Here is a 55004-nt window from a genome sequence, read left to right on the forward strand (position 1 = left end):
GGTCGGGGTGGTCGGATGGTCAGGCCGTGCCGGTTGGTGACGACGAGTCCGTCGGGGGTGTTGGGGTTGCCGGTGATGGTGTGGTCGCCGCGGTCGATGCCGTCGTGGTGGGCGGTGCACAGGGAGATCTGGTTGTGCAGGTCGGTGGTGCCGCCGTCGGCCCACGCGTGGAGGTGGTGGACCTCGGTGAAGGCGGTGGTGGTGCAGCCGGGGAACCGGCACCCACGGTCGCGGTCGATGATGAGGCGTCGGGTGCGTTCGGGCAGGATCCGCATCGCCCGACCCACGGACACGGGGGTGCCGTCGGTCTCCCAAACGGGCTGGACCACACCGTCGGAGATGAACCGGCCGAGCAGCCGCAGCGGGATCGCGTGCCCACCGCTCACCCAGGCACCGCCCGTGTCCAGGTGCAGGTACACCCGGTAGTGCGCTGCCCGGCTGGTCGAGGTCACCGAGGCCAGGGAGCGGGTGGCCATCTCCTCCAACGCATCGGCGTACGTCGGCAGGCCGGCGTGCCGCTCTTCCACACGCGTGACTGCGGCATCATCGCGGCGACGGGTGAACAGCGCGTCTTTGGCTTCCTTGACCGCCTGCTTGACCAGGGCGCCGATGGTGGCCGGGGCGGAGTAGCGCAGCTGGAACCGGCCGTCCGCGTCGTAGCTCATCGACAGCTCCGGCTTGGCGCACGCCCGCTGCTCGGCCATCGACCGCCGCGCAGCCTCTTCCGCCCGCTCGACCTCGGCCCGCGCATCCGTCGCGCTACCGGAGCCGTCCTCACCACCTTCATCCGCCACCGTCGGGGCGGGGAACGCGTGCCGGGACACGGCCCGGCGCAGCTGCGGCACCGTCGCCTCCCGGGCGAGGGCAGTGACCGAGGCCTGGTAGCCGGTCGGGACGCCGTGGGCGATGACCGCGACCTGGTCCAACGACAGCTCACCCGCATCCAGCGCCGAAGACGCGTCGACGAGCTCGGCCCGGCGCCGCGCGACCGCGACCACATCCTTGGCGTGCGCCGGTGACAACCCGGCCCGCACGACCAGGTAGTGCTCCGGGGTCCTGAACCCACCGTCACCCCAGTGCCGATCAGAGATGAGCTCCGCTGCGATGTCGACCAGCTCGGCCTGCGCCCGGTTCAACCGTCCCGCGATGGCGGCGGTGCGGTCCCACAGCTCCTGCTGCCGGCGGTGCCGGGTCTGCGCGAGAGGGGCGGTGGACATGACCCAATCGTACAGGTGTTCGAACGCGAGGGAAGGGCTGGTGAAGCGAATACGCTTGCAGCGTAACGGGATCCATCCTGCCCGTTGGACAGCGTGCAAGCCAACGAGCCTCACTGACCAGCGATCAGCGATCAGTGATCGACGCGCCAACGGCCGAGGACGGTGCCGTCCTCCTCGAGCAGCAGCATGGGCGTCAGCGCCACGTCGACGCCGGGTCCGGCAGTGATCCGGCCGGGCCCGCCTCCGACCATGGTGGGCGCCCAGGTCAGGTCGACCTCGTCCACCACGCCTGCCGCGAGCATCGCTCCGAAGAGCGAAGGGCCGCCCTCGGACAACATGGCGCGAAATCCTCTGTCCTCCAACGCCGCTCGTGCTCCCACGAGGTCGACCTGTTCGACGCCGGTCACGATGACGTTGTCCGCACCGAGCACGGCCCGCGCGCGCTCGACTCCCGCGTCGTCGGCCGCCTCGCAGGTCACGAGCAGGGCGCTGCCCCGGGGCGAGGTCGTGGCGGCGACCTTCGGCGGGAGGTGGCCGCGGTTGCTCACCACGGCGAGGACCGGGGCGTCGGGGTCCTCGTCGCGCAACGCGGGATACCCCTCGTCGCGCACCGTCCCGGCACCCACGACCACGACGTCGGCCAGCCGGCGCAGCAGGGAGAAGACGGTGAAGTCGGCAGGCGTGTTGATGCTGCCCGAACGCCCGTCGGCGCCGGTGACGGAGCCGTCCAGTGACGACACGAAGTTGACGCGCAGCCACGCGCGGTCACCCGGCACGGCATACGCCTCGCGCAGGGCTGCCTCGTCGAGCACGGAGCCGGGAGCGGGGGAGCCGGTCTCGCTGAGCAGCAGGCGCATGGCGCGCAGTCTGCCTCACCTACGCTGCGTGCGTGGCTTCCCTCACCGACCGCTCGCCGAAGCTCGACCGCGACCGCCTCGTGCGCGACCTCGTGCCGCCGCCGCGCTTCGACGGGGAGCGCTTCTCCACCTACCGGCCGGACCCGGCCGAGCCCAGCCAGGCCGCGGCCGTCGAGCGGCTCGAGGAGTATGCAGCGGGGCTGCAGGGGGAGACCGGCGGCAAGGGGCTGTTCGGGCGGCGTCGCAAGCGGCCGCAGGCGGGGCGCGGCATCTACCTCGACGGCGGCTTCGGCGTCGGAAAGACCCACCTGCTCGCGAGCCTCTGGCACGAGGCGTCCGGGCCCAAGGCGTTCGGGACGTTCGTCGAGTACACCAACCTCGTCGGCGCACTGGGGTTCGCCCAGACCGTCGAGGCGTTGAGCGGTCACCAGCTGGTGTGCATCGACGAGTTCGAGCTGGACGACCCCGGCGACACGGTCCTCATGGCCACCCTGCTTGCGCGCCTCACGGAGGCGGGCGTGTCCCTCGCGGCCACGAGCAACACGCTGCCGGACGCGCTGGGGGAGGGCAGGTTCGCGGCGGAGGACTTCCTGCGCGAGATCCAGGCGCTGGCGTCACGGTTCGACGTCGTCACCGTGAACGGTCCCGACTACCGGCACCGTGACTTGCTCGAGAGCCCGGCTCCGCTCGAGGAGGCGGAGGTCCACGAGGCCACCGACCGTGACGGCGCGGTCCGTGACCACTTCGTCGACGTCACCCGCCACCTGTCCACCGTCCACCCCAGCCGCTACCGGGCGATGCTCGACGGCGTGACGGCCATGGGCTGGACGCACGTCCGGGCGGTGACGGACCAGGCGGTGGCCCTGCGGCTGGTCGTCCTCGCGGACCGCCTGTACGACGAGAACATCCCCGTCTTCGCCAGCGGGCTGCCCCTCGGCGAGGTGTTCTCGCCGGAGATGCTCGCCGGCGGCTACCGCAAGAAGTACTATCGCGCGGTCTCGCGCCTCACAGCCCTCGCGCGCGGTGACGACCGGTGACAGGATGCGCCAATGGCGAAGAAGGACAAGAAGTCCGGTAAGTCAGGCAGCTCCGGCAAGGGTGCGGCTGTGGCCGCCGCGACGAAGGCCGGCCGTGCGAAGAAGGCCAGCAAGCACCCCGACAGCAAGGCAGCCAAGGCGACCGCCCTGGCGCCGGTGTCCTTCAGCGACGCGCTGCGGGTGCGCGAGGGGTTCATCCTCGCGGAGTGCGACCCGGGGTCGACGCCGGCTTTCGACGGGGACAAGGCCGCTGGGCAGGAGGCGCTGGCAGCGCGGGCCGGCGAGATCGGCGAGTTCCAGGAGCGGCTCTACGCCGAGTCGAAGATGGACGGCCAGCGGTCGCTGCTGCTGATCGTGCAGGGCATGGATACCTCGGGCAAGGGCGGCATCATGCGCCACGTCGTCGGGGAGATGGACCCGCAGGGCGTGCGCTACACCTCGTTCAAGGCACCCTCGGCCGAGGAGCGCAGCCACCCGTTCCTGTGGCGCATCCGGAACGCCCTCCCTCACCCCGGCCAGGTCGGGGTCTTCGACCGCTCGCAGTACGAGGACGTCCTGGTCGTCCGGGTGCACGACCTCGTGCTCCGGTCGACGTGGTCGAGGCGCTACGCGCAGATCAACGCGTTCGAGGAGAAGGTCGTCGCCGACGGCACCACCGTCGTCAAGGTGATGATGCACATCTCCACCGACGAGCAGAAGGCGCGGCTCGCCCGGCGGCTCAAGCGCCCTGACAAGCAGTGGAAGTACAACCCGGGTGACGTCGACGAGCGGATGTTCTGGCCGCAGTACCAGGAGGCCTACCAGGCGGTGCTCGACCGGACGTCCACCGACGCGGCGCCCTGGTACGTCGTCCCGGCCGACCGCAAGTGGTACGCCCGCCTGGCCGTGCAGAGCCTGGTCCTCGAGCACCTCGAGGCGATGGACCCGCAGTGGCCGGCCGTCGACTACGACGTCGCCGAGGAGCAGCAGCGCCTGCGCGCCACCTGACCCGTCCACGGGCGCGAGAGGCGGCGCGACGTCGGACCGATGAGTTCCGACCTGGTGGGCGGTCGGTAGGAGTGAGGCAGCAGCGCCTGCTGCTGCCCACGGACGAAAGGACCGGGACATGCTCCGCGACTCCAATGCCTTCAGCGGGTTCTCGACCGACGACATCGAGGCAGCACGGGCGTTCTACGCCGGCGTGCTGGGGCTCGAGGTGACCGAGCAGATGGGGATCCTGACCCTGCACCTGGGCGGGGACCACCGCGCCATCATGTACCCCAAGCCGGACCACCGGCCTGCCGGTTTCACCGTGCTCAACTTCCCCGTCGCCGACATCGAGAAGGCCGTCGACGAGCTCAGTGCTGCCGGGGTGCGGTTCGAGACCTACCCGGGGACGCCGATGGAGACCGACGCCAAGGGCATCTTCCGCGGCGGTGGCCCGCTGATCGCCTGGTTCACCGACCCGGCCGGCAACGTCCTGTCCGTCATCCAGGACTGACCGCCACCCGCCGAGTGTGCGGCGGTCAGCGCTTGAGCCCCGGAGGTGGCTCGGCGAGGTACCCGAGACCCCACAGGAGCACCCACGTGGCCAGCGCGCAGACGACGACGAGCACGATCCCGCCCGCGGCCATCGCGGCGCCCGAGGGCCGCTGGACCGGCGCGTGCCACACCTCGGTCTGTGGCCGCGGCGTCGGTGCTCCGAAGATCGCGCCGACGCACATGCCGAGGACGACGATGGGCAGCCCCATGTACAGGAGCGGGTCGGTGACGTCCTGGTAGCTGAGCCCCTTCATGGCGGCCGGCAGCAGGATGAGCAGGGCCGCGAGCACCGCGCCCATGAAGAGACCGATCGTGGCTCCCCGTCCGGGTTGACCTCTCATGCGGCGAGTATCGGGTCGCGCCCAGCGGGCTGTCGATCGTCCGTTCGTCGGTTGCGTCGAGCGGGCGACGTCGGTTCAGGCGGAGAACGCCCGCTCCACGAGGGTCGCCGCGCTGTGCGCGCTGAGGCCGGCGTCGAGCGTCCCGAACGTCGACCCGTGGTCGCCTCCGAGCCGGCTCGCCACGAAGGCGTCGGACACCACCCCTGGGGCGTGCCGCGCGAGGAGCGAAGCCTGCAGCGTCACCGCGAGCTGCTCCACCAGGCCCCGGGCGCCGGCCTGCGCCCGGGGGTCCGCCGCTCGTGCAAGGGCGTCAGGGAGCCGGTCGATCGCGGCGTCGAGGGTGGCGCCGTGCCCGCGGCCGAGCGCCACCTCCGCGAGGTAGGCCTCCACAGAGGCCGGCTCGCGCCCGACCGCGCGCAGCACGTCGAGGGCGTTGACGTTGCCGGAGCCCTCCCAGATCGAGTTGAGGGGCGCCTCGCGATAGAGCCGGGCCAGGCCGTTCTCCTCGACGTAGCCGTTGCCCCCCAGGCACTCCAGCGCCTCGGCCACCATCACCGGTGTCCGCTTGCAGACCCAGTACTTGCCGAGGGCCACGCCCAGGCGCGAGAACGCGGTGTCGCCCTCGTCGACGGCGTGGGCGAGTCGCAGCGCGAGCGTGGTGGCCGCCTCCGTCTCGAGCGCCAGGTCGGCGAGGACGTTCTGCATGAGCGGCTGGTCGACCAGCAGCGCGCCGAAGGCGGTGCGGTGCCGCGCGTGGTGGATGGCACGGAGCAGCGCGGCGCGCATCGTCGACGTCGAGCCCAGGACGCAGTCGAGCCGGGTGGCCGCGACCATGTCGAGGATGGTGCGGATGCCGCGGCCCTCGTCACCGACGCGGACGCCCCAGGTGCCGTCGAGCTCGACCTCCGACGAGGCGTTTGACCGGTTGCCGAGCTTGTCCTTGAGGCGTTGCAGGGCAAAGGAGTTGCGCGTCCCGTCGTCGAGGACCCGCGGCACGAGGAAGCAGCCGACTCCTGCATCGGTCTGGGCGAGGACGAGGAACGCGTCGCTCATGGGCGCCGAGCAGAACCACTTGTGGCCGGTGAGCCGGTAGGTGTCGCCACCCTCCAGCGGGCCGTCGGCCGCGGCGACGGCGCGCGTCGTGTTCGCGCGGACGTCGGAGCCGCCCTGCTTCTCGGTCATGCCCATCCCCGCGATAGCGCCCGCCTTGGCCGTGGCCGGGCGCAGCCCGAAGTCGTAGGTCCGCGAGGCGAGCCGGGGTACCCACGCGGACGCGAGCTCGGGGTTCGCCGCGAGCGCCGGCGCGGCGGCATACGTCATGGACACCGGGCACAGGTGGCCCTGCTCGACCTCGGACCACGTCGTGAAGCCGGCAGCGCGGCGTACGTGCGCGCCCGTGCCCCTCGGCCGTGTCCAGGGCTCGGCGGTCAGGCCACCCGCCACCGCCACCTCCATGAGGGAGTGCCAGGCGGGGTGGAACTCCACCTCGTCGAGGCGCTCACCGGCAGGGGAGTGGGTGCGCAGGACGGGCTCGTGGGTGTTCGCCTGCTCGGCCCAGCTGCGCGCCTGCGCCGAACCCGAGAGCGCACCTAGGTGCTCGACCTCGGCGTGTGCGGCGTCGTCGCCCCACCGCTGCAGCGCCTCGACGAGCGCGGGATTGCTCGTCAGCGCGTTGTAGTCCGGGAGCGGCGGGGCCTGGTTGGTGACGGCGTGGGTGGGCACGGGGGCAGAGTATGCGGGATACCGTGGGCTGGTGAGTCTCAAGTCGCGGGTCCGTCGCGAGCTGGTGCGCATCCCCGGCGCCATGCCCGTCGCGCGGATGACCGTCGAGACGATCCGGGTCTGCCTGCGCTACCGCGTGACCGGCCTGGCATCCGAGGCGGGCTTCTTCATGCTGCTGTCGCTGCCGCCGTTGGTACTGGGGCTGTTCGGCGGCGTCGGCTACCTCGGCAAGTGGCTCGGCCAGAGCACCGTCGACGAGATCATCGTGGGCATCCAGACCTGGGCGGGGCGCTTCCTGACGCCCGGAGTCATCCAGAACACCCTGCTGCCCACGGTGCAGGACGTGTTCAAGGACGGGCGGTTCGACCTCATCTCCGTGGGCTTCCTGCTGTCGGTCTGGTCGGGGTCGCGCGCCCTCAACGTCTTCGTGGACACCATCTCGATCATGTACGGGCAGTCCGGCGTGCGCGGGATCGTGCGCACGCGGGCGCTCTCCCTCACGCTCTACTTCCTGTCGCTCGTGGTCGGCGTGGTCGTCATCCCGCTGGTCGTCATCGGACCGACGTGGCTCAAGGACCTGCTGCCCAAGGAGATCGAGCTCCTCGCCTGGCTCTACTGGCCCGTGGTGACCATCGTGGCGGTGGCGAGCATCGCCACGTTGTTCCACATCTCCACCCCGCGTCGCACTCCCTGGGCGCGCGACGTGCCGGGAGCGGTGCTGACCCTGGTGCTGTGGTCGCTGTCGTCCTACGTCCTGCGTGGCACCGTCGCAGCCTCCCTGAAGGGCGGCACGTCGATCTACGGGCCACTCACGGCCCCGATCGTCCTGCTGATCTTCCTGTACGCCCTCGCCATCGCCGTGCTCATCGGTGCCGCGCTCAACGCCGGGATCCGCACCCTCTGGCCGGTCGAGGAGCGGCTGTCGCTGCGGGCCCGGGCGGTCGAGTGGGTCAAGGCGCGGCTGGCCGACCGCAGGGACGACCGGGCGCGCCCGGTGGATGCCCCGGTGCGGGCCCCGCTGCCTGCCGAGGACGGCTGGGACGGCCCGGGGCAGGACGGTCTCGCAGGCACGCTCGAGGAGCTCCGGGAGGAGGCGCGCAAGCCGCTGACGCCGGTCCCGGAGGGCTCGGAAGACGCCCAATTTGGAGAGGACGCGGGTGATCGGATAAGTTTCCTTCGCACGCGCAGCGGGTAGCAACACCAGCCCGTTCGACACCAACGCGCGTGTAATGCGGATGTAGCTCAGTTGGTAGAGCGCAACCTTGCCAAGGTTGAGGTCGCCGGTTCGAGCCCGGTCATCCGCTCGGAGGGTTTGACCGCCTTCACGGTGGAGTGGCCGAGAGGCGAGGCAGCGGCCTGCAAAGCCGCGTACACGGGTTCAAATCCCGTCTCCACCTCGACACGTACGAACCCGAAGCACCAACCTCGGGCGATTGGCGCAGTGGTAGCGCGCTTCCTTGACACGGAAGAGGTCACTGGTTCAAACCCAGTATCGCCCACCAGCACGAAACAGCCCCTGACCAGCGAAGACCCAGGGTCAGGGGCTGTTTCGATGTCTGAGATGAGGGCTGGAGGCGGCCGGCTGGTCCGACGGTGGAGCTCACCCGGTCAGCTGGGCGCCCTTGTCTCGGCGGGATGCCGGGACGACTTGCCTCGTGGGTCGACCAGCGTCGCCCACACGGATGCCGTCCGCGTCGACGTCCGAGGGGTTGAATCCCTTGGCCAGCAACCAGACGGCCAGGACCATCTCCTGCAGGGCGATCGGGATGTTGAGCACCGTGTTGACGGTGGAGAAGCCGAAGTCCTGGGTGTACCCGGAGTAGACGGTGGCGACCAGGCCCAGCGCGGCACCGGCCAGTCCCCAGCCCGAGAGCCACCGGGGCACGAGCCGTGCACGGTAGAGCACGAAGTAGTACATCAGGGCTGCGGTGAGGAAGGGCAGCATCCCGACGAACCCGGTTGTCCAGTCGCGCACCGCGAGCAAGGCGTCTCCGGTTGCACGGAAGGCCGCTGCGTCGGCTCCCGTCGCGAGCGAGTCCTGGCTGACCGTCAGGAGCACCAGCAGGCCGAGCGTCCCGATGAGGACCATCACGCCCTCCACCACCCTTCCGGCCACGGATCCGAGAGCCAGCGCACGGTTGTGGCGTCGGATGACGGGGTACAACGCGATGGCGATGCCCGCGCCGGTGGCAGCCCACGCGAACTCCAGGAGAGCCGTCCAGATGACACGGCTGTCGCTGACTGCCAGCCGGTCCAGGTAGTCGGAACCATCGAGGGTCGCGCCCAGGGGCACGGCGCTGAGGATGCTGGTGGCGGTGCAGGCGATGAGCAGGAGTCCCACCGCGATGGCGTTGCCACGGTATCGGTTCATGATCTTCTGCCCTTCTCCTGAGGTGGTGCACGCAGACGGTGGTGTGTGCAGTCCGTGGTGCCCGCAGACCGGCTCAGGCGCGGCGTCGTGAGCCATCAACCGGTTTGCGTGCCTCATCGCGGCCAGCGCCTGCCTGGCGGCCAACCGCGGCGAATGCCGACAACACCGCGCCCCGCGGATTCCCACGCTATGACGCTCCTGTGGCCAAGGAAGGGTCGATGGTCCCGGCTACGTCCCGGCACCACTCCGGAAACGGGCTCCGAGCCGCTCACGTGGTCTGGGACCCAAGCGATCCCGGCCGGGGATGTGGTGCGTCAGGCGGGCAGGCGGACGACGAAACGGCACCCGCTGCCGTGGTTGCCGACGGTGACGGTGCCGTGGTGCGCCTCGACGAGTCCGCGCACGATGGCCAGGCCGAGCCCGGCGCCGCTGTCGGGGCCCGGTGTGCGGGCCCGGGTGCCGCGCCAGCCCACCTCGAAGACGGAGTCGAGGTCGTCGGGGTGGATCCCGCCGCAGCCGTCGGTGACGGTGAGCTCCACCAGGCCGCCGGCGGTGCGGCCCTCGACGAGGACGACCCCGTCAGCGGGGGTGTGGCGGATGGCGTTCATGACGAGGTTGGCAACCACGCGCGACAGGGCTGTGGCGTCGGCGCGGAGCTCGACGTCGGGGTGCACGTGTCCGCCGAGCTGCACGCCGTGGGTCCTGGCCACCGGGGCGGCTCCGGCGATCGTCTCGCTGACCACGTCGCGCAGCACCATGGGTTGCAGGGTGAGGTTGAGCGATCCCGCGTGGATGCGGGAGAGCTCGAAGAGGTCGTCGACCATGGTCGCCATCCGGTTGGTCTCCTTCAGCATCTGCCGGTGGTAGCGCTGCGGGTCGGTGGCGATGCCGTCGTCGAGGGCCTCGGCCATGGCGCGCAGCCCGGCCAACGGGGTCCTCAGGTCGTGCGAGACCCAGGCGACGAGCTCGCGCCGGGACTGCTCGAGCCGTCGTTCGCGGGCCTGCGAGGTGCGCAGGCGTTCACTGCTCCGCGCGAGTTCTTCGGCGACGGCGCGCAGCTCGGCCGAGTCGGCACCGGGCGGGTGGACGTCCTTGCCGGCGCCGACAGCGGAGGCCATGCCCCGCAGCCGTCTCGCGGAGAGGGCCAGGGTGCGAGCCAGGAAGAGCGCGAACGCCGCAGACACGAGGCCCGAGACGCCACACACGAGGACCACCACGCCGAGGTCGTGCGTGGACAGGAACATGGCACGCGCCGTGCCCACCACGCCGGCCACCACACCGCCGACCGCGACGACGGCGATGAGGCCCACGGACCAGCGGATGGGGGCTCGTCGCAGGCGCCAGCCGACGAGGGCGCCGATGACACCCACCCCCAGTGACCACCCTGCGGCGATGAGCACCACGCTGACCTGGTCATGGGTCATCGAGGTTCCCACCGGTAGCCGACCCCCCACACGGTGAGCAGGCGCGTCGGCCTCCGTGGGTCGGTCTCGACCTTCTCCCGCAGGCGACGGACGTGGACGGTCACGGTCGACTGGTCGCCGAAGGACCAGCCCCAGACCTCGCGCAGCAGCGCGTCGCGTGACCACACCCGGCGTGGGTTCGCGACGAGGAAGTGGAGCAGGTCGAACTCACGGACGGTCAGCGGGAGGGCGGTCCCGGCCAGGACGGCCGAGTGCTCGGCGGGTTCGACCACGAGGTCGCCATCCGTGACCGTGGCGCCCTTGGGGTGCCTCTGCCCGACGCGGCGCAGGACCGAGTCGACGCGAAGGGCCAGCTCGCGCGGGCTGAACGGCTTGGTGACGTAGTCGTCGGCGCCCAACCGCAGACCGACCAGGCGGTCGGTCTCTGCCCCGAGAGCGGTGAGCATGATGACAGGGACGTCGGTGGTCTCGCGAAGCCGGCGGCAGACCTCGAGCCCATTGACGCCGGGCAGCATCAGGTCGAGGACCACGAGGTCCGCACCCCTGCCCCGCATCGACCTGAGCGCGTCCTCGCCGTTGCCGGCTTCCTGTACGTGGTGGCCGGCGGCGCGCAGGTAGGACACGACGACCTCCCGGACGGTGAGGTCGTCGTCGACGACGAGTACCTCAGCCACGCGCTGCTCCCTTGCGTCGACCGCGGACGGCGATCGCGACCGCTGCGACCAAGACTAGGACGGCGACGCCGACCCAGCCTGCTGCGTACGGGCGGTCCAACAGGGTGGGGTTGTCGGCCTTGGCGCCGAACCGGCCGAGCACCGGCACAGCCACGAGGGTGACCGCGCCCAGGACCACCACCGCGAACACGGCGGCCGGACGGGACCAGGCCGGCAACGTCCGAGCGGCGGCGACCCCGGCCACCACGACCAACGGGGCCAGCACGCCGTCGTGGACGACCACGACACCAGCCAGCCACGGGAGGGTGGCCAGCAGGTTGGTCCACCCGAGGCCGAGGAACCGGACGACGCCGTACAGGCCGACCAAGGCCCCGAGGGCGGCCATGATGGTGCGGACCAGTCGAAGCTCCGTGCTCACGGCCGCACCTCCAACCGGCTGACCCACTTCGTCTGCAAGGCGCCGGGACGGTTGGGGGCGATGACCCGGCACGGGTAGCCGTGGTCGAGCGAGAGGGGTTCGCCGGCCAGGGTCAGGGCGAGGATCGCCTCACGGTCAGCAGCTACGTTGCCCGGAAGTCGGCTCCGGCTGGACGCTCCGACCCGTTGGAGCGACTCGACGAGCACTGCCGACCCGGTGGGGGCGCCGACTAGGTCCACCAGGTCGGCCACGCGGACCCCACCCCACACTCCCGAGGCGCTCCATCCCTCGACGCACGCGATAGGCAGGGTGGCTGTGGTCTGGGGCATCGCCTCGAGGTCCGCTCGGGAAAAGCGTCGCTCCGTGTCGCCCCAGGCGACCACGAGGGCGAAGGCGGGGTCGGCTGCAGCCTTCGCGACGCCGGCCGCAGCCGCGGTCTTGTTGACGGGTATGCCGCCGGGTCCGGTTCCGGTGCGCGTCGCGAGGACCGACAACCGGCGGACTCCGGGCACACTGGAGGCTGCGGTGGTCACGACGGCGACCGCTGCTGCCGCCCACGTGACACCTAGGACGGTACGTCGCGAGACGGTGCCTTGCGCCGGCTGCCCCTGAGGCTCGAGCCACGCCGTGCGGATGACGGGCAGCTTCACGGCGACGTGCACGAGGAGCGCACCCATGGCCACCCAGCCGATGGCGAAGTGTGTGGCGCGGAACGAGAAGGACCACGGGTACCACTGGGCGGAGTTCGCCAGGCCGCTGACGAGCTGGAACGAAGTACTGGACACGAGGACGAGGATCGACAGGCGTTCGGCGGCGTCGAGCAACTGCGCGCGCCTCACGGCGGGCGGGCGGCGGAACAGCTGGGGGAAGACCGACCACAGCTTGACGAGCAGCAGGGGGACGGCGGCGGTGCCGGCGGCGACGTGCACGCCCTGCGTCACCCGGTACAGCCAGACGGGTCGGGTGGGCAATGGCAGGACCGGGTCCGGCAGCTGCGCCAGGTGGCTCCAGACGCCGGTGAGGAAGGCGAGCAGGAAGCAGGCGCCGAGCCACGTGCCGACGCGGGCGGTGAGCTCGCGGTTACGCGCGGTGCTCGGGAAGTCATCGGGTTCCGGCAGTGCGTCGACGAGCCTGGTCAGGGCATCGGTGAACCGGGTGCTGCTCAACGGCCCTGCTCCCGTGCGTGGGTGAGGACGGCGACGGTGCGTCCACGCCGACGAGTGACCTGGGCGATGGTGAGCTGGGCGGCGGCAGCGGTCTCCGGCAACGCGTCAGGGCCCAGCTCCGCCCAGGGGAACGAGGTGGAAGCCAGCCCACCTGCCCGCAGGTGGAGCTGGTGGACGCGAAGACCGGTGCCTGCAGGAGCGAGGTCGACCACGATTCGTCCGTCGGGGCGGATGATCCGGCCGGCACGGACGAGCAGTCCGGCGGGGTCGCCGCCGATGCCGATGTTCCCGTCGGCGAGGAGCGCGGTGCCCCAGCTGCCCTCGCTCGGTACGGGGTCGAACAGGCTTCCGCAGACGACGGGGATGTCGCGACGCCTGGCCCCGGCGATGGCTGACCGCGAGGCGTCGACGCCCAGCACGTCGTGGCCGCGGTCTCGGAGCTCCGCCGCGAGGCGACCGGGGCCGCAGCCCAGGTCGATCGTGGATCCGTGGCAGTGGTCGAGCAGGAACCGGTCACTGCGCGAGGCGCGACCGGTCCAGCTCCGGACTGGGAGCTGGTGGTGGGTGCCGCGACCGTCTATCACCGCCGTGAGGGTCCCGAGGGTCAGCGCGACGGCGAAGACCTTCGCTGGGGACACGCGTCCGTGGGCGCTTGTCGCCGTGGTGTCGGCGTCTGCATCGTCCAGGCTCGTGCTGGCCAGGGTGCTCACGACGTCCCTCCCATCCCGGAGGCGAGGAGCTCGCGCCAGCCGCGGGCGAACCTGGTGTCCGGCGCTGCCGCCGCAGCGACCTCGGCGTCGGCCGCGGTGTCGACGTCGTTGAGCTCCTCGGTGGGCAGCACGGTCCCTGCTGTCCTCTCGACGCAGTCCCGGGTACGGGCCCAGGTGTCGTGGCGCGACATCGGCACGCGCCGCAGCTGGGTGACGTCGCCGGGGGCAGTGGTCGCCAGCACCCACCATCCGCCGTCCTGTGCCCTGCCCAGCACCGGTCGTCCGCTCCTGGTGGCTGCGACGACCTGCTCCAGGTGGCGTGCAGTGAGGTGTGGGGTGTCCATCCCGATCTGCACCACCGGACCACCGTGGGTGACATGAGCGTCTCGGTGCGCGGTCTCGAGCCTCTCCGCGAACGTTGCCCCTTCTTGGGCGACCACGTCCCAGCCGGACAGCGCACGGTCCAGCTGGGCAGGCTCGACCGATCTCGCAGGCGCCCCGGCCAGCGCGATGACACGTCGCCCTGGTGGGAACACGGACTCGCAGACGGCGAGCGTGTCCAGCAGGGCCGCATGCGCCAGACGTGCAGCTGCCTCGGGGCCGATCGTGGCGCCGAGCCTTGTCTTGACGGCCCCCGGTACGGGCGCCTTGGCCATGACGAGAACCGTCGCCGTGGTCACGGCAGCGACTTGACGAGGTCATGGGCTGCCTTGGCCGAACCGCGCAGGGACCCGGACACCTTGGACGTGGTGCCAGCGGCCCGGGCCCGGTACGTCATGTCGTGCTCGACCACGGACCAGCCAGCACGGTGCGCCCGGACGAGAACCTCCACCGGGTACCCGAAGCGCAGGTCCTGGACCCCTAGCGCCATCAGGTCTGTGCGACGGGTCACCCGGACCGAGGGGATGTCGTGCAGTCGCAGGCCCGTGCGTCGGCCGATCCACCAGGCTGCGGCCGCGTTGAACAGCCGGGCATGCACGCCGATGACGCCGCGGGCGACGGGTCGACGTCGCCCGACCGCCATCGTCGCCCGTCCTTGCGCGACGTCGTCGAGCAGTGGCGCCAGCTCGGCGGGGTCCAGTGACCCGTCACCGTCCATCACCGCGACGTACCGCGCCGCGGCGGCCCTGATCCCGGCCTGGACCGCCGCGCCGTACCCGGGTTGGTGTTCGACGACGACTCGCGCGCCCAGACCGCGGGCGACCTCGGCAGTTCCATCCGTGGAGCCGTTGTCGACAACGAGCACCTTCATGCCTGACGGGACTGCGGCGAGCAGGGCGGGCAGTGCGAGCGCCTCGTTGCGGCACGGGAGGATGAGTTCGCAGTCCAGGCTCATGCCACGACGCTAGGCGCGCGACCGATGCTGTTGCGGTGCCAAAGATTACGAGAGTCTGACCAGTCGTCTGTGGACTCCTCGCCGAGGCAAGGGGTCTGCGAGTGTCGGGACGTGACCTCCTCACGGCTCTCCGGACCCAGTGCCACCACTGCGACCCGCCCGCCTTCCGGACCAGCTCCTGACGCCCCTGCGGACGGGCGCGCCGGCGCCGTCCTGGCCGCTGGAGCCGGCGTCGCGACCGCGCTGTTCGCGGTGGCCGTCGTGGTGGCGAGGCTGCCCGGGGTCGACGTGCACGCCGGTCTGGCCGCCCCGATGCTGGCGACGTGGGGCCCACGCGTCGGGCTGGGTTCAGTGCCGGTGCTGGTGCTGGTGTGGTGGTCCGCCACTGCCAGGCCCTGGGGGTGGGTGCTGCGGCTGAGCTGGAGCCGACTCATGGTCGTGGCGTGGGCGTCATCTGCGGCCTGGATGGTGTCGCTGGCCCTCGTCGACGGAGTCGACGGCATCGGCGCGGTGCTCGACCGTCCCAGCGAGTACCTCTCATCGGCGCGCGCGGTCGATGACGTCGGTGACCTGCTGCGCTCCTTCGTCAGCCGGATCCCGTTGACCGCGAGCGACAGCTGGCCGGTGCACGTGGCCGGCCACCCGCCGGGCGCGTTGCTGTTCTTCGTGGCGCTGTCTCGGATCGGCATGGGCTCAGGGCCGGCGGCCGGCCTCGTCGTTGTCGCGGTCGCGGCGACCGTGCCGGTCGCGGTAGCCGTGACCTGTCGGGGCCTCGGTGAGCAGGCTCGTCTCCGCCCAGTGCTGCCGTTCCTGGTGATGGGTCCGTTCGCGGTGTGGCAGGCGGTCTCGGCCGACGCGGTGTTTGCCGCGGCAGCCGCGTGGACCGTCGCCCTGGCGGCGATGGCCGGTGCTGCCCGCCGTCGGCCCGTCGCGAAGGCCTGGGCCGGCGCTGCGGGCGTCGGGCTCGGCGCGTGCGCCATGCTGTCGTACGGCCTTCCCCTCATGGCCGTGGTGGTCCTCGCCGTCCTGGCCGGCGCGCGAGGCTGGACGCGCGAGGTGGCTCGCCTGCTCGGGGTGGTGGCGGTGGGGGTGGCCTCCGTGATGGGTGGTTTCGCCCTGGCTGGGTTCGCGTACTGGGATGCGTACCCCGTTCTGCACCAACGGTACTGGGACGGTCTGGCCACGGCGCGACCGGCCGCATACTGGCTCTGGGCCGACGTGGCCCTGCTGGCGGTGTGCGCGGGACCGGTACTGTTCGGGGCCCTCGCCCTCTCCGGCCACCGTCTCCTGGACGCCTTTCGTCACCCGCAGCGAGATCCGCTCATGACGCTGGTCGCCGGCGCCGTCGTCGCGGTGGTGCTCGCGGACCTGTCGTTGATGAGCAAGGCCGAGGTGGAACGGATCTGGCTCCCGTTCGTGCCGTGGCTGCTGCTCAGCACGGTGACGCTACCCGCCCGTTGGCGTCGGTCGGCCCTGGTCGGACAGGTCGGCCTGGGGCTGCTGGTCCAGTCGCTCCTGGTGACGCCGTGGTGACCCCATCCACGATGAAGGTGCTGTTGACCGGCGCTGCCGGGTTCATCGGCACGGCCACGGCTACGGCCCTGCGTGGAGTCGGTCACGAGGTAGTACCTGTGGACGCACTGGTTCCACAGGCCCATGCCCGTCCCGTGACCGAGCCTGAAGGCGTCCACGTCCTCGACGTGCGTCAGGCTCGCGACTGGTCGGGCCTTCTGAGCGGTGTCGACGTGGTGTGTCACCTTGCCGCCATGGTCGGTGCAGGGGTGACGGTATGCGACCTGCCGCTGTACGCCGCGCACAACGACCTCGGCACCGCCGCGCTGTTGGCGGCCATGTCCGAGTCGGGCGTGTCCCGGTTCGTGCAGGCGTCGTCGATGGTGGTGTACGGCGAGGGGCGTTACCGCTGTCCGGCACACGGCGACCAGTCACCGGCCCCAAGACGCGTGGAGCACCTCGACGCCGGCCTGTTCGACAACGGCTGTCCCTTGTGCGGGCGCCTTCTGGGATGGGAGGCGGTGACCGAGGACGCCGTGCTCGACCCGCGCAGCAGCTACGCCTCGAGCAAGGTCGCGCAGGAGCACTATGCCGCAGCCTGGGCAAGGCAGGCCGGCGCCTCGGCGATCTCCCTGCGCTACCACAACGTGTACGGGCCCGGCATGCCCAGGGACACCCCGTACTCGGGGGTCGCGGCCATCTTCCGTTCGGCCATGGAGGCAGGTCGCGCCCCGCTCGTCTTCGAGGACGGTCTGCAGATGCGCGACTTCGTCCACGTCGAGGACGTGGCCCGGGCCAACGTTGCCGCGGTCGAGGCCGTGCTGGGCCGTGACCGGGGGAGCCACACGGCCTACAACGTGTGCTCCGGGCAACCAGTGACCATCCTCGACGTGGCACGCATGGTCACGGCCGCTGCACCCGGCTCCCCGCTGCCGGTCGTCTCCGGCGACTACCGGCTCGGCGACGTCCGGCACGTCGTCGCCTCGCCGGCGCGCGCCAGTGCCGAGCTCGGCTTCACCGCGCGGATCAGCCCCGAGATCGGGCTGGCCCGGTTCGCCCGCGACCCGTTGCGCGCGTGGCGAGCTCGGCTGGCAGCCGTCGGTGCGAGACCCGAGTCGGGACCTTCGGCTGTGACGATGTCGCAGGCCGCGACATACGGTGAAGGTGTCGGGGAATGAACGAGCCCCGGAGACACCGGGGTGGGCACTCGGCCAGTTGTGGCGGGGACACGGTGGCCTCGGCAGGGGGGATCCCTCATCCCCGTGGAAGGAACACTCCCATGCGCAAGGTCCTGACATTGCTGTCGGCCTTCCTGCTCGGACTGAGTGGCCTATCCATGGCACCCGTCGTGGCGATGGCTGACCCGAGCCCGATCGCGGGGCCGACGATCGGATACGCCGTAGGTGACGCCGTTCTCGGCACCGGCGGGTCGGCTCAGCACCTGACCTTCTCGATGATCGACAGGAGCAGCGGAGACCGGGGCACGGTCTCGTATGCCAACGCTTCCGCTGCAGTCGCCTATGACGCCAGCGTGATGGCCGTCCGGGCCACCAACACCGGAGCCCGCTTCGCCTACACGATCCCGTCCACGGCGCCCGCCTCGGTCGCCGGCCTGATCATCGTCTGGCAGGTCAAGGACAGCTCGCCTGACACCGCGGCCTTCTCGGTCGCTGCCACCCCGAGCCAGGCCCTGACCATGGTGGCCAGTGGCTTCACGCCGTCCAACAGCTACACCGTGAGCAACGGTGGGCTGGACACCAGGAGCACCGGCAGCACCGGGCTGCGGGGCTATGCCTTCGGCAACGGCGCCTTCGGCACCAGCCCCCGCCAGCACCTGGCGTTCGCGGTGTTGGACTACGGCCCGACGATGGACACCGGGGTCGCCTTCTACGCGAACCTCGACAGCTCGCTCCTCTATGAGGCTGCGACCCCTGTCGTTCGGGTCTCGTACGCCCAGGCACGGTTCGCCTACACCATCCCAGCCGGGTTCCCCGGGCTGAGTGGGCTGCCCCTGGCGTGGAAGGTCGCGAACGGCGCTCCTGACTCCGCAGGCTTCTCGGTCGCGACGTCGGCCACCGCCGCCGCCGCCATGGTGAACGCGGGCTTCACGCCCACGTACGCCTACCGCCTCACCGCGGGGGACATCACCGTCGTGCAGCTCTACCTGCTGCTCGGCCACGCCACTGGTGGCGTGTGGTTCGGTCCTGCCGGTGCCAGCCAGCAGATGACCTTCCAGGTCTCCGACTACGCATGGACCGCTGACCACGGTTACGTGTCGTACCGGAACCTCAGTGCCGCTGTCGCCTACCGGGCCTCGGTTCACCGTGTCAGGGTCACACCACATGTGGCCTGGTTCGACTACGTGATCCCGTCCGGCTCGCTCAAGGGCACCGTCGTGGTCTGGAAGGTCGTCGACGTCCTCGGCGGCCCCGACCAGGTCGGATTCTCGGTCGCGTCGTCGCTCACGACGGCTGACTCGATGGTCCTGCACGGCTTCACGCCGACGAACCAGTACACCGTGACGCACGGCAACCTGACGGTCCACATGCCATAGGACCCGAAGCTGCTTCGCTCACCACGCTGCCCGTCCCGGCTCGACCGGGGCGGGCAGCCCCCTGTGTGCGTATGGCGCTCACGACCGGCATGAGCGCCAGGCTCGGCGGGAGGCGCTCACATCGTCATGCCCGACGGTGTCGTCAGGCCGGGCAGCGCCTCGGGTGCCAACAGCAGGAGGAGACCGATCAACAGGAGCAGACCGGCGGTCGCCCAGGTCACCACAGCACGCCAGGGCAACAGCTTCTCGACGGCGACCAGCCCCGCCACGAGCGCCATCCACGTCACGCTCATCACCCCGAGGGCGAACAGCGACGCCATCAACGCCCAGCAGCAGCCGACGCACCAGGCGCCGTTGCGCACACCCATGCGAACCGCGCCCAACGACCCGTCCCGCCACGACCCCAGGAGGGCGCCGAGCGGAGTGCGGCAGTGGCCCAGGCACACGTCCTTGAGCGGTGTGAGCTCGTAGACGGCTGCGGCAGCGAGCGTCACGCCGGCGATCGTGCGCCCGGCCCGGTCCCAGCTCAGGGCGTCGCCCAGGACGAGGCGGGCCATGGCCCCGATGCCGTAGGCCAGCAGCCCGGCGGCCGCCCATGCCAGCAGGTAGCCCCCGGCGAAGAGCCACGGCGAGACCGGCGACGCCGTCTTGGTCAGCCGCGCGTACAGCGCGATGGTGGGGGCCACCGAGGGCAGCATCATCGCGGCCATCATCACGACCCAGGTGCCGAGGAACCAGCCGAGGCTGCCCAGGCCGGACCAGGGACCGGCGTCCATGCCCTGCATGGCGTGGACGCTCCAGACCCAGCCGAGGGCCGCGACCAGGAACAGCGCCGCCACGAGCCCCAGCCGCACGCGGACGGCGGCGTAGACGGGGGTGAGGGCCGACCTGCCGCCCTCCGGGGCAGCCACCGCACGCATCAGCGTCAGGCGGCCCAGGTGAACGACGAGGTCGACAGGCCGGTCCTGCCCTCGTAGGAGATGCCGAACGCGTTGATGCGCGTGTGCCTGGCCTCGGCCATGGTCAGGTCCGGCGCGACGGGGTGGAACATGCCCTGGAACCGGACCGGGACCCCGGTCTCCACGCCGAACGGGACGATGTCCTCGATCTCGAAGTCGATGGTGTCCCCGACCCGCACGCGGTGGAGCAGCCCGTCGTCGGTCACCTCGATGGCGGCGCGCTCCACGCCCACCACCTCGCCCACGAGCGGCGCGAGTGCCCCCATCGGACCGCCGAGAGACCCGCCGAACACGCCGACCAGCTTGTCGAACTGCTCGTCGCTGGCCCCGTCATCGATGTAGACGCCCAAGCGCCAGTTGCCCTCGGTCATCACCTTCGGGGTGTCGGCGATCAGCGCGACCCTGCGACCCGAGACGTCCGTCCCCTCGACCTGCCCCTCGCGGAGGTTGAACACCAGTGTGACCCGGCAGAAGTCGTAGGTGGCGCCGTGGTCGAAGGAGAGGTTGCACGGGCACATCAGCTCGCACGAACAGGTCTCGACGTAGCTACCGGTCAGATTCCACGCCATGGCGCACCCCATTCCTCCGACCATCCAGTCTCGTCAGGGTCGACCGAGCCGTCAATGGATCGGGAGCATCAGTGCCGCAGGACGGTCGACAGCGCCTCGAGGACGATGTCCACCTCGGCCTCGCCGACCACGAGCGGCGGCGCCAGGCGGATCGTGGAGCCGTGGGTGTCCTTGACCAGGACGCCCTGCTCGAGGAGCCGGTAGGACGCCTCGCGCCCACTCATCATCCGTGGGTCGATGTCGACGCCGGCCCACAGCCCGCGGCACCGGACCGCGGCCACACCATGGCCGAGCAGCGCCTCCAGACCGGCGTGCAGCGCCACGCCGAGCGTGCGCGCCCGCTCCTGGTACTCGCCGGTGGCGAGGAGACCCACCACGGCCTGGCCGACGGCCGCGGCCAGGGGGTTGCCGCCGAACGTGGACCCGTGGCTGCCCGGGGTGAACACGCCGAGCACGTCGCGGTCGGCGACGACGGCCGACACGGGGAGGATCCCGCCGCCGAGGGCCTTGCCCAGCACGTAGACGTCCGGGACGACACCCTCGAGGTCGCAGGCGAAGGTGGCTCCTGCGCGGCCGAGCCCCGACTGGATCTCGTCGGCGACCATGAGCACGTTGCGGCGCCGCGTCAGCTCGCGCACGTCACGCAGCCAGCCGTTCGGCGGGATGATGACGCCGGCCTCGCCCTGGATCGGCTCCAGCAGCACTGCCACGGTCTCGTCGGTCACCGCCGCCTCGAGCGCCGCGATGTCGCCGAACGGCACCAGGTCGAAGCCCGGGGTGTAGGGACCGTAGTGCTCCCGGGCCAGGGGGTCGTCGGAGAAGCCGACGATCGTGGTCGTGCGGCCGTGGAAGTTGCCACGCATGACGATGATCCGCGCCCGGCCGTCCGGGACGCCCTTGACCTCGTAGCCCCACCGCCGAGCAGCCTTGATCGCCGTCTCGACGGCCTCGGCCCCGGTGTTCATGGGCAGGACGAGGTCCTTGCCCGCGAGTGTGGCGAGGTCGCGGCAGAACACTCCGAGCCGGTCGCTGTGGAACGCCCGGCTGGTCAGGGTGAGGCGCTCGAGCTGGGCCCTCGCGGCGGCGACGAGCGCCGGGTGCCGGTGGCCGAAGTTCAGGGCCGAGTAGCCGGCGAGGGCATCGAGGTAGCGACGCCCCTCCACGTCGGTGACCCACGCGCCCTCGCCGTGCGCGATGACCACCGGCAGCGGGCCGTAGTTGCTGGCCACCCACTCGTGCTCCATCGAGATGAGCGTGTGCGTGGGGGAGCCGCTGGCGCCAGGTCGTGTCGGCGCGCCACTCCCGGTCCCGGTGCGTGCCGCGGTGTCGCTCACCCTCCGATCGTGCCACCGACGAGGCGACCACGGGACCCCCCTCGGGGGTAGTCCTCGTGCTGGTGCCCACGCGGCCTCCGGAGTGGGAAGGTCGGGGCCATGACGGCCAGCCCGACCCCGCGTACGCGCGTCGTCATCCTCGGCGCGGCCGGACGTGACTTCCACGACTTCAACGTCGTCTTCCGCGACGATCCGGGCCACGAGGTCGTGGCCTTCACCGCGACGCAGATCCCCGACATCGACGGCCGGCGCTACCCGGCCGAGCTCGCGGGTTCCCTGTACCCACAGGGCATCCCGATCGTCGCCGAGTCCGAGCTCGGCGACCTGGTGCGACGGCAGGCTGTCGACGTCGTGGTCTTCGCCTACTCCGACGTCCGGCACGAGCGCGTCATGCACCTCGCCTCCCAGTGCATCGCGGCGGGGGCCGACTTCCGGCTCCACGGCGCCCGACGCACGATGCTGCGCAGCACCAAGCCGGTCGTCGCCGTGACGGCGGTGCGCACCGGGGTGGGCAAGAGCCAGACCACGCGCTACCTGGCGCGGCTGCTGCGCGACCGTGGACTGCGCGTGGTGGCGGTGCGCCACCCCATGCCCTACGGCGACCTCGTCGCGCAGGCCTGCCAGCGCTACGCCTCGTACGACGACCTCGACCGGTACGACTGCACGATCGAGGAGCGCGAGGAGTACGAGCCGCACCTCGACGCCGGTGGCGTCGTCTATGCCGGGGTCGACTACGAACGCATCCTGCGCCAGGCCGAGCAGGAGGCGGACGTCGTGCTCTGGGACGGGGGCAACAACGACCTGCCCTTCTACGCGCCGGACCTGCACCTCGTGCTGGCCGACCCGCTGCGACCCGGTGACGAGGCGGCGTACCACCCGGGCGAGGCGAACGTCCGGATGGCCGACGTCGTGGTCGTCGCGAAGTGTGACTCCGCACGGCCCGAGGACATCGAGGCGGTCGAGTCGTCGGTGCGGGCCCTCAACCCCGACGCGACCGTCCTGCGGGCGGACAGCCCCGTGACCGTGGACGATGAGGCCGCCGTCCGTGGGCGGCGCGTCCTGGTCGTCGAGGACGGGCCCACCCTCACCCACGGGTCCATGACGTACGGCGCGGGTGTCGTCGGCGCCCGCGCTGCCGGGGCGGCCGAGGTCGTCGACCCGTCGCCGTACGCGGTGGGCTCCATCGCAGACACGTACGCGAGGTACCCGAACGCGCGCGCGGTCCTGCCGGCCATGGGGTACGGCGCGGCCCAGGTGCGCGACCTCGAGGCGACCATCAGCGCGGCGGTCGAGGCGGGTGCCTGCGACGCCGTGGTGAGCGGCACGCCGATCGACCTGACGCGGGTGCTGTCGGTGCCGGTGCCGCTGGTGCGCGCCCGCTACGAGCTGCGGGAGCAGGTTGCGGGAGGGCTGGCGGCGCTCCTGCAGGAGGCCATCGGGGACACCGTGCCTGGCGTCCCGGTCCCCGGTGCGGAGAGGTCCTGAGCGGGATGGCGAAGGACGAGGCTTCGACGCGGTCGTTGCCCGTCAAGGTCTACGAGGCCGAGCTGTTCCGCCTCCAGGCCGAGCTGGTCAAGGTGCAGGAGTGGGTCAAGGCAGAGAAGCAGCGGGTCGTGGTGGTCTTCGAGGGGCGCGACGCGGCGGGCAAGGGCGGCACGATCCAGCGGATCACCGAGTACCTCAGCCCCCGCAACGTGCGGATCGTGGCGCTGCCGACGCCGACGGAGCGCGAGCGGACGCAGTGGTACTTCCAGCGCTACGTCGAGCACCTGCCAGCCGCCGGCGAGATCGTCCTGTTCGACCGGTCCTGGTACAACCGCGCCGGGGTGGAGCGGGTCATGGGGTTCTGCACGCCGTACGAGTACCGGCGGTTCCTGCACCAGTGCCCGATCTTCGAACGGCTGATCGTCGAGGACGGGATCCTCCTGCGCAAGTACTGGTTCTCCGTCAGCGACTCCGAGCAGCAGCGGCGGTTCACCTCGCGCCTGCGCGACCCGATGCGCCAGTGGAAGCTCTCGACCATGGACCTGGAGTCCATCACCCGGTGGGAGGACTACTCGCGCGCCAAGGACGAGATGATGGTGCACACGGACATCCCCGAGGCCCCGTGGTACGTCGTGGAGTCCGACTCCAAGAAGCGCGCGCGGCTCAACATGATGGCGCACCTGCTGTCCACGATCCCGTACGTCGAGGTGCCGTCCCCGGTGCTGAGGATGCCTGAGCGCCCCGAGCCCAAGGGGTACGAGCGGCCTCCGCGGGAGCAGACGACGTACGTGCCCGACCACAGCGCCACCCTGGGCTGACCCGCCGTCCGGGCGGGTACCCGGTCAGAAGAGGGCGGGCGCGTTGCGCGCCGCCGTGTAGGCCGCCCCGAGGGCCGGGCCACGATGGAGAGGCTCTTCCTCACGCTGGCCTGAGCGTGGAGGATGCGTCCATGGACGAGAGGGGCGGCAGCGGCCGGCTGACCGGGTCGGACGTCGTAGCCCACTGCCTCGCCAAGCCCGGCGCCTGGCGCGACGAGCCCTGGGAGGGTGACGTCGTCGTCAAGGTGGCCGACAAGATCTTCGCCTTCGCCTCGGAGTCATCCCGTTCCGTGGGGCTCAAGTGCGCGCCCACCAGGATCGAGGCAGACGAGTGGCTTCGGCAATTCCCCGACGACGCCCGCACGATGCCCTACATCGGCCGTTCGGGCTGGAACACCCTCGACCTCGGCGGCGCCATACCCGACCGCGACCTGTTGGCTGCGGTTGACGAGTCCTACCGGCTGGTCGTCAGCAAGCTGCCGAGGTCGCGACGGCCCTGAGCGCGGACCGCAATCGACGGGCATCGACAGGCATTGACGGGGTGGACGGGGACTGCTCGGGGGTCGACGTCAGGGGAGCAGCGCGACGGGGATGCCGAACCGGTGCAGGCGGTGATGGAGGTCACGGTGCCACCACGTGATTCTCATCGCTGGGGACAGCGCGAGGATGACTTCGTCCACGGGTTCATCCAGGACCGACTCCTCGACTGCCTCGGCCCGGTCGTGGCGGACGGACGCCGAGCCGAGGACAGTGCCCTCGGCCGCAGCCTCGACCAGGGGGAGCGTCTCGAGGAGTATGCGCTCCGCCTCGAATGGGGAGTAGGCCTCTGACGGTGTCGCTCTGGCGGGGAGCTCACGGTGGGGCGTAGCGTCGGCCACCCGGTCATAGGGAGGGCATCATCATGGCGAACCTCGTCGTCCACTTCGAGATCCACGCGTCCGAACCGCAGGTGCTCATCGACTTCTACTCCCGCCTGCTCGGGTGGACGTTCACGCAGTTCGGTGACATGCCCTACTGGGCGATCGACACCGGCGAGGGAGCAGCCACGGTGGACGCGCCCGGCCAGGGGATCAACGGCGGCCTCACCCAGCGGAGAGGGCCGCGGCCGGAGCCGGGGGCGCCCGTCAACGGCTGCAACGTCGTGGTGGGCGTCGACGGAGACGTCGACGAGGTGTTCCGCACGGGACTCGAGCTGGGCGCCGCCGAGGCCCTCCCACTGTCCGACATGCAGGGCATCGGCCGTGTGGGCTACCTGCTCGACCCCGACGGGAACGTCCTCGGGCTGATCTCACCCGTGCTCTCCGACGGCACGAACGCGATGGGGTAGGCATGGAACGCGTACTGGGTGTGGGTGGGTACTTCGTGCGGTCCGCCGACCCCGAGAGACTGGGCGCCTGGTACCGGGACTGCCTGGGGCTCGATGCCGACGAAAACGGGCTCTGGCAGCCGCAAACCGGGCCCATGGTCTTCGCGCCCTTCGAGACCGGCACCGACTACTTCGGTTCGGCGGACCAGAAGGTGATGCTCAACTTCCGGGTCCGCGACCTCGACGCCATGCTCGCGCAGCTGCGGTCGAAGGGGGCCGACGTGGTCGAGCAGACGCAGGAGATGGAAGGCGTCGGACGCTTCGGCTGGGTCACTGACCCTGATGGCAACCGCATCGAGCTCTGGCAGCCCACATGACGAGCCGGCCGGTCGGGTGTCCCGACCGGCCGGCCACGTCATCTCCTCACTTGACCTCGGCGCGCCGTACGACCAGGAGGCCGATCGCCAGGGGGAGCAGGAACCAGAGCGACCCGGCGACGCCGAGGTGCTGCCACTGCTGGCTCGAGAGCCGGCCGTCGAACAGCGGCCCCTGCGCGTAGGTGTAGTCGACCCACGGCCGCAGGTCGGCGAACCATTTCTGGTTCGTCGCCAGCAGGCTGAGCAGCGGGGGCAGGACCAGGGTGACGACGAAGTAGGTGACGATGGCGCCGGCAGAGCTGCGGATGAGCAGGCCGAGCATGAAGCCGAACAGCATTCCGAGCACGCTGCCGAGGACGATGAGGGCGAAGTGGGCGGCGGTGACGTCCCACACCGGGTCGACCCCGGCGATGGCGCTGCCGCCGACGGTGCCGAGCACACCGACGACGAGCGCGATGAACATCGACCCGATGCCGACGGACGTGGCCGCGAGGAACTTGGCGCCCAGCACCCGCCCGCGGTGCGGCACGAGGGTGAAGGTCGTCAGCCCGCTGCGCTGGCTCCACTCGCTCGTCACGGCGAGGATCCCGACCATCGGCAGGATCACCGTCATCGGTGCCCCGATGGCGGCCGCGAAGCTGTCGAACGTGAGCTGGTCGTCCGGCGCGAAGACGATGATGGCGGCGGTCGCGAGGAGGCTCGTGATGACGATGCTCGCCATGAGCCAGAAGCCCGACCGGGTGTCGAACATCTTGCGCAGCTCGACGGTGACAAGGCGCTGCAACGGGATTCGCGCCGGAGTCGACCGGCGTGGGGACCCCCCACCTCCGCCGCCCAGTGTCGCCCTGCGGGTGGTGGGCGGTGTGGTCTGGACCGTGGTGGTCATGCTGCTGCTCCTTCGCGCTGGGTGTCTGCGGTGAGCTCGAGGAACATCTCCTCGAGCCCTGCCCCGTCTGCGGTACGGAGCTCGGTGAGGACGACGTGGGCGGAGAGGGCTGCCTCCCCGACCTGGTCGGGTGTGGCGTCGGTGTGGACGCTGCCGTCGGCGTGCGCTGAGAACGCGAGTCCGGCGTGGCGCATGGCCTGCTCCAGCGCGGCGGTGTCGCGGGCCCGTGCCACGGTGCCGGCGGCGGCGAGCAGCTCGGCCTTGGTGCCCTGGGCGACGATCCGGCCGTTCCCGATGACGACGAGGTCGTCCGCGACGACCTCGATCTCGTGCAGCAGGTGCGAGGAGAGCAGGACGGTGCCACCGCCGTCGGCGAAGCCGCGCAGCAGGTCGCGCATCCACCGGATGCCGGCAGGGTCCAGGCCGTTCGCGGGCTCGTCGAGGATGAGCACGTGCGGGTCCCCGAGGAGGGCGGTGCCGATGCCGAGGCGCTGGCGCATGCCCAGCGAGTAGTCGCGCACGCGCCGGTCGGCCTCCTCGGAGGTGAGGCTGACGAGGTCGAGCATCTCCTGGACGCGCGTCCGGGGCAGGCCCATGGTGCGCTGGGCGAGCGTGAGGATCTCGCGGCCGGTGCGCCCGGCGTGCTGCGCGGAGGCGTCCAGCAGGACCCCCACCTCCCGGCCGGGGTTCGGCAGCTCGGTGAACCGGCGACCGCCGACGGTGGCCGTCCCCGAGGTGGCGGGCGTGAGGCCGATCATGATCCGCATGGTGGTGGACTTGCCGGCCCCGTTGGGGCCGAGGAAGCCCGTCACGCAGCCACTGGCCGCGGTGAAGGAGACGTCGTCGACGGCGGTCATCCCGCGGCCGTAAGTCTTGGTGAGTGCTTCGACGGTGATCATGGCGAGCATCGTGTCGGTGGCGGGCAGGTCGCCACATCGGGGAGAGGCCGGATCCGCACCCTGAGGCGACCCTGAACGGGTCTCAGGGGGAGCGGCTCTTGTGCGGGTCAACGGCAGGGCGGAGTCTGGTGCGGGGGGCGGGTGAACCACCACACCGAGGCATCGCAGGGCTGCCCTGACAAGAGAGGTACCTCGATGACTGCACTGAGGAAGGCATCCGCACTGGCCGCGGCTCTCGCCGCGATGGCCGCGCTGGCCGCGCTGGCGTTCACGGGGCCGCCCGCCGGGGCTGCGTCCGCCCGCGCCGACGTCGCCATCACGCTGCCGAGGGCGACGGGGACCGAGGGGGTGGCCAAGGGCGCAGGGTCCACCTTCTACGCCGGGGACCTGCTCACTGGCGACGTCTACAGGGGCGACGCACGCCACGGCACCGCCACGAAGTTCGTGCACGCGCCGGCTGGCCGGTTCGCGACCGGTATGAAGGCGGACCTGCGCCACCGCCTGCTGTTCGTGGCCGGGGGCCCGACCGGTCAGGGCTACGTGTACAGCACCGTCACCGGTGCGCCCGTCGCGTCCTACACCTTCGCCGTCGCGCCGACCTTCATCAACGACGTGGCCCTCACCGATGCGGGGGCCTGGTTCACCGACTCCTCACGGGCGGTGCTGTACTTCGTGCCGGTCAGGGGCGGCAGCCCCCGCGCCTTCTCCACGCTCCACCTCAGCGGACCGGCTGCTGACGTCAGCGGCGCCTTCAACAGCAACGGGATCCAGGCCACCGCAGACGGCTCCCGGCTCCTCGTGGCCCACAGCGGGCAGGGCGCGGTCAATGTGGTCAACCCCCGCACGGGGGCCAGCCGCGCCATCGCCGGCCTGAGCGTCCCCAACGTCGACGGCATCCTGCTCGACGGCCGGACCCTGTGGGTGGTCCGCAACAACGACAACCTCGTGGTGAAGGCCCAGCTCTCCGACGGCCTGCGCAGCGGGACGGTGCTGCGGACCATCACGTCGAGCCTGTTCGAGACCCCGACGACGGTGGCACTGGTGGCCGGAAAGGTGCTCGTGGCGAACGCCAAGTTCGACACCGGGTTCCCGCCCACCGCCACGAGCTACGAGGTGGTCGCCATCGACCGGTGACCGTACGGCGCGTCGGGTGAGCAGCCGTCCTTGCGACAGTGCCGCGGGGGTTGCTCAGCCGTCGACGAGCAGCCCCCGCAGCGGCCCCTGCAGCAGGTCGACGCGCCGGGAGAGCGCCTGCAGCCGCTCGATGCGGTGGACCGGTTCCCTCCCGGCCGCGCTCGCCTCGTCCTGCTCGTCGCAGATGGGACGCCAGACGGTGTCGACGACCCCGGCGACCGGGCCGTCGAGGTCCTCCAGCGGTCGTCCCGTGTGTTCCGCCCACAGACGCAGGCGGGTCGAGCGGGCCAGCTCCCGGTCGAGGGTGAGGACGTTGACCTCGGTGTCGTTGAAGAGGGAGTGCTCATTGAGGTTGGCGGAGCCGACGGTCAGCCACCGGTCGTCGACGATGCCGATCTTGGCGTGGACGTAGACGCCCGGGCTTTCCCGGGTCGGGCCGACCAGGGTGGTCGCGAGCAGGTGGCCGCGTCCCGCGTCGGCGGCGAGGAGCCGGGCGAGCTGCCCCCGGGTGGTGTCGCGTCCGTTGTTGGGTCGGCGGGGAAGCACCAGCAGCACACGAAAGTCGTTGCCCGGTGGGTGCTCCAGCTTGGCGACCAGGACGTCGGTGACCTCGGGAGACCAGAGGAACTGGTTCTCGAGGTAGATGTGGGATCGGGCCGAGCGCAGGGCCGCGAGGTAGCCGGACAGGATGCTGAACTCCCCTCGCGGCAGGAAGTCGTACATCTTCTCCGGGACCGTGCGCACGAGCTCGACCTCGACCTCACCGGCGGGCGGGGCCGGCTCGGGGTCGTCGAGGGTGACACCCGTGACAGCACCCCAACGAGCGTTGAAGTGGGCGGCGACGTCGGCCACCGCGGGCCCCTGGAGGACCGTCGACGCGTCGTGCCAGCCGAGGGAGCCGGTACGCGGGTGCGCAGGGGAGTCGAGGCGGTTCCCCGCGAGTGCCGTGAGGTCGATGCCGCCCACGAAGGCGATACGGTCGTCGACGACGACGAGCTTCTCGTGGTGGCAGTGCATGGTGAACTCGCGGGTGTCGAGGGCGCACTCCACGGAGGTGCCGCTCATCAGGCCGGCGGCCGCGGCACGGACGTCGCGACGGCTCGGCTTGAACACGGGCACCGGTGGGCCGCCCCACATGAGCACCCGGACCGGCACCCGGTGCGCCACCGTCCCCAGCAGCTCGCGCAGGGTCAGGCTGCCGGGTCCCTCGACGAGCCGGAAGTCCGGGCTGCAGTGCCACCCGGCGATGTGGACGCTGCGCTGCGCGCCGAGGATCGCAGCCTGCACCTCCGCGAGCGCCTCGGCCCCGTCGACCAGGACGCGCAGGCTGTTGCCCGAGCGGACCCGCGACGGCGTCACCCACGTCGGCTCGGGCGCGGTGGGCGCGCCGGTTGCCCCGGTGTCGTCGCCCACCTCGGTCCGCGAGGGCATCCCGGACGCCGCGTCGAGCGCGGCCACGTGGCCGAGGCGCTGCAGCCGGCGTCGGTGCCTTGCCTCGACGAGGTGCTCGAGGCCGGCGCCGAGCCAGCTGTCGGCGGGCCCGGTGAGGGAGCCCAGGACGGCGCGGGACCCGGCAGCCCTGCCGTTCGGCGCCATTCCTGCACGGGATCGTGGTGCTCGCTGGGCCATGGTGGCGATCGTGCCATGTCGGGAGCCGACGAGACGGCGAGTCGGCGGCGGTCCCGGCCATGCCCGGCGTCCGTCCCGGCCCCAACGCCAGGGGGACCGAGACGGACGCCCGGGTGGCTACTTCTTGTTGGTGCTCAGCTGCACCTTCTGCTCGGCATACCCCAGGGAGCAGTCGAACAGGCCGCACGCGAAGCCGAACGTCACGCTGGCGCCCTTGCCGCCCCGGAAGAGCCCGTTGCTGCTCGTAGCCATGCCGACCCACTGGTGCACGACACCATCGCACTGCAGCGGGTAGACGAAGAAGTCACCGGTGACCTTGACCCGGCCCACCCGCTGGGTCAGGGTGCCGTCGATCTCGCTGGAGAAGTCGTCGGCGTTGGTGCAGGAGTAGGTGCCGGTGAGCTTTGCGGAGCCGTCCTTGTACGCGGTGCCGCGCGGGTTGACCGTGACGCTGATCTCGGGCGGCGGCGGCGCGGTGTCGAAGGTCACCGCGAGCTGTCCGCCGTTGGTGACGGTGTCGCTGAACGCGACGATGTAGTAGGTCTGCCCGGCGGTGGTCGGGAAGCCGACGGCCTCCGGACCGCAGGCGACGAGCGCCCCGTTCGAGGGGTCGCCCTCAGTGGCCATGAACCCGCCGGTGTAGTCGGAGGCCGACATGTCCGCGACGAGTCCACCGTCGGCGGGTGCGGTGTAGCGGAACCAGACGCTGGCGTTGGTGAACGGTGCCCCGCAGTTGGCGTTGAGGGCGGCGTCCAGGGAGTCGGTGGTCGCGCCGGTGGTGTCCTCGCTGAACGAGGACGGCAGGGTGCTGATCGTGGTGGCGGTGGCCGCGGTGTCGTTCGTCACCGGTGCCGCGACGGCGGCGGTGGCCAGTGACGGCAGGAACAGTGCTCCTGCGGCGACGGCCGTGAGGGTGGTGCGCAGCATTCTCATGGTTCCCCCAAGCTCTGAGCAGACCCCGGGTTGGGTCCTGGCCCGGAGGATGGCGCAAGGGCGCAGCCAGCGCCAGAGTCTCGTGAGGGAGATCCGGGACCTTTGCGCGGGCGGGGAGCGGATCCAGTGCGGCGTTGGGGGGACTCGCGGGTGTTTGTCCGGACTCGGGCTCCGCGCCACGGTCGGTGCGGCTCAGGTGTTCTCGTCGGCACTGGTCGGGGGTCGGTACAGCGTCTCCACGGCGGCCTCGATGTCCTCGTCGCCGCGGTCGACGGGCTCGACGTACAGCCGGGCGTCGGCGATGAGTCCGTCACGGACGGTCAGGATGATGACACCGCACATGGCGAAGGTCGACCCGTCGGTGTGGTGGCCGTGCCATGACAGCTCGCCCCACTCTGTCGACCCCTCGCGCACGTGGGTGACGAGGTCACCGCGGAAGTCGGGCACGCCCTGGAACACCGCGGTCCAGTTGGCCAGCACCTGTGCCCTGCCGGTGAACTCGCGGCCGGGGTGGGCCGGCTGCGAGCTCCGGTAGTCCTCGGCGAAGCAGACCGCCATGCGCTCTGCGTCGTGAGCGTTCTGCGCCTCGGTGAGGCGCTCCAACATGCTCCTCATGCTCCGACGGTAGTCCGTGGGACGACGGCGCGGGAGGGCCTTGGAGCATCGCCGTCACAGCACCTTCGCGACGCCGGGGACGCGCAGCACCGCGGAACCGACGGCGAACGACAGGGCCACACCCACGACGGCCACGAGGACGAACCGCGCCTCGGTCGGCCAGGCCAGGTGCCGGCTGGCGAGGATGAGCAGCACCAGGACGCCCTGGTGGACGAAGAAGGTCGCGTACGCCGCGCGGCTCAGCTCCTTCGCCAGCGGACCTTGGCGGACAGCGCGGCGCCGGAACGCGTCGACCACCCAGACCGAAACCGTGACGAGCACCATCGCCTCGACGGTCGCGAAAGCCATGGACTGCCAGGTGCCCCCGCCGCCGAAGCCGTCCACGTCGGCGTCTGCGGTCGACAGGGCCGCGACGAGAGCGGCACAGCCGGCCATGGAGGACCAGGCGGCGTGTCGTACCCGCGTGGCGAGCTGCGGGTCGAGGTGGTCGAACCAGCCGCGTTCGCCGGCAAGGACGCCGAGCGTGAACCCCGCCACCCAGCCCGGCGCCTGAGCCACTGCGAGGTGCCAGCGCTCCTGTCCGAACGGTGCCCAGATCCGCACGACGTAGGACATCACCGCCACCAGTACCACCGTCCCGGCGAGGTCCCGTCCGCCGAGCCGGCGCCCCGTCCCCGGGTGCCACGGGCGGCTCCGGCGGACCACGGCATACACGGCCGAGAACACCAGGAGCACGCCGAGGAACCATGTCGGGCCGGGGGGAGGGGGAAGTGGCCACCACGAGTGCGGGATGTACTGCCAGAAGCTTCCGCGGAAGCCGGCGTTGCTCGAGTCGACGAACTCGATCGGCGGGGTGAGCAGGAGCACGAACGCGACACTGGGCACCAGCAGCCGGATCGTGCGGTCACGCAGGAACAACCGGGTTCCCCTGCGGTGCAGGGACTTCGGCGTGAACACGCCCGCCACCATGAAGAACAGGGGCATGCCGAACGCGACACCGACGATCGCCACCAGGAGCAGGATGCTGAGCAGCGGTTCGCGGACGGTGGGCTCACTGAGCACCCAGGCGCCCTCGAGGCCGTTCCACGCCAGGATGACGAGGGCGAGGACGACGCCGGCGACGAGGGCGACCTTGAGGTTGTCCGCCCAGGCGAGTCGCTGCGGCCCCGTCTCGGCGTGCAGCTGTGGTCGGGTTCAGGGAACGGTCATGGGGCACCTCCACCACTTCGCGTCGACTCTCAGGATCGAGGCACGGGGGAGGAGGAGGGCAGAGTCCTTCGTCCCCGCGCGTGGCCGTGCTCGAGCGTCACCACGTGGACGGACGAAGTTATGCAGAATGTATTGTTTCGTCGCCTTTGCCTGCCTAGCATGCGACGACATGAGTCCTTCGTGGGAAGACGAGTCCGCTGCAGTTATCGCCCAGGGGCTACGGCGCCGGGGGTTCCTCACCGCCGCCGGGCTCGCTGCCACGGCCGCGCTCGTGGCCGGGAGGCCGGAACGGGCGCACGCGGCAGTCTCGGGGTCGCGGGCCATGCCCTACCCTTTCACCCTGGGTATCGCCTCGGGTGACCCGCTGTCGACGGCCGTGGTCCTGTGGACCCGCTTGGCACCCAGCCCATTCGAGGTCGACGGGGGCATGGCGACGGACAGCTTCCCGGTGCAGTGGGTCGTGACCGAGGACGCGTCGATGGCCACAGTGGTGCGCCGAGGCACCGCCCTGGCGCACGCCGAGTACGCCCACAGCGTGCACGTCGACGTCGGGGGTCTGCGCCCGGATCGCGAGTACTGGTACCAGTTCCGCTGCGGTCCGCACCTCAGTGGCGTGGGCCGCACGCGCACGGCGCCGGCGCCAGGGGCGCACCTCGACCACCTCGACCTCGTCGTCGCTTCGTGCCAGTCGCTCGGTGCGGGCTGGTACCACGCGTGGAAGGACGCCGCGTCCGAGCCTGCGGACCTCGTGTACTTCGCCGGCGACTACATCTACGAGTACGCCACGGATGCCACCTCAGTTCGGTGGCCGTACACGCCCTCCCTGCCCGCCGACTTCACCCGGCAGACCGACACGCTCGGCCGCTTCCGTCAGCAGTACGGGCTCTACAAGTCGGACCCCGACCTCCAGGAGGCGCACCGGGTCTCGCCGTGGATGGTGACCTGGGACGACCACGAGGTCTTCAACGACTACGACGCGGAGGACCCGTCGCTCTACCAGCTGCGGGCCAACGCCTACCGCGCCTTCTGGGAGCACATGCCCCTGCGGCCACCGCAGCGCCCCAGTGGCTACACGGCGCGGATGTACCGGCAGCTCGACTACGGCGACCTCGCGCGCTTCCACGTCATCGACACGCGCCAGTACAAGACCGGCCAGCTGCCGGGCAGCACGGTCGGCGACACCGCGGAGCGACGTGACCCCAGCCGCCAGATCCTCGGCACGGCGCAGGAGGCGTGGCTGCTCGACAGCCTCGGATCGGGGGCCACCACGTGGGACGTCATGGCCAACACCGTGCTTTTCAGCCGGCTCGACAGCGACGAGTCGTCGGGGGAGCGCTTCTCCACCGGCCAGTGGGACGCCTACCAGGCTGCACAGCAACGGGTCATCGACACGGTGGCGGCGAGGAACGCAGGTGGCTTCGTGGTGCTGACGGGGGACATCCACCGCAACTACCACCTCGACATCCTGAAGGACTTCGAGGACCCCGGCTCCGAGGTCGTCGGCGTCGAGTTCGCCGGGACGTCGATCTCGAGCGGCCGCGACGGAGGCGAGACCGACTCCGGGCTCGAGCTCCGCAAGCGGGCGAACCCGCACCTGGTCAGCGCCGACCTGCGACGTGGCTACCTGCGCTGCCGGATCACCCACGACGTGTGGACGACGCAGGTGCGGGCCATCGACCGGATCTCGACCCTGGACTACCGCGCCTGGACGTCGCACACGCTCGTGACCGAGCCGCGGCGGCCCGGGCTCCAGGTCAGCTGAAGAGCAGCACGCGCAGCCCGTCGGGCTCGACGACCCCCTCGTAGCCGGCGGTCACCGCCCCGTCGGCAGGCAGGCCGTCGAGAGCGACGACTCGCGGGGCGTCCGAGAGCGTCCGACCGCCCCAGTCCTCGGGTCGCACCGCGACCGTGGCGCTGCTGGGCGCGTCGGTGGGGTTGACCAGCACCACGAGCACCTCGTCGCCGTGGCTGTAGGCGCGCGCGTGGCACCCAGACGTGGAGAGCCCCTCGACGTGGCGGTACTGTCCCTCGCAGAAGAACCGCAGGAAGCGCCTGCGCAGCGTCGCCAGCTGCCTGAGCGTCGCCACCAGCTCGGGGTGCTCGGCGAGCCGGTGGCTGTGCATCTGGCCAGGCATCACGTTGATCAGCCCGCCGTCGGCAAAGGCCAGCAGCGAACCGCGCGGGTGCTCGTTGACGTTGGCGTTGAGCCGGAACTGTGGGAAGACGTAGCGGAACGGTGCGTCCTCGTCGAGGTCTGCGCCGTTGCGCCAGTCCCAGGTGTAGTCCAGGACCGGGACCTTCTGCTCGGTGACCATCTCACCGGAGAAGGTGCCCCGGGGGTTCTTGCTGCGCACGAGCTCGTGGATGGCCCGGCCCACGTCCAGCAGCCGGTCACCCTCCTCGTCCGGTGCCCCGTCCGCGGACGGGTTGTAGTTGGGCTCGAACCAGGACCAGTACTGGTCCCAGCAGGTGGAGGTCGCCCCCAGCTCCAGGAGCCTGGCGTGCTCGGCCAGGATCGCGTCCCGCATACCCCGTGCCAGCAACGAACCGCGCACCATCGCGTGCGTCCCCATGAACGGGACCCGGAACCGCGGCAGGAAGTCCAGCCCGTAGGTCCAGTCGTCCCCGACCGCCTGTCCCGCGGCGTTGAGGTGCTTCCACTCCTGCGGTGACTCGTCGGTGTCGCGCAGCAGGTGGTGGCTCACGAACAGGGAGACGGGCACCCCGAGCCCGCGGCACCGGGCCAGCGCGGCCCGCAGGTCGTCCTCGGTCCCCAGGCGGGGGTTCAGGATGATGGGCAGGCCGTTCTTCTCCCACCAGTGCCAGACGCAGAGCTCGGCGAGGCCGAGTGAGGGGTCGGCGAGCTCCTCGGCGTACTCGGGCAGCTCCTCGAGCGTGAAGTTGACCGGCGCGTGCCGGATCGCGGGCCACACCGACCGGATCCCGAGGGCCTCGCGGATGTGGGGCGGTGCGTCGTAGGGGTAGGCCTCCGCGGCGAACTCCTGGAAGGCCCGGGCGCCGGCATACCAGTCGCCCTCATGCAGGACGATGACGAAGTCGCCACTGTCCCAGGTGGATCCGGGCGCGATCGTCGGGAAGTGCAGCCACCTCAGGGCGAACTCGTCCCGCGCCCGGTCGGGCCGCTCGAGCAGGAGGCCCTGGGCGCGGTAGCGCGGGTCTCGGGAGTAGAGGGTGAGGCCGCCACGGGAGTCGCCGTAGTCGAGCCACTTCATGCTGAACTCGAAGGCGCCGTAACCGTAGTAGCGCTGGAGGGGTGTCTCGAGGAAGGACGCGTCGTCGGGCCGCATCGAGAGCTGGCGCAGCGGCCACACCGTGCCGCGGCTGAGCCGCAGGCGCGTCTCGTCCGACCCGCTGACCCCGACTCGTGGCGGGTGGCCGGCTGCCGAGGCGTGCAGCGACACGCGCGCCGCCGGGTCCTGGCCGCCTGCGGACAGTCCGAGCACCTGAGGGAAGGCGACCTGCGGGATCGGGAGGTCGCCGTCGTTGCGCACCTGCGCACGCACGACGAGCCCCTCGGGGGCCGACCGGAGCTCGACCTCGACACGGACGGGTGCGGTGTGGTGGGGGGTGGTGAGCCGGGACCACGTGAGTCGGACGGTGTCGTCGTCCTCGCGGACGACCTCCGGGGCGCCGTGCGTGCCCGTCTCCGTGAAGTGCGAGCCGTACCCGGGGATCGGCAGGGCCAGCCGAAGGAGCCCGACGCCGGTCGTGCCACCGATCAGCTCGCGTCCGTCGGGACCGAGTGCGGCACTGCACAACGCCCCCGAGCCGGTGTCGACACCGACCCGGCCGCCGCGCACCTCGATCCACTCGATGGGGCTGGTGGGCATGCCGGGCTCCTCGGGTTCTGCTGCGGTGGACCAGGTGGTGTCGATCATGAGGCATTATGCATACTCATGACGACCATGGCCGCGGGCGCATCCGCGACGTGCCCACCCGACCGATCATGCATGACGCATCAGGCAGGCCGACGCATTGCGCGCGGCAGCGGCTCGTCCCGATACTGGGCGTCATGACCGACCTCGGGGTGCTTCAGGGGCTGTCCGACCGGGGCAGCCTGGTCGACCAGGTGCGCGAGTCGATCCAGGCGGCGATCACCTCCGGCCGGCTCGACCCGGGTGAGCGGCTCCGCGAGATCCCGCTGTCCAAGCACTTCGGGGTGTCGACCACTCCGGTGCGCGAGGCCCTGCGCCGGTTGGAGAGCGACGGCTTGGTGCAGGTGCACCCGCGGCGTGGCGCCGTCGTCACCGCGCTGCAGGACGGTGTAGTCGCGGACCTCTACGACCTGCGCCTGGTCCTGGAGGCCGAGGCGGTGCGACTTGCGGTGGCTCGCACCGAGCTCGAGCTGGGGCCGGTCTACAGCCTCCTCGGCGAGCTCGAGCGGCTGGTCGACGTCGGCGATGCCGCCTTCGCCGAGGTGGACGTGCAGTTCCACCGCGCGATCGACGACCTCTGCGGCAACCGCGAGCTTGCCGCCGAGGCCGAGCGCATCCACCGCCGGATCCAGGCAGCGAGGGTGCGTGCCTCGGTGCCGGGACGCCTGCGCGTCGCGCAGGACCAGCACGCCGAGATCGTCGAGGCCCTCCGCAAGCGCGAGCCGGAGCAGGCGCAGGAGGCAGTCCGCCGTCACATCACCTCCGCCAAGGACAACGTCCTGGGCTTCCTCAAGGCCCGTGCGGCCGCAGCGGACGACGTGGCGCCCGGCGACGGAGAGGGCCCGGCACTGGCCGGCACGGCAGCGGCCGGCGGCTGGTAGACATTATGCAGAAAGACGTCGGAATCCCTTCCTGAGCGGCGTCGGCGTGGTTAGGCTGGCCGGGCACCGAGACCCCCCAAGGCAGGAGTCGGGCCACCGATGAGGATCACGAAGATCACCGGCTACGCGGTGAAGTCCGACAACGCCTATGCGATGTCGGGGGCGGTCCGTCCGGGGGAGCGACTCCCCGGGACGGACTACCGACGGTTCGCCCCCCACCGCCAGCTCTACTCCGACCGCTCGGAGGCGGCGCTCGTACGCGTCGAGACCGACGAGGGGCTCGTGGGGTGGGGCGAGGCCCAGGCGCCGATCGGGCCGGAGGTCGTCCTGGTCGTCGTCGAGAAGGTGCTCGGCCCGACCCTGCTCGGCCTGGACCCCCTGGCGACCACGGCCCGCGCGGGGGACATGTACGAGACGCTCCGGGTCCGCGGTCAGGTGGGGGGCTTCCAGCAGGACGCGATCGCTGCCCTGGACACGGCCCTGTGGGACCTGCGTGGGCAGGCTGCGGGACTGTCGCTGGCGGAGCTGGTCGGGGGTCGCCTGCGCGACGAGCTGCCCTGCTACGTCACCGGTCTGCGTGAGAAGACTGCAGAAGGACGTCGCGAGGAGGCGGCCGAGTGGGCCCGCCGGGGCTTCGGTGTGAAGCCGTGCCTGGGCTTCGGTGCGCGCCCTGACGGCCACGAGGTGACGGGCCTGCGCGAGGCCATGGGCGACGAGGCGTGGCTCGCGGTGGACGGGATGTGGGGCTACACGCTGCCGGAGGCCAAGGCGCTGGGACGGGTGCTGGCAGAGGCCGGCGTCGCGTTCCTGGAGTCGGCCCTGGCCCCCGAGGACGTCCTCGGGCACCGCGAGCTGGTGCGCAGCCTGGACATCCCCGTCGCGGTGGGTGAGCCGTTGCGCACGCGGCACCAGTTCGTGCCCTGGCTGGCCGCCCGGGCGATGGACGTGGTGCAGCCCGACCTCATGCGCAACGGGGTGGGGGAGACTCTCGCCATCGCCACGCTGGCCTCGGCGCAGCACCTGCCCGTCGCCCTGCACACCGGCGTCGTCACGGCCGTCGGGATGGCTGCGTCGTGGCAGTTGGCGTCAGCCCTTCCGAACTTCCTGGTGCAGGAGTTCCAGCCCGTCATGCTCGAGACCTTCGGGCACCTCGTGGAGGAGGGCCTCACCGTGGCGGACGGGGTGGTGCAGGTGCCAAGGGGGCCTGGGATCGGCGTCACGGTGGACGAGGGGCGCGTCCGCGCGATGAGCGGCTCGGTCGTCGAGATCGGGCTGTGAGTGCACCTGCGCGGGTGCGTCCCGACTGGCAGGAGCTGCCGCTCGGCGACCACCTCCTGGCCGAGAGCCCCCGGTGGGACGAGGTGCGGCAACGGCTCTCGTGGGTCGACATCCTCGGCGGGACGGTGTCGGTCGCCGGTCACCGGGATGGCGCGTGGGAGGCGGTCGAGCGCCGCAGCGTCGGGAGCGTGCCGACTGCTGCCCAGCCCTTGGCGGACGGCTCGCTTGCTGTAGCCGTCGACGGCTGCGTCCAGGTCCTCGATACGGGGGGAGTCGCCGTGCCACCGGTCGTCGTGTGCGAGGACCCGTCCACCGTGCGCACCAACGACATGGTCGTGGACCCAGCCGGGCGGCTGCTCGTGGGCCTGTTCACCCAGGACCGCGTGACCCCCCGTGGCGGCGTGGTGGCCGTCGACGTGCGAGCGGGGACCGCGACACCGGTCGTGCAGGGCTATGTCACCGCCAACGGCCTGGCCGTGACGGCCGACGGTGAGCACCTGTACGCCGTCGACACGGCGGCAGGGACGGTGCGCCGGCACCCGCTCGTGGGGACGGGACAGCCGGCCGAGGCGCCGGTGCTCGTCCGGCACCGGGGCCCGGGCGTCCTCGACGGCATCGCCCTGGACCCCGACGGCGACCTGTGGGTGGCGGTCTGGGGCGGCGGGGTCCTGCACCGCTACACGCTCGAGGGGCGCCTTCGGCAGGTCGTCGAGGTGCCGGTGCCGCGCCCGAGCGCACTCGCCCTCGTGACGACGGTGGCCGGCGTCCAGCTGGTCGTGACCACCGCACGGTCGGACCTGCCGGCGACGAGGCCCACGGGTCCACCGGACGCCAGCCGTGAGGGCCGCCTCTACGCCACCGCCTTCCCGGAGTGACGCGGGCGCACTCGGCGACACCCGTACACGCCTGCCTGACCACGCACGACCTCAACCGAGGAGGACCCTGGTGGATGCGCTCGAGACCCTGGTCGCGGAACGGGACTGTGCCCGGCTGACCTACCGCTACTGCCGGTTCGCCGACGGGGGTGAGGCGTCACGCCTGGCCGAGCTCTTCACCGAGGACGGCGTCTTCCAGACCCCGGAGATGCTGCTGCGCGGTCGGGCGCAGATCGCGGCCACGTTCACCGAGCGCGAGGCGCTGACCGACCTGCAGACGCTGCACCTGTGCACCAACATCGACATCGAGGTGCTGGGGCCGTCGACGGCTCGCGGCTGGGTCAACCTCTGTCTGTTCCGCCGCTGGCGGGAGGTCGGTTCGACGGCCCCCGTGGCCGTCACCGCGCCGTCCCTCGTGGCCTCCTACGAGGACGCGTACGCCCAGGTGGAGGGCCGGTGGCTCCTGTCCAGCCGGGTCCAGCGGGTCGTCTTCACCGACCCCTCGGACACGGGGTGGGCACGCCCTCAGGATCGTTGACACCACATTATGCATAAGATATAACGTTCCTACGTTTCAGCAACGGCGCTGGGGAGGCACGCAATGGGTGGTCAGGACGGTTTCACGGGCGGTTTCGGCGGCTTCGACCGCAGGACGTTCTTCAAGGGGGCGGGGCTCGCCGGTGCGACGCTGGCCGTCCCGTCGCTGCTGGCCGCCTGTGGCGGCGACAGCGGTGCAGGGGGCGCCGGCGGCGCGCAGAAGCTGCAGTTCTGGTGGAACCCGAGCGTGGAGTCCGCCGACCAGATGACGGCGTGGATGAACGGTGTGATCAAGGAGTTCACCGCGGCCAACAAGGGGACGACCATCGAGTCGACGACCCAGCCGTCCGAGCAGCTGGCGAGCAACTTCCGGACCGCCTGCCAGTCCAAGTCCGGGCCCGACCTGCAGCACGAGTACTCGGGCACCTACACGATGCAGTTCGTGTGGGAGAAGTGCATCGCCCCGCTGGACGGGACGTTGGACGCCGAGGAGATGAAGCACGTCCTGCCGCCGCAGGCGCTCGACATCTACAAGTTCAAGGGCAAGACGTGGGCACTGCCCTGGTACAACGCGCCCATCCCGCTCATGTACAACAAGGCGCTCTTCCGCAAGGCCGGCCTCGACCCCGACAAGGCGCCCGCCACGATGGACGAGATGATCACGGCGGCCGCGGCGCTGCGGAAGATCGGCGTCACCCCTTGGGGCTACGGCGTCAAGAACCTCACCGGTATCGGCAACTTCTCGGGGATGTTCAACACCCAGAACCTCAACGACCCGCGCGAGCTGCTGCCAGTGGTCCTGGGCGAGCAGAGGTACACCGACCCGAAGTTCTCCGAGTGGCTCACGTGGACCAAGGAGATGATCGACGCCAAGGTCTTCAACCCCGACGTCACGTCGCTGGAGTACCAGGACGCGATGAACATGTTCCTCGCCGGCAAGTGCGCCTTCGCGATCACCAGCAGCCTGACGAAGTTCCAGCAGGCCCTCGGCGACGACCTCGGGGTGATGGCGCCGCCCAAGCGCGGCAGCGGTTCGCTCGCGGGCAAGGTCCACTTCAACTCGCACCCGCTGTTCATCACGGCCTTCGCCGAGCACAAGGAGATGGCGGCCAAGTTCCTCGCCTACCTGCACCGGCCGGAGTCGCTCAACGGGATGTACAAGGCCACCGGCTTCTTCCCCGCGGACGACCGCTTCGACAGCAGCACCATGAACTCCCCGCAGGACAAGGCCCTCTGGGAGCTCCAGAGCAACCAGTCGACCATCGGCTACCAGAACTTCTGGCCGTCGAAGATGGACCGCGAGAACAGCTTCCTCGCCGTCCAGGCGGTGTTCTCCGGCACGTCTCCCACCAAGGCGGCCGCCGACGTCGAGAAGCGTCTCGACGGGTGGCGCAAGGCCTCTGCCAACGAGCTGAAGAACTTCAAGGACTGGTCCGGCAGCTGAGCAGGCGGCCGTCGGACGGCCTGACCCGACCGCGCACGACCGACCCCTGAGGTGACCTCACCGATGACATCGATCTCCGCATCCCGTGCGCCGCAGCGCAAGCGGCGCCGGGACGCGCGGGCGGCCATGGTCTTCCTGCTGCCCGCCGTCCTGTTCCTCGCCTTCGTCTTCCTCTACCCGATCGTGTCGGTGGTGCGGACGAGCTTCCTCGACCCGTTCACCGACGAGTTCGCGGGGCTGAGCAACTATCGGGCTCTGTTCGCGGACCCGATCTTCCACGCGGCCGTCATCAACAACCTCAAGCTGTTCGTGGTGCTGCCGGTCCTGGTCGTGACGTCGATCGTCATCGCGCAGGTGCTGCACGACCAGATCCGTGGATGGCGGGTCTACCGGGCGATCATCTTCATGCCGTACGTCGTGCCCGTCGTGGTCGCTGCCCTCGTGTTCGGCCAGATCCTGCAGAGCAGGGGCCTGGTCAACAGCATCCTCGGCTCGGTTGGCCTGGGTGCGCTGGCCCAGAACTGGCTCGGTGACCCGAAGACGGCGGTGTGGTCGGTCGCCGGGGTGATCCAGTGGCGCGAGCTGGCCTTCGGCGTGATCCTCTTCCTCGCCCGCATGACCCAGCTGCCCGAGGACCTCTACGACGCGGCCAAGGTGGACGGGGCCAACTGGTGGCAGCGGCTGCGGCACGTCACGGTGCCGCAGATGTCGACCATCATCGCCTTCTACGCAGGCATCGTCGTCGTGGCCCTCTTCAACTGGGTCTTCAACTACGTCTTCGTCCTCACCAAGGGCGGGCCCGGCACCAGCACCTACGTCATGGAGTACTACATCTACAGCCGCGCCTTCATCTACGGGGACTTCGGCAACGCCGCCGCGCTGTCCACGCTCATGCTCGGGGTGATCCTCGCCTTCATGGTCGGGTTCCTCACCTGGCTCAACCGGCGAGGTGAGCTGTGAGCACCGCGGCGCGGTCGGCGGCCAGGCCGGTGACCAAGCCTGCGGCGCAGCCGGCCAGGGCCACCCCGGGCGCGGTGGCGGGCGTCGTCGCCAAGCACGGGTCGGTGCTCGTCGTGACGCTGGCTGCCATCGTGCCGCTCTACTTCATGGTGTCGACGTCCTTCAAGACCGAGGTGCAGTACGCCGACAGCCAGCTCGCCCTGCCGACGTCACCGACGCTGCACAACTACCAGCAGATCCTCGGCAACCCGATGTTCCTGACCTGGATCCGCAACAGCTTCCTGCTCACGGTCCTCTCGGTGGGGATCGGGATCACCATCTCCGCGCTGGCTGCATATGCATTGGCCTGCATGGACTTCCCGGGCCGGCAGGCGGTCTTCATGGTGTTCGTCGCCATGCTCGGTGCACCTGCGGTCACGGTGGCGATACCGCTGTTCAGGGTGATGGTCGAGACCAAGCTGATCAACACGTTGCAGGGGGCGGTGGTCGCCTACGTGGGGCTCATGATCCCCTACACGACCTACTTCCTCACCGGGTTCTTCCGCAGGCTCCCGCCTGCCCTGTTCGAGGCGGCGCAGCTCGACGGCGCCAACCACCTCATGATGTTCCGCAAGATCGCCCTGCCGCTGTCCCGCCCGGGCGTCATCACGCTGGCCATCGTCAACACCTTGTGGGTCTGGAACGAGCTCCTGATCGCCATCATCTTCCTGCAGCGCAACGACAAGCGGACGTTGATGGCGGGTCTGACCCTCTTCCAGGGCGAGTTCTCGAGCAACGTGCCGGCAGTCATGGCCGGGCTCACCATCGCCGCGCTGCCCATGTTCGTGCTCTACGTGACAGGCGTGCGTTACTTCCTTTCGGGCTTCATGGCCGGCTCGGAGAAGTGACCGTGTCCTTCGTGGTCCCGGTCGTCATCGTCTTCCTGGCCGGCATCCTCACCGGGGTCACCGGCTTCGGCTTCAGCGTGCTGTCGGTTCCGCTGCTGCTGCTGGTGTTCCAGCCCCACGAGGTCGTCGTCATCGCGCTGTGCCTTGTGCCGATCACGAGCGTGGTGCTGCTCCTGGCCCCGGGGCTGCGCGGGCAGGTGCGGCAGCGGACGTTCGGCGCCCTCACGGCGTTCTCGGTGGTGGGCCTGCCCGTGGGCATCCTGCTGTTCGAGCACTTCGACCCGATGTGGGTCACCGGCCTGATGGGGCTCGTGCTGCTGGCGTACGCGGTGTACGGCCTCGTCGGCACGGGCACCGTGGCGCTGCGCGGGCACTGGGTGGCGCCCAGCGGCATCCTCGGTGGGATCCTGGCCACCAGCACCGGCCTGAGCGGACCTGCGGTGGCGATGTACGTGCACGGGCGCCGGGTCTCCACCCGGGAGCAGACGGCCACCATGTCGGCGTACGTCGGGGCCATCAGCGTGCTGGGGCTCGGCCTGCTGGCCGTGCGTGGCGCGGTCTCCGGGGACGACCTGCAGCAGGTGGCCCGCCTTGCCGGGGGAGCGGTGGCGGGGACGCTGCTCGGGCGCTGGTGGGCGTCGAAGAGGCACAACACCCTCGACCGGGTCATCCTCGTGGCGCTCGGGTCGATGGGGGTCTGGACGGTCGGACGGTCAGTGATGTGGTTGACGAGAGGAACGTGGGGATGACGGAGCAGGGTGCAGCCATGGGCGCTGGCACGGAAGCAGGCATGGACGCAGACGCCGGCCGGGACGCTGGCGTGGGTGCGACGGGTGCCGACCGGGACGCGGGGCGCGGTGACCACGAGGCCGCAGAGGTCAGGGAGCCCGACGCGCCGACGTTGCGAGGGGTCGTGCCGATCCCGGTGACGACGTTCGGGCCCGACGGCTCGCTCGACACTGACGGCCTGCGGTCGCAGGTGGAGTTCTGCCTCGACCACGGCGCGGACGGCATCCTGTACCCCGGGGTGGTGAGCGAGTTCTACACCCTCACCGACCAGGAGCGGCGGCACGCCGTCGAGACGGTCGTCGAGTCGGCCGGGGACCGGGTGCCGGTGGCGGTCGGGGTGACCGGTGCGAGCACCGAGAGCGCGGTGGAGTTCGCGCGGCACGCGGCGGGCCTCGAGGTCGCCGCCGTGATGACGATGGTGCCCTACGTGCAGCACTTCTTCGGTCCCTCGGCCCAGTTCGTCGGCGAGCACACCAGCAGGGTCGCCGACGTGGGGGTGCCGGTGATCATGCAGAACGCACGCGTGGGCTTCCCGCTCGGCGCGCAGGCACTGGCCGAGGTCGTGGCCGCGGTGCCGGGAGTCCGATACGTCAAGGAGGAGAGCAACCCACCCACACACGGCATCTCCGCGGTCGTCAAGGCGCTCGGGGACGCAATCGAGGGCGTGTTCGGCGGCATCGGGGGCGTGTACCTGGTCAACGAGCTCGAGCGAGGTGCCATCGGCACGATGCCCTCGCCCGCTTTCGTCGACCGGGTGGTGGGTGCCTACCGGACGTGGGCCGCCCAGGGGCCTGACGCCGCGCAGGAGGACATCGACTCCATGGGCTCGCTGTTCACCCGGGAGGTGCTCTACAACGTCGCCTTCCACAAGGAGGTCCTGCGGCGGCGCGGTGTGATCCGCCACACGACGGTGCGCATCGCCAGTCCCTCCCTCGACCAGGTGGACCACGCCGACCTCGAGCGGATGATGAGGCGGGCCGGGCTGTGACCACGCACGCGCCGGTACGCGGAGGAGGGCCGCGGCGCGAGGCGCTGCAGGGAACGGCGCCCATGCACGCGGTCGTCCGGGCCGACCTGCACGAGGCCATCCGCAGCGGACGGTTCAAGCCCGGCGACCAGGTGCCCACCGAGCCGCAGCTCATGGAACGGTTCCAGGTGAGCCGCACCACCGTGCGTCGAGGTCTGCGCGACCTGGAGACCATGGGCCTCATCGTGCGCCACCCCGGGCGCGGCAGCTTCGTCACCCGTCCCACCGTGGAGGCACGCCTGGACCGGCTCACCGGGTTCGTCGAGGACATGGAGGCACTGGGCCTCACGGCGACGGCGAGCGTCGAGCTGGTGGAGACGGTGCCCGCGCCGGAGCGGGTGGCCGACGCTCTGCGGTGCGCGGTGGGAGAGCCCGTCGTCCACATCGAACGGGTGCGACTCGCCAACGGGACCCCGATCTCCTTCGACGACAGCTACTTCGTGCGGTCGCTCGGGTCGCGGGTCGCACGCGAGAACCTGCGCGACGAACCGTTCTACAGCATCCTCGAGCAGAAGTACGGGACCCCGCTGGCCGGGGCCGACCACGTCATCCGCGCAGGCCTGGCCGACCAGCGCGTGGCCGGTCTCCTGCATCTGGCCAAGGGCGACCCGGTGCTGCTCCTGGAGCGCACCTCGTGCCTCGCGCCCGACCGCGAGCCTGTGCTGTTCGAGTACCTCCACGTCGCGGCGTCGCGCGTCACCTACCGCCTGTCCCTGGACCGCTGATGTCGCAGCTGCACGAGGGGCGCCGGCCCGACGGGCCCACTCCCGCTGGGGGCCCGGGCCGCGCTGTCGTCGTGGTCGGTTCGAGCTCGGCGATCGGGCTGGCCATCGTCGGGAGGTTCCTCGCGCGCGGGGACCGGGTCCTGGGCATCAGCCTCACGCCGGCCGACGACCTGTGCGAGCACCTCGTGGCCGACTGCTCCGACCCGGACGAGGTCCGCCGGGTGTTCGACGAGGTGCTGCGACTGTTCGACGGACGCATCGACGTCCTCGTGGCCGCCGCTGCCGTGAACCCTCGCGCTCGGGCGGTCGACCAGACCGACGAGATGTGGCGCAGCGCGCTCGGGGCGACCCTGGACTCGGCCTTCTACAGTGCACGGGCTGCATTGCCCCACATGCCCGCCGGCGGTTCGGTCGTCGCGGTGTCGTCGGTGATGGCGCGACTCGTGTCACCCGGCGTCGCCGGGTATGCGGCGGCCAAGGGTGGGCTGGAGGCGCTCGTGCGCGTCCTGGCCCTCGAGCACGGGGCCGCGGGGATCCGTGTCAACGCGGTGGCGCCCGGCCTCATCGGCGGCGCCGACCTCGAGCGCGCGACCGAGGGCTACGCGGTGGGGCGCACCGGCACCCCGGACGAGGTCGCTGCGGTCGTGGACTTCCTTGCATCCGGCGACGCCTCGTTCGTCACCGGAGCAGTGGTGCCCGTCGACGGCGGGCTCTCGGTGTCGCAGACCGGCGCGTGGGCGCGGCCTGACCTGCGTGCCCTCATCGACCCCGGGACACCAGACGGGTGGCCCGACGAGCCCGGAGGTGGCCAGTGAGACGAGCAGTCGTGACCGGCGGGATGAGCGGGCTGGGTGCGGCCTGCGCCGAACGCCTTTCCAAGGAGGGTCTCGAGGTGGTGCGGCTCGACGTGGCCCCGGGAGCCGACGAGGTCGTCGACGTCACCGACGAGCAGGCACTGCTGGCCGTGCTGGCACGAGTCGGGCCCGTGGACGTGCTCGTCAACAGTGCCGGGGTCGTCGGACCCAACGCGCCGCTGTGGGAGGTCTCGACCGCCGACTGGGAGCGCACCTTCGCCGTCAACGTGACGGGGACCTTTCGGATGTGCCACGCGGTCGCGCCCGGCATGGTCGAGCGCGGCTGGGGGCGCATCGTCAACCTCGCCTCGATGGCGGGCAAGGACGGCAACCCCAGGCTGAGTGCCTACTCGGCGTCCAAGGCGGCCGTCATCGCCATGACGAAGTCGCTGGGCAAGGAGCTGGCCACGACCGGGGTCCTGGTCAACGCCGTGGCGCCAGCGGTCTTCGAGACACCGATGAACGCGACGACCGCGCCAGAGGTCCTGGAGCGCCTCGTGTCGCTGATCCCCATGCAGCGGCTGGGCCGGGCGGAGGAGCTGGCCGCGCTGGTGGCGTGGCTCGCGTCCGACGAGTGCAGCTTCTCGACCGGTGCTGTCTACGACATCAGCGGCGGCCGTGCGACGTACTGAGGACCCGACCACGCGTCGGAGAGGGAGGACGGCACCGTGCGGCTGTTGAGGATCGGACCGGTGGGCGAGGAGCGACCCGCGGTGCTGGTGGGTGACTCCACCTACGTGGACGTCGCGGACGCGGTGCGCGACTTCGACGCCGCGTTCTTCGAGAACGGTGGGATCGACGCGCTGCGGTCGCTGGTCGGCGACCGCGCTGCTGCTGGCCAGGTGCGTGATCTGGCCGGACAGCGCGTCGGGGCGCCGGTCGCGCGGCCGCACCAGATCCTGTGCATCGGCCTGAACTACCGCGACCACGCCGCCGAGACGGGCCAGACCGTGCCCGAGGAACCCATCGTCTTCACCAAGTCGCCCAACACGCTGGTGGGACCTGACGACGAGGTGGTCATCCCGCGCGGGTCGACCAAGACCGACTGGGAGGTGGAGCTCGCCGTCGTCATCGGCCGGCGGTGCAGCTACCTGCCCGACCTCGCCGCTGCCGAGGCGGCGATCGCGGGGTACGCCGTGTGCAACGACGTGAGCGAGCGCGCGTTCCAGATGGAGCGTGGCGGCCAGTGGTGCAAGGGGAAGTCGGCCGCGACCTTCAACCCGATGGGACCGTGGCTGGTGACGTCGGACGAGGTGGGCGACCACCGGTCCCTGGACCTGTGGCTCGACGTCAACGGGACCCGCAGGCAGACCGGATCGACCGCGACCATGGTGTTCGACGCGGTGACGGTGGTCCATTACCTCAGCCAGTTCTTCGTGCTGGAGCCCGGCGACGTCGTCAACACCGGCACGCCACCCGGCGTGGGGATGGGCCAGGACCCGCAGGTGTTCCTGCGTCCGGGCGACGTCATGGAGCTCGGCATCGGAGGTCTCGGCCGCCAGCGCCAGGTGGTCCGCGCCCACGCGGGGTAGCGCTGTCGCCGTCGGTGGGGCTGCACGGTTGACTGGGCCCCATGACGACGCGTCTGCTGCTGCTCGCCGACACGCACCTGCCGAAGCGGGCCAAGGACCTCCCGCAGGAGGTGTGGCGCGCGGTCGACGAGGCCGACCTGGTCCTGCACGCCGGTGACTGGGTCGACGTCGCCCTCCTCGACGCCCTGCAGTCGCGGGCTCGCCGCCTCGTCGGTGTGGCCGGCAACAACGACCACGGCGTCCTGCGCGACCGGCTGCCCGAGGTCGCCGAGCTCGACGTGGAGGGGCTGCGATTCGGCCTCGTGCACGAGACGGGACAGGCCTCTGGGCGCGAGCTGCGTTGCGAGGCGGCCTATCCCGAGCTCGACGTCCTCGTCTTCGGCCACAGCCACATCCCCTGGGACTCGACGACGCCGCGCGGCCTGCGGCTGCTCAACCCCGGTTCGCCCACCGACCGCAGGCGCCAGCCGACCTGCACCTACATGACCGCGACGGCGCACGACGGTCGGTTGGGTCCGGTGGCCCTGCACGAGGTCGACCGCCGCGCGTGACCGGGTACGGGACGGCTCGCGCGACCGGGTTCGAGCGTCCACGCCGAGGTGGGCAGCGACGCGCCGCAGCACATGCGGCGGTCTTCCCGAACACTCCCACCGCGGTGCCCCCACGCCATAGGGTGCGGGGATGCCCCCGGCAGACCGCGCCGACGCCGACCCGACGCGACCCTCCGCGCCCACCGGCCTGGACTTCCAGCTGGTCTTCCGCGCGGTGCCGACGGCCTGCGTCGTCCTCGACGACCAGCTGGTGATCCAGGACTGCAACGACGCCTACCTGCGCGTCGCCGGCCAGGACCGGGACCAGCTGGTGGGACGGGCCCTGTTCGACGCGTTCCCCGAGGCCGGAGTGCCCGCGACCGCCGTCGACGGCGTGCGCTCGGTCATGCAGACTGCGCTGGCCACGGGCCGTCCGGCGATCCTCGGGACGCAGCGCTACGACATCCCCTCCGCGCGGGTGGCCGGCGAGCTCGACGAGCGGTACTGGGCGGGCACCGCGGTGCCGTTGCCCCGGGGCGAGGACCCCGGCTGGGTGCTGTTCAACGTCTTCGACGTGACGGCCCTGGCCCGGGAGATGGTGCGCGCCGGCGCTTCGCCGAGCGACGCTGCATCGCCCGAGGAGGCGCTGCACGCCGCCTGGGCGGTGATGGAGCAGGCCCACCTCTTCGACGAGGCGGTCGAGGCCGAGCGACGGCTGGGGGTGGCGGTGCAGTCCGCGATGCTGCCGGCGGCCGTGCCCGAGGCCGTGCTCGAACGGGTGGCGGTCGCGGTGCGCTACCGGCCCGCCTCGGCGGCGCTGTCCGTCGGCGGCGACTGGTACGACGTCACCGACATCGGTGACGGGCGCGTCGCCGTCGCGGTGGGAGACGTCGTCGGCCACGGCCTCGTCGCCGCCTCCGTCATGGGACAGCTGCGCAGCGCCCTGGCCGCGCTGACCGTCGCCGACGTGGGGCCGCCGCAGGCACTCGCCGCGCTGGACCAGATCGCACGGCACAACCCCAACGCCACGGCCTCCACCGCCGTCAAGGTGGTCCTGGACCCGCACCTGGGCTTCGCGGCGTACAGCAGCGCCGGGCACCTCCCGCCGCTGATGGTGCACCCGGACGGCACGGTGGAGGCCCTCGACGCCGCCCTGGGGCCGCCGCTGGCGGTCACGACCGACATCGAGCGGCGCCCCCTGGGGACCGCCACCCTCGCCCCGGGCAGCACCTTGCTCCTCTACACCGACGGCCTCGTGGAGCGTCGCGGGGAGGACCTCGACGTCGGTATCGCGCGGCTGAGCCGGGTGCTCGCCGAGCACCGGTCGCTCGACGTGGAGGAGCTCGCCGACCGGCTGCTGCTGGAGCTCACCGCCGAGGACGGCCTGCGCGACGACGTGGCCCTCGTGCTCCTGCGCCCCTAGCCGAGGTCCGGAACCCGGGTGTCCCTGGAAGCCCAGTGCGGCGACCCGCCCGCCAGGCCGCCCCAGAGCCCGCGCAGCAGCCTCGGCGTGAGGACGCCGCGCCCCAGCCCGAGCTCGACAAGGTCGTCGAAGACCTCCTGGTCACGGGCCGCCGCGGACAGGCCGGCAGCGAGGACCCGAGGGGAGGCGGTCAGCCTGCCGGCGGCCGCCGTGCTCGCGAGGTTGCCGCGCAGCAGCCTCCGCAGCGCCCGTCGGTACCCGCTGCCGGGCCCTTCGTCGACGGCGCCGCGGCCCGCGACGACCGGGAAGAGCGGGTGCCGGTCCTCGCCTGGCGCCTGGACGGCGAGGCGGCCGGCCATGGCTCCGGTCGCGACGGCGTAGTAGATCCCCTCGCCGGTCAACGGGTTGACCAGTCCTGCAGCGTCGCCCGCGAAGAGCACGCGGCCGTCCGGCTGCTCTCGACCAGTGCCTGCGGTCGACAACGGCAGGTGGTGCCCGCGCCACGAGGCGGCACCGGCGGTCGAGCCGGGGAGCAGCGCCTCGAGCCGGTCCACCATCAGGGCGTGCGTCGGCGGGTGGTGGCGGCCGCCGAGCACCTCCCCGTAGCCGACGTTGGACCAGCCGTCGCCGCGGTCGAAGGACCATGCGTAGGACGGCTGGCGCTCTTCGCCGAACCGGATGACCTGTCGACCTGCCCGGTGCCGCGGCGTGGGTGCGTAGCCCCGGAGCCCGAGGGCGACCCGGCCAGGCAGCGGTGCACCGAGCGCGCGCCGTACCTCCGAGCGGGCCCCGTCGGCGGCGACCACCACGCGCCCCCGGACCGAGCCGTCGAGCACCACCTCACCGGCAGCGGTCGCGACGTGCCTGACCCGGTGGCGGCGCAGCACCGCACCGGCGGCGACGGCCGCGTCCACGAGGCGGGCGTCGAGATCCGCGCGCGGCACCACGAGCGCAGGACGTCGCATGGCGCGCTCGACCTCGAGGCCGCCTAGGGCCAGCTGGAGCGTGGACACGGGGGAGTGGTCGTGGCGCAGGCGGTCCGCCACGGCCCCGGCACCCACGTGCTCCAGCACGTCGAGCACGTGGGGTGCCACCCCGTCGCCGCAGGACTTGTCACGAGGGAAGTCGGCCCGGTCGAGCAGCAGGACGCGGGCGCCCGGTCGCTCGTGCAGGGCGCCGAGTGCAGCGGTCGCGCCAGCCGGACCCGCACCGACCACGACCAGGTCCCACAGCGGCTCGGCGGTCATGGCCCCACCGTACGGATCGAGGGTCACCGCGGCACCACAGTCGGAAGGGGTGGCGGGGCGGACCACCCGCGGTCACGGGCTCAGTGGGTGAGCACCGTCAGGGTGGTGAAGCCGTAGCCCGCTGCGCGGTAGCCGGCGATGATGCGCGGCAGCGCTGCGGCGTCGAGGGTGGTGCCGTCGTCAGGGTTGGCACCGACGTGCATCAGCACGACCTGGCCCGGGGTGCGGCCGGCGAGCACGCGGGCGACGACGCTGTCCACGGTCATGCCGCCGGACGTGCCCTTCCACCCCAGGGAGTCGGTGGTCCACCCGACCGCTCCATAGCCCTGGGCGTGGACGAGGCCGAGCACCCGGGAGTCGTAGGCGCCGAAGGGGAACCGGAACAGGGGTCGGGGGTCCTTGCCCGTGGCGGCCAGGATGGCGCTGCGCGTGGACGACAGCTCCTGCTGCAGGGTGCTGCTGCCGACGGTGGTCAGGTCCGGGTGGCTCCACGTGTGGTTGCCCACAGGTCCGACGGCCGCCATCTGGCGTGTGGTGGAGGGGTTGGCCGCGGCGAACTTCCCGGTGACGAAGAACGACGCCGGCACGCTCTGGGCCCGTAGCGTCGCGAGGATGGTGGCCGCGCCCTGGTTGCCCGCCCCGCCGTCGAAGGTCAGCGCCACGACCCGCGACGAGGTGGGCAGGCGGGTGACGACGCCGTCGCGCAGGGCCGGCGGCAGGCTCGTGACCGGCGGGGTGGTCCTGCTGGACGTCGAGGGGTGAGGTGAGGGCCTGGGGGACGGGGTGGTCGGCCGCGCGGACGGGCGGGTCGTCGTGCTGCTGGTCGTGGTGCGGCGCGGGGTCGTCCGGGTCGTCGGAGGAGTCGTCGTCGAAGTGAGGGAGGACGTCGTGCTGGAGGACGTGGCGGCGGTCGTAGGCCCCACCGTCGTGGACGGCGCTGGTCCTCCACCGGTGCTGCACCCGGCCATCAGCAGGGCCGCTACGGCCGTTGCCCAGGTCGATCTCATGCTCCAGGAGTAGTCCTGCTGGGGATGCACAGGTAAGGGGCGAACGTCCCCGCGCCGGTGGTCGTCAGGGCCGCCTCGAGAGTTTGTGGGCAAGCGTCTGACCTGTGCCTATGCTGGAGGTCCGGGCGCCGGTGACCACGGTGCTGTTCCGCACGGAGATCGGGGTCGATCGTGGCGGAGGTGCGGAGTGGATGACGGCAGGAACGACCATGGGGCCGGGCGCGACGGGTCGGGGCCGCCGAGACTGACCTTCCCGGACGCCCCCCGGCTGGCGCTCGAGGAGACGCTGCTCGCGCTGACCAGCCAGGCTGCGGACGTCCTCGCGACACAGGGGCGCCTCCGGGCACTGCTGCGTGCCACCGCCGCCTTCAGCGGCGACCTCGACGTGCACGTGGTGCTTCGCCACGTCGTCGAAGCCACACGGGAGCTCGTCGACGCACGGTACGCCGCCCTGGGCGTGGTGCGGGGTGGCCACCTCGTGGAGTTCATCCACTCTGGCATGGACGCCGAGACGGTGGCGCTGATCGGAGACCCGCCGAAGGGCCTCGGCCTGCTCGGCCAGCTGGTCGAGCACCCAGAGGCGTTGCGGCTGCGTGCCCTCGCTGAGCACCCGGCCGCCGTCGGCTTCCCCGAGAACCACCCTCCGATGCGCAGCTTCCTCGGGGTGCCCATCCGCGTCCACGACCAGGTGTTCGGCAACCTCTACCTCACCGAGAGCGCGAACGGCGAGTTCAGCGACGAGGACGAGCAGCTCGTGACCGCCCTGGCGCACAGTGCGGCCACGGCGATCGCCAACTCCCGCGTGCACACCGAGGTCCAGGAGCAGCGCCGGTGGCTCTCCGCGTCGACGCTGCTGACCCAGGACCTCTTCAAGGGTGGCGAGCGCGCCACCGCCCAGGTGGCCAGGCACGCGGCCCTCGGGGCCGACGCCGACCTCGCCGCGATCGCCGTCCCCGGGGTCGAGCCCGGCACCCTCCGGGTCGACGCCGCGGCCGGGATCCTCGCCGACCAGGTCTCCGACCTGCCCATCGACATCGACGGCAGCCATGCCGGCCGGGTGTTCACGACCGGGGCCCCGCGCCTCATCCAGGACTACGGCAGCACGCTCGGTGACGGCGACACCGCGATGCTCGGCCCGCTGGTCATCGTCCCGCTCCAGGCCCGCGACGAGGTGCTCGGCACCCTCAGCGTCGCCCGGCTCGCCAACCGGCCCGTCTTCACCGCGTCGGACGTCGAGCACCTCTCCCTCTTCGCCGCCCACGCCGGGCTGGCCATCGAGCTCGACCGCAGCCGGTCCGACCAGGAGCTGATGAACCTGCTGCTGGACCGCGACCGGATCGCCGCGGAGCTGCACGACGACGTGATCACCGAGCTGTTCAGCGTCGGGATGGGGCTGCAGGGACTGGCAGGCAGGGTGCAGACCGACACCGCCGTGCACTCCCGCGTCCTCGAGATGGCCGAGTCGCTCGACACGACGATCCACCGCATCCGGACCACCGTCTACTCCCTGCGGTCCGCCCAGCCGGGCAACCGCTCACCCGGGCCGTCGCACGGGCCGTCGCACGGGCCTCCGCCAGGCTGACGCCGGTCGTTACTCGCCCAGGTGGATGTCCATCACGTTGTGCAGCAGCTGGATCGCCTCCTGGTGGGGCCGCTGGAACGAGTTCCTGCCCATGATGGTCCCGAAGCCGCCACCGAGTGCCGTCTGCCGGTTCTCCTCGAGCACCGCTGCGGTCTCCTTCGCCGCGCCACCGGAGAAGATGACGATGCGGTGGCCGTCGAAGGCCGACTGCACGACGTGCCGTACCCGGTCCGCGAGCGTCTCCAGCGGCACACCCGCCTTCTCCAGCGCGGCCCGTGCGGCGTCGTTCTCGATGAGGTGCGTCGGGGGCTTCACCTTGACCACGTGCGCGCCGAGCTGGCAGGCGAGGTGCGCCGCGTACGCGACGACGTCGACCGCGGTGCGTCCCTCGGTCGAGACACCGGACCCGCGCGGGTAGGACCACACCACGAGGGGCAGCCCCGCCTCGGCCGCGTCGCGCGCGAGCCGGCGCAGGTCCTCGTACATGTGGTTGCGGGCGGCGGAGCCGGGGTAGATC

At 71.3% G+C, this 55004-nt stretch carries 56 protein-coding genes and 3 tRNA genes (1 of these 59 running past the window's edge); 33 read left to right on the forward strand and 26 right to left on the reverse strand.

From position 1 onward, the window contains the following. Both AB4Z02_RS12740 and AB4Z02_RS12745 read right to left on the reverse strand, forming a co-directional pair. On the reverse strand, window positions 1-1217 hold a 1217-nt coding region (locus AB4Z02_RS12740; protein WP_441971334.1), incomplete at its 3' end, for an HNH endonuclease signature motif containing protein. A 131-nt stretch (window positions 1218-1348) separates the two neighbouring features. Beyond that, on the reverse strand, window positions 1349-2074 hold the full coding sequence (locus AB4Z02_RS12745) for a dihydrofolate reductase family protein (RefSeq protein WP_441971336.1): 726 nt from the start codon (window positions 2072-2074) through the stop codon (window positions 1349-1351). A gap of 32 nt (window positions 2075-2106) precedes the next feature. Between AB4Z02_RS12745 and zapE the strand changes: the two genes are divergently transcribed. The 3 genes from zapE to AB4Z02_RS12760 all read left to right on the forward strand — a co-directional run bounded on the left by zapE (window position 2107) and on the right by AB4Z02_RS12760 (window position 4591). Then, entirely contained in the window at window positions 2107-3111 is a 1005-nt protein-coding gene (gene zapE / locus AB4Z02_RS12750) for a cell division protein ZapE (protein WP_441971338.1), read from the forward strand. A 12-nt stretch (window positions 3112-3123) separates the two neighbouring features. Further along, complete coding sequence (locus AB4Z02_RS12755) at window positions 3124-4098, forward strand: polyphosphate kinase 2 family protein (RefSeq protein WP_441971339.1); 975 nt, start codon at window positions 3124-3126, stop codon at window positions 4096-4098. 118 nt (window positions 4099-4216) lie between these two features. After that, window positions 4217-4591, forward strand: coding sequence for a VOC family protein (locus tag AB4Z02_RS12760; protein WP_441971340.1), 375 nt, complete (start codon window positions 4217-4219; stop codon window positions 4589-4591). Between the two features lie 25 nt (window positions 4592-4616). Here the strand turns inward: AB4Z02_RS12760 and AB4Z02_RS12765 are convergent, their stop codons facing one another. Both AB4Z02_RS12765 and AB4Z02_RS12770 read right to left on the reverse strand, forming a co-directional pair. Next, on the reverse strand, window positions 4617-4973 hold the full coding sequence (locus AB4Z02_RS12765) for a hypothetical protein (protein WP_156399953.1): 357 nt from the start codon (window positions 4971-4973) through the stop codon (window positions 4617-4619). Between the two features lie 75 nt (window positions 4974-5048). Further along, complete coding sequence (locus tag AB4Z02_RS12770; protein WP_441971342.1) at window positions 5049-6695, reverse strand: acyl-CoA dehydrogenase family protein; 1647 nt, start codon at window positions 6693-6695, stop codon at window positions 5049-5051. Between the two features lie 31 nt (window positions 6696-6726). On the opposite strand from AB4Z02_RS12770, the gene AB4Z02_RS12775 reads away from it, so the two are divergent. From AB4Z02_RS12775 to AB4Z02_RS12790, 4 genes are all read left to right on the forward strand, one after another. Beyond that, window positions 6727-7890, forward strand: coding sequence for a YihY/virulence factor BrkB family protein (locus AB4Z02_RS12775; RefSeq protein WP_441971344.1), 1164 nt, complete (start codon window positions 6727-6729; stop codon window positions 7888-7890). 36 nt (window positions 7891-7926) lie between these two features. Next, window positions 7927-7999 (forward strand) — tRNA-Gly (locus AB4Z02_RS12780). Between the two features lie 22 nt (window positions 8000-8021). Then, window positions 8022-8092 (forward strand) — tRNA-Cys (locus tag AB4Z02_RS12785). Between the two features lie 30 nt (window positions 8093-8122). After that, window positions 8123-8197: transfer RNA gene (locus AB4Z02_RS12790), tRNA-Val, on the forward strand. Window positions 8198-8295: 98 nt separating this feature from the next. On the opposite strand, the gene AB4Z02_RS12795 is transcribed toward AB4Z02_RS12790, so the two are convergent. The 8 genes from AB4Z02_RS12795 to AB4Z02_RS12830 form a co-directional block, all read right to left on the reverse strand. Further along, the gene (locus AB4Z02_RS12795; RefSeq protein WP_441971346.1) at window positions 8296-9066 is read right to left on the reverse strand and encodes a DUF4386 domain-containing protein; all 771 of its coding nucleotides are present in this window, start codon (window positions 9064-9066) and stop codon (window positions 8296-8298) included. Between the two features lie 314 nt (window positions 9067-9380). Then, on the reverse strand, window positions 9381-10490 hold the full coding sequence (locus AB4Z02_RS12800; RefSeq protein WP_056884915.1) for a sensor histidine kinase: 1110 nt from the start codon (window positions 10488-10490) through the stop codon (window positions 9381-9383). Further along, window positions 10487-11164 (reverse strand): response regulator transcription factor, encoded by a 678-nt coding sequence (locus AB4Z02_RS12805; protein ID WP_441971347.1) that lies wholly within the window; start codon window positions 11162-11164, stop codon window positions 10487-10489. The genes AB4Z02_RS12800 and AB4Z02_RS12805 overlap by 4 nt, the downstream gene beginning before the upstream one ends. Next, the gene (locus AB4Z02_RS12810; protein WP_441971349.1) at window positions 11157-11582 is read right to left on the reverse strand and encodes a hypothetical protein; all 426 of its coding nucleotides are present in this window, start codon (window positions 11580-11582) and stop codon (window positions 11157-11159) included. The genes AB4Z02_RS12805 and AB4Z02_RS12810 overlap by 8 nt, the downstream gene beginning before the upstream one ends. Next, window positions 11579-12748, reverse strand: coding sequence for a molybdopterin-dependent oxidoreductase (locus AB4Z02_RS12815; RefSeq protein WP_441971351.1), 1170 nt, complete (start codon window positions 12746-12748; stop codon window positions 11579-11581). Before AB4Z02_RS12815 ends, AB4Z02_RS12810 begins: the two co-directional genes overlap by 4 nt. Then, the gene (locus AB4Z02_RS12820; protein WP_441971352.1) at window positions 12745-13458 is read right to left on the reverse strand and encodes a class I SAM-dependent DNA methyltransferase; all 714 of its coding nucleotides are present in this window, start codon (window positions 13456-13458) and stop codon (window positions 12745-12747) included. The genes AB4Z02_RS12815 and AB4Z02_RS12820 overlap by 4 nt, the downstream gene beginning before the upstream one ends. After that, the gene (locus AB4Z02_RS12825; RefSeq protein ID WP_441971353.1) at window positions 13455-14138 is read right to left on the reverse strand and encodes a TIGR04282 family arsenosugar biosynthesis glycosyltransferase; all 684 of its coding nucleotides are present in this window, start codon (window positions 14136-14138) and stop codon (window positions 13455-13457) included. The genes AB4Z02_RS12820 and AB4Z02_RS12825 overlap by 4 nt, the downstream gene beginning before the upstream one ends. Beyond that, window positions 14135-14794: a glycosyltransferase family 2 protein gene (locus tag AB4Z02_RS12830; protein WP_441971355.1), complete on the reverse strand. Its 660-nt coding sequence runs from the start codon at window positions 14792-14794 to the stop codon at window positions 14135-14137. Before AB4Z02_RS12830 ends, AB4Z02_RS12825 begins: the two co-directional genes overlap by 4 nt. Before the next feature lie 111 nt (window positions 14795-14905). Here AB4Z02_RS12830 and AB4Z02_RS12835 point away from each other — a divergent pair, with 111 nt between their 5' ends. The 3 genes from AB4Z02_RS12835 (at window position 14906) to AB4Z02_RS12845 (ending at window position 18860) form a co-directional block, all read left to right on the forward strand. Further along, window positions 14906-16327 carry a hypothetical protein gene (locus AB4Z02_RS12835; protein ID WP_156400065.1) on the forward strand — a complete coding sequence of 474 codons (1422 nt, stop codon included), beginning with the start codon at window positions 14906-14908 and terminating at the stop codon, window positions 16325-16327. An 11-nt stretch (window positions 16328-16338) separates the two neighbouring features. Next, on the forward strand, window positions 16339-17484 hold the full coding sequence (locus tag AB4Z02_RS12840) for an NAD-dependent epimerase/dehydratase family protein (RefSeq protein WP_441971410.1): 1146 nt from the start codon (window positions 16339-16341) through the stop codon (window positions 17482-17484). Between the two features lie 101 nt (window positions 17485-17585). Continuing rightward, entirely contained in the window at window positions 17586-18860 is a 1275-nt protein-coding gene (locus tag AB4Z02_RS12845; protein ID WP_441971358.1) for a hypothetical protein, read from the forward strand. Between the two features lie 116 nt (window positions 18861-18976). On the opposite strand, the gene AB4Z02_RS12850 is transcribed toward AB4Z02_RS12845, so the two are convergent. From AB4Z02_RS12850 to rocD, 3 genes are all read right to left on the reverse strand, one after another. Beyond that, window positions 18977-19780 carry a DUF2182 domain-containing protein gene (locus AB4Z02_RS12850; protein ID WP_441971359.1) on the reverse strand — a complete coding sequence of 268 codons (804 nt, stop codon included), beginning with the start codon at window positions 19778-19780 and terminating at the stop codon, window positions 18977-18979. 5 nt (window positions 19781-19785) lie between these two features. Next, window positions 19786-20388 carry a DUF1326 domain-containing protein gene (locus AB4Z02_RS12855; protein WP_056885310.1) on the reverse strand — a complete coding sequence of 201 codons (603 nt, stop codon included), beginning with the start codon at window positions 20386-20388 and terminating at the stop codon, window positions 19786-19788. Between the two features lie 68 nt (window positions 20389-20456). Further along, on the reverse strand, window positions 20457-21632 hold the full coding sequence (gene rocD, locus AB4Z02_RS12860; RefSeq protein ID WP_441971412.1) for an ornithine--oxo-acid transaminase: 1176 nt from the start codon (window positions 21630-21632) through the stop codon (window positions 20457-20459). Window positions 21633-21821: 189 nt separating this feature from the next. Between rocD and AB4Z02_RS12865 the strand changes: the two genes are divergently transcribed. From AB4Z02_RS12865 to AB4Z02_RS12875, 3 genes are all read left to right on the forward strand, one after another. Beyond that, window positions 21822-23207, forward strand: a complete 1386-nt coding sequence (locus AB4Z02_RS12865) for a cyclic 2,3-diphosphoglycerate synthase (protein WP_056884924.1) — start codon at window positions 21822-21824, stop codon at window positions 23205-23207. Between the two features lie 5 nt (window positions 23208-23212). Beyond that, window positions 23213-24025 (forward strand): polyphosphate kinase 2, encoded by an 813-nt coding sequence (gene ppk2 / locus AB4Z02_RS12870; RefSeq protein ID WP_056884925.1) that lies wholly within the window; start codon window positions 23213-23215, stop codon window positions 24023-24025. Window positions 24026-24156: 131 nt separating this feature from the next. Next, the gene (locus AB4Z02_RS12875) at window positions 24157-24525 is read left to right on the forward strand and encodes an MmcQ/YjbR family DNA-binding protein (RefSeq protein ID WP_441971362.1); all 369 of its coding nucleotides are present in this window, start codon (window positions 24157-24159) and stop codon (window positions 24523-24525) included. A gap of 69 nt (window positions 24526-24594) precedes the next feature. Here AB4Z02_RS12875 and AB4Z02_RS12880 read toward each other — a convergent pair whose 3' ends face one another. After that, window positions 24595-24903: a hypothetical protein gene (locus AB4Z02_RS12880; protein WP_441971363.1), complete on the reverse strand. Its 309-nt coding sequence runs from the start codon at window positions 24901-24903 to the stop codon at window positions 24595-24597. A gap of 23 nt (window positions 24904-24926) precedes the next feature. On the opposite strand from AB4Z02_RS12880, the gene AB4Z02_RS12885 reads away from it, so the two are divergent. Together AB4Z02_RS12885 and AB4Z02_RS12890 are read left to right on the forward strand one after the other, a co-directional pair. Further along, window positions 24927-25352, forward strand: a complete 426-nt coding sequence (locus AB4Z02_RS12885; protein ID WP_056884926.1) for a VOC family protein — start codon at window positions 24927-24929, stop codon at window positions 25350-25352. 2 nt (window positions 25353-25354) lie between these two features. Beyond that, complete coding sequence (locus tag AB4Z02_RS12890; protein ID WP_056884927.1) at window positions 25355-25708, forward strand: VOC family protein; 354 nt, start codon at window positions 25355-25357, stop codon at window positions 25706-25708. 46 nt (window positions 25709-25754) lie between these two features. Here the strand turns inward: AB4Z02_RS12890 and AB4Z02_RS12895 are convergent, their stop codons facing one another. Together AB4Z02_RS12895 and AB4Z02_RS12900 are read right to left on the reverse strand one after the other, a co-directional pair. Beyond that, entirely contained in the window at window positions 25755-26594 is an 840-nt protein-coding gene (locus AB4Z02_RS12895; RefSeq protein ID WP_441971365.1) for an ABC transporter permease, read from the reverse strand. Then, a complete protein-coding gene (locus AB4Z02_RS12900) occupies window positions 26591-27493 on the reverse strand; it encodes an ABC transporter ATP-binding protein (protein ID WP_441971367.1) in 903 nt (300 codons plus the stop codon). The genes AB4Z02_RS12895 and AB4Z02_RS12900 overlap by 4 nt, the downstream gene beginning before the upstream one ends. Before the next feature lie 195 nt (window positions 27494-27688). Between AB4Z02_RS12900 and AB4Z02_RS12905 the strand changes: the two genes are divergently transcribed. Continuing rightward, a complete protein-coding gene (locus tag AB4Z02_RS12905; RefSeq protein WP_441971369.1) occupies window positions 27689-28627 on the forward strand; it encodes a hypothetical protein in 939 nt (312 codons plus the stop codon). A 54-nt stretch (window positions 28628-28681) separates the two neighbouring features. Here AB4Z02_RS12905 and AB4Z02_RS12910 read toward each other — a convergent pair whose 3' ends face one another. From AB4Z02_RS12910 to AB4Z02_RS12925, 4 genes are all read right to left on the reverse strand, one after another. Then, entirely contained in the window at window positions 28682-30223 is a 1542-nt protein-coding gene (locus tag AB4Z02_RS12910; protein ID WP_441971371.1) for a phospholipase D-like domain-containing protein, read from the reverse strand. A gap of 150 nt (window positions 30224-30373) precedes the next feature. Continuing rightward, window positions 30374-31183, reverse strand: a complete 810-nt coding sequence (locus AB4Z02_RS12915) for a DUF6299 family protein (protein ID WP_056884930.1) — start codon at window positions 31181-31183, stop codon at window positions 30374-30376. A 198-nt stretch (window positions 31184-31381) separates the two neighbouring features. After that, on the reverse strand, window positions 31382-31804 hold the full coding sequence (locus AB4Z02_RS12920) for a nuclear transport factor 2 family protein (protein WP_082590942.1): 423 nt from the start codon (window positions 31802-31804) through the stop codon (window positions 31382-31384). Between the two features lie 54 nt (window positions 31805-31858). Next, entirely contained in the window at window positions 31859-32986 is a 1128-nt protein-coding gene (locus AB4Z02_RS12925; RefSeq protein WP_082590943.1) for an acyltransferase family protein, read from the reverse strand. A gap of 196 nt (window positions 32987-33182) precedes the next feature. Between AB4Z02_RS12925 and AB4Z02_RS12930 the strand changes: the two genes are divergently transcribed. Further along, window positions 33183-34775, forward strand: a complete 1593-nt coding sequence (locus AB4Z02_RS12930; RefSeq protein ID WP_441971373.1) for an alkaline phosphatase D family protein — start codon at window positions 33183-33185, stop codon at window positions 34773-34775. Here the strand turns inward: AB4Z02_RS12930 and AB4Z02_RS12935 are convergent. Then, window positions 34768-36864, reverse strand: coding sequence for a hypothetical protein (locus AB4Z02_RS12935; protein WP_441971375.1), 2097 nt, complete (start codon window positions 36862-36864; stop codon window positions 34768-34770). The two genes, AB4Z02_RS12930 and AB4Z02_RS12935, sit on opposite strands and share 8 nt — an antisense overlap. A gap of 182 nt (window positions 36865-37046) precedes the next feature. Here AB4Z02_RS12935 and AB4Z02_RS12940 point away from each other — a divergent pair, with 182 nt between their 5' ends. The 15 genes from AB4Z02_RS12940 (at window position 37047) to AB4Z02_RS13010 (ending at window position 50651) form a co-directional block, all read left to right on the forward strand. After that, window positions 37047-37790: a GntR family transcriptional regulator gene (locus tag AB4Z02_RS12940; protein WP_056884935.1), complete on the forward strand. Its 744-nt coding sequence runs from the start codon at window positions 37047-37049 to the stop codon at window positions 37788-37790. Between the two features lie 99 nt (window positions 37791-37889). Continuing rightward, entirely contained in the window at window positions 37890-39068 is a 1179-nt protein-coding gene (locus tag AB4Z02_RS12945) for a mandelate racemase/muconate lactonizing enzyme family protein (protein ID WP_056884936.1), read from the forward strand. Then, a complete protein-coding gene (locus tag AB4Z02_RS12950) occupies window positions 39065-39943 on the forward strand; it encodes an SMP-30/gluconolactonase/LRE family protein (RefSeq protein WP_441971377.1) in 879 nt (292 codons plus the stop codon). The genes AB4Z02_RS12945 and AB4Z02_RS12950 overlap by 4 nt, the downstream gene beginning before the upstream one ends. Before the next feature lie 70 nt (window positions 39944-40013). Then, entirely contained in the window at window positions 40014-40481 is a 468-nt protein-coding gene (locus tag AB4Z02_RS12955) for a nuclear transport factor 2 family protein (RefSeq protein ID WP_441971379.1), read from the forward strand. A gap of 63 nt (window positions 40482-40544) precedes the next feature. Next, window positions 40545-41924, forward strand: a complete 1380-nt coding sequence (locus AB4Z02_RS12960) for an ABC transporter substrate-binding protein (protein WP_056884939.1) — start codon at window positions 40545-40547, stop codon at window positions 41922-41924. Window positions 41925-41987: 63 nt separating this feature from the next. Beyond that, the gene (locus AB4Z02_RS12965) at window positions 41988-42884 is read left to right on the forward strand and encodes a carbohydrate ABC transporter permease (RefSeq protein ID WP_441971381.1); all 897 of its coding nucleotides are present in this window, start codon (window positions 41988-41990) and stop codon (window positions 42882-42884) included. Continuing rightward, the gene (locus AB4Z02_RS12970; RefSeq protein ID WP_056884941.1) at window positions 42881-43771 is read left to right on the forward strand and encodes a carbohydrate ABC transporter permease; all 891 of its coding nucleotides are present in this window, start codon (window positions 42881-42883) and stop codon (window positions 43769-43771) included. Before AB4Z02_RS12965 ends, AB4Z02_RS12970 begins: the two co-directional genes overlap by 4 nt. Before the next feature lie 2 nt (window positions 43772-43773). Further along, the gene (locus AB4Z02_RS12975) at window positions 43774-44520 is read left to right on the forward strand and encodes a sulfite exporter TauE/SafE family protein (protein WP_441971382.1); all 747 of its coding nucleotides are present in this window, start codon (window positions 43774-43776) and stop codon (window positions 44518-44520) included. Further along, window positions 44517-45548 (forward strand): dihydrodipicolinate synthase family protein, encoded by a 1032-nt coding sequence (locus AB4Z02_RS12980; protein ID WP_441971384.1) that lies wholly within the window; start codon window positions 44517-44519, stop codon window positions 45546-45548. The genes AB4Z02_RS12975 and AB4Z02_RS12980 overlap by 4 nt, the downstream gene beginning before the upstream one ends. Before the next feature lie 62 nt (window positions 45549-45610). Further along, window positions 45611-46312: a GntR family transcriptional regulator gene (locus tag AB4Z02_RS12985; RefSeq protein WP_441971385.1), complete on the forward strand. Its 702-nt coding sequence runs from the start codon at window positions 45611-45613 to the stop codon at window positions 46310-46312. Further along, window positions 46312-47127: an SDR family NAD(P)-dependent oxidoreductase gene (locus AB4Z02_RS12990; protein WP_441971387.1), complete on the forward strand. Its 816-nt coding sequence runs from the start codon at window positions 46312-46314 to the stop codon at window positions 47125-47127. Before AB4Z02_RS12985 ends, AB4Z02_RS12990 begins: the two co-directional genes overlap by 1 nt. 11 nt (window positions 47128-47138) lie before the next feature. Beyond that, a complete protein-coding gene (locus tag AB4Z02_RS12995; RefSeq protein WP_441971389.1) occupies window positions 47139-47798 on the forward strand; it encodes an SDR family NAD(P)-dependent oxidoreductase in 660 nt (219 codons plus the stop codon). A gap of 36 nt (window positions 47799-47834) precedes the next feature. Further along, window positions 47835-48698: a fumarylacetoacetate hydrolase family protein gene (locus AB4Z02_RS13000; RefSeq protein ID WP_441971391.1), complete on the forward strand. Its 864-nt coding sequence runs from the start codon at window positions 47835-47837 to the stop codon at window positions 48696-48698. A 41-nt stretch (window positions 48699-48739) separates the two neighbouring features. Beyond that, window positions 48740-49249, forward strand: coding sequence for a metallophosphoesterase family protein (locus AB4Z02_RS13005; protein WP_441971393.1), 510 nt, complete (start codon window positions 48740-48742; stop codon window positions 49247-49249). A 130-nt stretch (window positions 49250-49379) separates the two neighbouring features. Further along, on the forward strand, window positions 49380-50651 hold the full coding sequence (locus AB4Z02_RS13010) for a PP2C family protein-serine/threonine phosphatase (protein WP_441971395.1): 1272 nt from the start codon (window positions 49380-49382) through the stop codon (window positions 50649-50651). Here AB4Z02_RS13010 and AB4Z02_RS13015 read toward each other — a convergent pair. Next, complete coding sequence (locus AB4Z02_RS13015) at window positions 50648-51898, reverse strand: NAD(P)/FAD-dependent oxidoreductase (RefSeq protein WP_441971397.1); 1251 nt, start codon at window positions 51896-51898, stop codon at window positions 50648-50650. The two genes, AB4Z02_RS13010 and AB4Z02_RS13015, sit on opposite strands and share 4 nt — an antisense overlap. Before the next feature lie 80 nt (window positions 51899-51978). Continuing rightward, on the reverse strand, window positions 51979-52905 hold the full coding sequence (locus AB4Z02_RS13020) for a polysaccharide deacetylase family protein (RefSeq protein WP_441971399.1): 927 nt from the start codon (window positions 52903-52905) through the stop codon (window positions 51979-51981). A 187-nt stretch (window positions 52906-53092) separates the two neighbouring features. Here AB4Z02_RS13020 and AB4Z02_RS13025 point away from each other — a divergent pair, with 187 nt between their 5' ends. Then, on the forward strand, window positions 53093-54487 hold the full coding sequence (locus AB4Z02_RS13025) for a GAF domain-containing protein (protein ID WP_441971401.1): 1395 nt from the start codon (window positions 53093-53095) through the stop codon (window positions 54485-54487). 9 nt (window positions 54488-54496) lie between these two features. Here the strand turns inward: AB4Z02_RS13025 and AB4Z02_RS13030 are convergent, their stop codons facing one another. Further along, window positions 54497-55004, reverse strand: partial view of a class I fructose-bisphosphate aldolase gene (locus tag AB4Z02_RS13030; RefSeq protein WP_056884960.1) — the 3' portion only. It continues 410 nt past the right edge of the window; 508 of the gene's 918 nt are visible here — the last part of the coding sequence; the start codon falls outside the window, past its right edge; the stop codon is at window positions 54497-54499.

Origin of the sequence: Pedococcus sp. 2YAF34 (assembly GCF_052114585.1) — a bacterium.
Classification (GTDB): domain Bacteria; phylum Actinomycetota; class Actinomycetes; order Actinomycetales; family Dermatophilaceae; genus Pedococcus.

Bases quoted from the DNA above. Each gene is read 5' to 3' on its own strand.
- AB4Z02_RS13010 (WP_441971395.1), top strand. From the start codon at position 49,380: ATGCCCCCGGCAGACCGCGCCGACGCCGACCCGACGCGACCCTCCGCG.
- AB4Z02_RS12980 (WP_441971384.1), top strand. From the start codon at position 44,517: ATGACGGAGCAGGGTGCAGCCATGGGCGCTGGCACGGAAGCAGGCATG.
- AB4Z02_RS12765 (WP_156399953.1), bottom strand. From the start codon at position 4,973: ATGAGAGGTCAACCCGGACGGGGAGCCACGATCGGTCTCTTCATGGGC.
- AB4Z02_RS12935 (WP_441971375.1), bottom strand. From the start codon at position 36,864: ATGCCCACCAGCCCCATCGAGTGGATCGAGGTGCGCGGCGGCCGGGTC.
- AB4Z02_RS12990 (WP_441971387.1), top strand. From the start codon at position 46,312: ATGTCGCAGCTGCACGAGGGGCGCCGGCCCGACGGGCCCACTCCCGCT.
- ppk2 (WP_056884925.1), top strand. From the start codon at position 23,213: ATGGCGAAGGACGAGGCTTCGACGCGGTCGTTGCCCGTCAAGGTCTAC.
- AB4Z02_RS12850 (WP_441971359.1), bottom strand. From the start codon at position 19,780: ATGCGTGCGGTGGCTGCCCCGGAGGGCGGCAGGTCGGCCCTCACCCCC.
- AB4Z02_RS12930 (WP_441971373.1), top strand. From the start codon at position 33,183: ATGAGTCCTTCGTGGGAAGACGAGTCCGCTGCAGTTATCGCCCAGGGG.
- AB4Z02_RS12960 (WP_056884939.1), top strand. From the start codon at position 40,545: ATGGGTGGTCAGGACGGTTTCACGGGCGGTTTCGGCGGCTTCGACCGC.
- AB4Z02_RS13005 (WP_441971393.1), top strand. From the start codon at position 48,740: ATGACGACGCGTCTGCTGCTGCTCGCCGACACGCACCTGCCGAAGCGG.
- AB4Z02_RS12895 (WP_441971365.1), bottom strand. From the start codon at position 26,594: ATGACCACCACGGTCCAGACCACACCGCCCACCACCCGCAGGGCGACA.
- AB4Z02_RS12905 (WP_441971369.1), top strand. From the start codon at position 27,689: ATGACTGCACTGAGGAAGGCATCCGCACTGGCCGCGGCTCTCGCCGCG.
- AB4Z02_RS12830 (WP_441971355.1), bottom strand. From the start codon at position 14,794: ATGAGCCTGGACTGCGAACTCATCCTCCCGTGCCGCAACGAGGCGCTC.
- AB4Z02_RS12800 (WP_056884915.1), bottom strand. From the start codon at position 10,490: ATGACCCATGACCAGGTCAGCGTGGTGCTCATCGCCGCAGGGTGGTCA.
- AB4Z02_RS12760 (WP_441971340.1), top strand. From the start codon at position 4,217: ATGCTCCGCGACTCCAATGCCTTCAGCGGGTTCTCGACCGACGACATC.
- AB4Z02_RS13015 (WP_441971397.1), bottom strand. From the start codon at position 51,898: ATGACCGCCGAGCCGCTGTGGGACCTGGTCGTGGTCGGTGCGGGTCCG.
- AB4Z02_RS12940 (WP_056884935.1), top strand. From the start codon at position 37,047: ATGACCGACCTCGGGGTGCTTCAGGGGCTGTCCGACCGGGGCAGCCTG.
- AB4Z02_RS12945 (WP_056884936.1), top strand. From the start codon at position 37,890: ATGAGGATCACGAAGATCACCGGCTACGCGGTGAAGTCCGACAACGCC.
- AB4Z02_RS12985 (WP_441971385.1), top strand. From the start codon at position 45,611: ATGCACGCGGTCGTCCGGGCCGACCTGCACGAGGCCATCCGCAGCGGA.
- AB4Z02_RS12900 (WP_441971367.1), bottom strand. From the start codon at position 27,493: ATGATCACCGTCGAAGCACTCACCAAGACTTACGGCCGCGGGATGACC.
- AB4Z02_RS12885 (WP_056884926.1), top strand. From the start codon at position 24,927: ATGGCGAACCTCGTCGTCCACTTCGAGATCCACGCGTCCGAACCGCAG.
- AB4Z02_RS12845 (WP_441971358.1), top strand. From the start codon at position 17,586: ATGCGCAAGGTCCTGACATTGCTGTCGGCCTTCCTGCTCGGACTGAGT.
- AB4Z02_RS12875 (WP_441971362.1), top strand. From the start codon at position 24,157: ATGGACGAGAGGGGCGGCAGCGGCCGGCTGACCGGGTCGGACGTCGTA.
- AB4Z02_RS12795 (WP_441971346.1), bottom strand. From the start codon at position 9,066: ATGAACCGATACCGTGGCAACGCCATCGCGGTGGGACTCCTGCTCATC.
- AB4Z02_RS12840 (WP_441971410.1), top strand. From the start codon at position 16,339: ATGAAGGTGCTGTTGACCGGCGCTGCCGGGTTCATCGGCACGGCCACG.
- AB4Z02_RS12855 (WP_056885310.1), bottom strand. From the start codon at position 20,388: ATGGCGTGGAATCTGACCGGTAGCTACGTCGAGACCTGTTCGTGCGAG.
- AB4Z02_RS13020 (WP_441971399.1), bottom strand. From the start codon at position 52,905: ATGAGATCGACCTGGGCAACGGCCGTAGCGGCCCTGCTGATGGCCGGG.
- AB4Z02_RS12755 (WP_441971339.1), top strand. From the start codon at position 3,124: ATGGCGAAGAAGGACAAGAAGTCCGGTAAGTCAGGCAGCTCCGGCAAG.
- AB4Z02_RS12865 (WP_056884924.1), top strand. From the start codon at position 21,822: ATGACGGCCAGCCCGACCCCGCGTACGCGCGTCGTCATCCTCGGCGCG.
- AB4Z02_RS12890 (WP_056884927.1), top strand. From the start codon at position 25,355: ATGGAACGCGTACTGGGTGTGGGTGGGTACTTCGTGCGGTCCGCCGAC.
- AB4Z02_RS12915 (WP_056884930.1), bottom strand. From the start codon at position 31,183: ATGCTGCGCACCACCCTCACGGCCGTCGCCGCAGGAGCACTGTTCCTG.
- AB4Z02_RS12920 (WP_082590942.1), bottom strand. From the start codon at position 31,804: ATGAGGAGCATGTTGGAGCGCCTCACCGAGGCGCAGAACGCTCACGAC.
- rocD (WP_441971412.1), bottom strand. From the start codon at position 21,632: ATGGAGCACGAGTGGGTGGCCAGCAACTACGGCCCGCTGCCGGTGGTC.
- AB4Z02_RS12910 (WP_441971371.1), bottom strand. From the start codon at position 30,223: ATGGCGCCGAACGGCAGGGCTGCCGGGTCCCGCGCCGTCCTGGGCTCC.
- AB4Z02_RS12745 (WP_441971336.1), bottom strand. From the start codon at position 2,074: ATGCGCCTGCTGCTCAGCGAGACCGGCTCCCCCGCTCCCGGCTCCGTG.
- AB4Z02_RS12965 (WP_441971381.1), top strand. From the start codon at position 41,988: ATGACATCGATCTCCGCATCCCGTGCGCCGCAGCGCAAGCGGCGCCGG.